Here is a 47,928-nt window from a genome sequence, read left to right as displayed (position 1 = left end):
ATATTTTTATTGGATTTCAATTGTTCTTTTCTGTTCATACATAATTATACTACACATAGCTATAATTTATCGCCTTATATCCCCATGCCTGAAGGCAGGGGCATTACGGCGATGGATGGTAAAAGTATGGAAGAAAGCTGATACCGTCAATAAACCAGGTAGTTGAGAGAGCTGCTGTGGCCTATATGAATCGAATATCCTGCAAGCGATAGAACAGTCTATCGGTATATGGACTAAAAGGAGAAACGAATTGGAAGAGAAGCCTTTTGTTAAGGAGGCAATTAAATACTAAAACATTCCAAAAGCTTTTCACTAGCCATGACTAGTCTTCGCGATTAATTAAAAAATAAATAACTGAATAGAAAAAACCCTATGGACTACATTCAAATTCCTGCTATAGCCGAAAAAGTCTCCAGAATCGCTCTTGGCACCTGGGTTATGGGTGGATGGATGTGGGGAGGAATCGATGAAAAAGAAGCTATCCAAGCAATAATCAAAGCTGTCGATGGAGGAATCAACATCATTGATACAGCTCCCATTTATGGTTTTGGAAAAGCAGAAGAAATAGTTGGCAAAGCCCTTCGGCTCATAGGAAAATCCCATCCTATTGTCATCGCTACTAAATTTGGTCTTGAATGGAATCAGCGTGGGGAAATTAGGAGAAATTCTTCTCCTACAAGAATCAAACTGGAAATCGAGGATAGCCTAAGGCGCCTTGGCCTCTCTGTCATAGATATCTATCAAGTCCACTGGCCAGACTCCAAGGTGCCCTTTGAACAGACCGCAGAATGTCTTTTGAAGTTAAAGGAACAAGGGAAAATTCGGGCTATAGGGGTCAGTAATTTTTCACCGAGGCAAATGGAACTTTTCAAAAAGGCTGCTCCCATTCATACTAATCAACCACCCTATAATCTGTTCGAAAGAGAAATTGAAAAAGAACTTTTAGCCTATTGTATCAAAGAGGGTATAGCAACCCTGACCTATGGTGTACTCTGTAGGGGATTGTTAACAGGAAAATTTCGTCCTGATTCTACTTTCCCCGATGGGGATCTGAGAAAAATAGATCCAAAGTTTCAGGGCGAAAATTTTCTTCGTTATCTTCAAGCTGTGGAAAAATTTAGACCAATTGCTGCCCGCTACGGAAAATCTTTAGCACAATTTGCTGCTTGTTGGGCTCTGATGCAACCTGGAGTGTCTGTTGTGCTTTGGGGAGCCAGAGGTCCAAGTCAGATAGAAGAAGCCTTTGGCGCCACTGGATGGAGTTTAGCTCAAGAAGACCTGCGAATGATTGACAAGATCCTTACCGAAACCATCCCTCAACCTATAGGTCCTGAATTTATGGCTCCTATAGAAGGCTAAATGCTCCATGGCTGCCCTTTGTTGCTTTTATCCAGCCTCTTATCTCTGTGAGGAAAAGATAAAAACAAATTGAATGGTCTTTTCTCTACCGCTATATTGAAAAGCAATGTTTTAATGGATTGATGTATTGGTAGTTAGTTTCTTCTTCGAAGGCAAAAAAAAAAGAAAAGATTTTGTTGAAAATTACCCAATGGCTGGTTAAACACTAGCTTCTCTTCTATCTTGTCGACTGGATCATGGAAGTGGGTTCACCTTTACATTGAAAAATGGAAAAAATCCCAAGAGAAAGAATTAGAAATTTCTGCATTATCGCCCATGTAGACCATGGGAAGACGACGCTTTCGGATAGGCTTCTGCAGATTACGGGAACGGTTATTGAAAGCAAACTACAAAATCAGATACTTGATTCCATGGACCTAGAAAGAGAAAGAGGCATCACCATTAAAGCCCATCCCGTCACCATGACCTATTTCTATCCCAAAGAAAAACAATACTATCAGCTCAATCTGATCGACACTCCTGGACACGTCGATTTTTCCTATGAAGTTTCTCGAAGTCTTTCAGCCTGCGAAGGAGCCCTTTTAGTCATCGATGCGACACAAGGAATTCAGGCTCAAACGGTTTCTAATGTTTTCTTAGCAGAAAAACATAACCTTGTTCTTATCCCCGTTATTAATAAGATAGACCTGCCAACGGCAAATCCTGAGCTTGTAAGAAAGCAACTAGAAGAAATTCTTGCTATTCCAGCTGACACAGCCGTCCTTGCAAGTGGGAAAGAAGGCATCGGTATTGATGAAATTCTTCAAGCAATCATTCGCCAGATCCCTCCTCCGCGACCCTTTCCTGACCAAATTCTCAGAGCCTTAATTTTCGACTCCGTTTACGACCCTTTTAAAGGAGTCATTCTCTACGTTCGCCTCTTTTCTGGAAAAATTAAAAAAGGAGAGAAAATTCTTCTTTTATCGACAAAGAAGTCTTATGAAGTAAAAGAAGTGGGCATTTTCAATCCCAAAATGGTACCAGAAGAGGAATTATATGAAGGCAATTCTGGCTACGTCATTGCAAATATTAAAGATCCTACCGAAATTAAAATCGGCGATACCATAACTTGGGAAACTGGGGGGACATCCTCTCCATTGCCTGGCTTCCAAGAAATTGTACCTATGGTTTTCAGCGGGATCTATCCGCTAAACTCCTCTGAATTTGAAAAACTGAAGAATGCTATTCAAAAACTGCAAATTAATGACCCAGCAATTACCATCAGTCAAGAAAGTTCGGTTGCCCTTGGTTCGGGGTTCCGTTGTGGATTCTTAGGGCTGCTTCATATGGAGATAGTCCAAGAACGACTAAGAAGAGAGTATGGGGTGGACATACTAAGCACTTATCCTAGTGTTGTGTATAAAGTCTATTTGCGTTCCGGAGAAATCCTGGAAGTGGACAATCCTTCTAAACTCCCTGATCCTTCCACCATAGAGCATATCGCAGAGCCCTTAGTAAAGACTTATTTAATTGTTCCTTCTAAAAATATCGGGGAATTGATGCAGCTAATTTCTGAAAAAAGAGGTAGTTGTGAGACTACAGAAACCATCGATCAAAATATGGTGATTCTCCACTGCATCTTTCCATTAAACGAAATTCTTGTGGATTTCAATGATAAGCTAAAATCCATTACCCACGGCTACGGGTCAATGGATTATAAACCAGCAGGTTACCGGATCAGTGATTTGGTAAAACTTGATATTTTAGTCAATGGGGAACCGATTGAAGCTTTAAGCTGCATTGTGCATGCATCCAAAGCGGAGTCCAGAGGCAGAGCGATCATTCAAAAACTCAAGGAACGCATTCCACGACATCTCTTTAAGATTGCCCTTCAAGCTGCCATAGGAAGCAAAATCATAGCCAGAGAAGATATAGGAGCTATTGGAAAAAATGTCACGGCTAAATGCTATGGGGGAGATATTACAAGAAAAAGAAAGCTGTTAGAAAAACAAAAGGAAGGCAAGAAAAGAATGAAGACATTTGGTAAAGTCGATATTCCTCAAGAAGCTTTCCTGGAAATCCTTAAAACAGATATAAAACAATCATGAATTTTCTACTTCTTAACAAGAAAGAAGCACAAGCCAAAAAAAATAGAAAAATGGCTTTACAATTTTTAAAAGACTTTCGAAGAAAGTTTAATTATCGCAAAGACTTACTCAATGAAAGTCAAGTCAAACAAGTTCTAGACTATTTCCAAAGGTTTCAATCTGCCATTAATTCTTCCAAGAATAGTAATCTAGAGGCACTCGTGGAGGATGGCGAAAAGTTATTTCATCTTCTTTTTCCTGAATCAAAATGGGCTGGATGGAAAGAAAATATTGAAGTTCTTTTTGTAGCGCTAGTGGTAGCTTTAGCTATCAGGGCTTATTTTTTGCAACCTTTTAAAATTCCTACAGACTCCATGAAACCGACACTGTACGGAATCCAGGTTATCGAAAGAAACGAAAAACCTCCAAATTTTATCCAAAGGATTGTGGAGTTTGTTCTTCTTGGCAAAAGCTACCATAGCCTCTCTTTAAAAAAAGGAGGCACACTCGAAAAAATCGAAGGAGGGAAGTTTATATTTTTTGAATACTCTAAGCTTACCTTCGATAGTGGGGAACAGTCTTACCTCTGGACTAATCCTCATCTTTTAGAGTATAAGCTTGGCCTTCGTCCTGGTTTGTCCTTCGAGCCCAAGAACCATGTCTTGAATTTTGAAGTAGATACTGGGGATCAAGTCCTCGTCAATAAATTGATCTACCATTTTCGTCCCCCCAAACGGGGAGAGGTTATTGTATTTAAAACAACTGGAATAGAGGGAATTGAGGCTAATCTGCGACTTCAAGGAATCGAAGGCTCTCAATACTATATCAAAAGATGCGTAGGGATCTGGGGTGATACACTCCAAATTCGCCCTCCATTTTTATTGATCAATGGATCAGCGACTCCCCCTAATCAGATGATGGCAAAAATTGAATCGCAAAAAGATGGCTATCAAGGCTATGTCATTTTACCTAACCAACAATATTTAGTCGATCCAACCGAAACCTATACTGTTCCACCATTATGCCTTTGGGCGATGGGAGATAACAGTCCTGATAGTCTCGATAGTAGATTTTGGGGGCCTGTGCCCATGCAAAATCTTGTAGGCAGCGGCTTTATTGTCTACTGGCCTTTCAATAAAAGATGGGGAATAATCCGTTAACAAAATAGATTGGCAACCAAAGCTAGAAGAGCAGAAAAAAAGAAAACTATAAAAGATAACTTTTTCTTTTTTTTATAATAGCTCCATACAGCAAAGCCAAGGCCAGCTATCGCTATAGAGGACACAGCTGCTGCTCCAATACAAACAGAACTCAATCCCAAAAACATCCTATTCTATTAGCTGTTTTTTTTTTAGATCGTATATTTTTTTTTAACGACGTGCACAAAAAAATTATTTCTCTAAATGTAAATATAGCCATTTTTTAATTTCATGTACAAATCTATCCTTTTAGCCCTGGAAAATAATGAAAGAGATCTCCCAATCATTGCTCATGTAAAAGAGCTAGCTTGCTTTCTTAAAGCCAAAGTCTTTCTCCTCCATGTAATGTCGGGTTTTGCCTTCCCTTTTCCTGGATATGAATCATGGACTGTGGTTTCTAACGAAACGGTCGAAAATAGTATGGCTAAAGAAATGGCCATCAACAAAGAAAAATTACTTGCGGTAGCCAGGCTCTTCCAAGAAAAAGGCATCGATACCGAAATCATCATCCAATATGGAGATGCCGCAAGTCATATCGCTGAGGTCTCTATAGAAAAAAAAGTCGATTTGATAGTTATGGGAAGCCATTGCCATGGCTTAGTAGGATCAATTTTTTGGGGATCCACAGCCATTCCTGTAAGGAAGAAAGCAAAAGCTCCTATCTTATTGATTCGCTCGACTTCAGAAGAATCCTAAAACGGCAAAAAAAGCCGGTGAAAAAACTTTAAATGGTCCCGATGATATTGCCATCGGCATCAATGTCAATATGACTGGAAGAAGGGACTTTAGGCAAGCCTGGCATCGTGTTTATCTCCCCACACAAAACAAGAATGTATTTTGCCCCAGTAGCCGCTCTGATTTCTCTAACATAAAAATGGTGTCCTTGAGGCGCCCCTTTTAGATTGGGATCAACAGAAAATGAATATTGCGTTTTAGCCATACATAGGGGGAAATGGGCTAGTCCCTCATCTTCAATCCTTTTTATCTCTTCATATGCAGTAGGATGGAATGAAAGATCTCCAGCTTTATAAATATTAAATGCGATCTTCCGAATCTTTTCGACAACAGTCTCCGACTCTGCGTAGCTAAACTTACAATAACTTTTATGGAGACTACTTTTTTCGATCACTTTCCTTGCAAGATCCATAGCCCCAAGTCCTCCCTGCTGCCAATGATTGCATATGACAAAGGAATGCCCCATGTCGGCAAGTTTTTTGCCAAGCCAATCGAGTTCCTCTTCACTATCAACGCTAAAACGGTTCAGTCCAATGACTGCAGGAACTCCAAACCCTTCTTCAACAATCTCAATATGCCTTAAAAGATTAGGTAGTCCCTTTTCTAAAAAGGCTAAGTCTTTTTTTGCCAGGGAACCCAACTCCATCCCTCCATGATACTTTAAAGCACGAATAGTCGTGACTATCACCGCACAGTCTGGGCTTAAACCACTCTGCCGGCATAGTATGTTAACGAATTTTTCTCCTCCTAGATCACTGCCAAATCCTGCTTCAGTAACCACCCAATCAGAAAGCCGCAAGGCCGTATTCAATGACATCACCGAACTGCATCCATGAGCAATATTGCCAAAAGGTCCGCCATGCACAAAAACTGGATTATTTTCCAAAGTTTGGACAAGATTGGGTTTAAGAGCATGCACTAAAAGGGCCGACATAGCCCCAGCAGCCTCAAGATCTTCGGCCGTAACTTTTGTATCGTTCCATCTGCGGCCAACCTGGATGTTGGCTATCCTTTGCCTCAAATCCATGTAAGATTGCGAAAGGCACAATATGGCCATCAATTCAGAGGCCGCTACGATGTCAAAAAAAGAGACTCTGGGGAAAGATTTTCTGCTTTCTAACCCCAGAAGGATTTTTCGCAAAGACCTGTCATTTAAATCCAATACCCTTCCCCAGCTTACCTTTCTTGGATCAATACCTAAGGCATTACCCTGATAAAGATGGTTGTCTATCAAGGCAGCCAAAAGATTATGTGCGGCCGCCACTGCAGCAAAATCACCAGTAAAATGAAGGTTTATCTCTTCTCTTGGAACAACTTGCGCAAGACCCGCTCCGGTGGCCGCACCTTTCACCCCAAAAATGGGGCCCATCGATGGCTCTCTCAAACAAAGAATGGCTTTGTGCCCTAATCGATTGAATCCATCAGTGAGACCAATCGCTGTTGTCGTTTTTCCTTCCCCAGCAGGGGTAGGAGTTGTAGCCGTCACCAAAACGAGCTTGCCTCGCTTAGGCTGAGAAAAAAGCTCTTTTAAATATTGCCATGATATTTTGGCAATAAAATGTCCGTAACATTCAAGGGATCTTGAGGGAATAGCAATGCTTTTTGCTATTTCTTCAATTGGTAAAAGTTTTTTTTCGCGCGCTATCTTTAAATCTGGAGAAAAACGTAACTCTTTCACAATTATTGATTCTGGATTTCCTCAAACCATGCCATGCTTGAAAAAAAATCTCTTTTTTTTTTACTTAATCCTTTGCCATTATTCTTTCATTGTAGCCCAGTTATTTTCAAGAAAATATAATTCTTTCGGTACCCAAGGCTATCTTCCTACGAAAGCTAAAGCGGCTTCTACGCACCTATTGGGTGAACGAAAATACACTCTTAAGGGATCCATTTTATACTTGAGAAGAGAATCTAATGCGCCTAGAATCTAAGAAGTTTTTTTATATACTTTTATTTTAAGCAAGTAAAAAAAAGTGAGATTATTTTTTAGTAATTTATCAGAAATCGAACGAAAAAAGCTCATAGAAGAAAGGAAAAAGAATTCGTTCTATTGGAAAATCATCCATCTGTTAGGCTCCCTTCGGTTAGCGATTTTTCTTCTTTTATCGATAGCTTTGGGCTGTGCAATAGCAACAATTGTAGAATCTAGGTTAGATACTCAGGTTGCTCAGTTTTATATCTACAAATCTCCCTGGTTTTTTGGCTGGCTTATTTTACTGTGCATTAATCTTTTTGCGGTGACATTGACACGGATTCCATGGAAAAAAAGACATATTGGGTTTATTGTCACCCACTATGGGATTATCATCCTTTTGATTGGTGCTTTGATTGGATTGCAAAAAGGCTTTGAGGGATTTATAACCTTAGAAGCTGGTGGGATACCAAAAAACAGATTAACCACTAAAGAGACGGTCCTTTTAGTGCAGAATCCCATTCTGAAGGAAATCGAAGAATACAGATTTCCTGCTGAACTCTGGAGGCCTTCATCCAAGGCTCCACGATCCATTGACATTCCTGGAACAGGACTAAAGTTTTATACCGATGATTATGCCAAAGAACTGTTTCTCAGTGAAAACTTATCTCCTCAACAAAATTCTGGAAGCCCAGGAGTCCTTATTGAATTGAAAAGCAAAATGGCTAATCAAAAGTTCACCTATGTGCTATTGAAGAATGATCCTTCTAGGTGGTATGAAGATTTTTTTGGAATGGCAAGAATTGAAATGAAAGAGCCATCCGACTCAGATGGAGAGACTTTCCATGAATCAGCTGTCCTTTTTGCCAATGCGCCCGATCAATCTGTCATTCATGCCCATGAAGGGGTCAATTCTATTTACAAATATTTTCTTTTATGGGACAACCCTTCCCCATCGAACAGATCTCTCTATGTTGTGGTTATCAGCCAGGATGGAGAAAAAAGGGCTTGGCCATTGAATGAAATCATGCAGAAGGTGGTCGATCTTCCAGCGGAGGGAAAAATGGAAGTTGCTGAGTATTGGCCAAATTTTTCGATAAAAGAGGGTAAACCCACCTCCTTATCTGGAGAACCTCTTAATCCAGCCATCCTTGTGCATGTGTACTGGCAACAGAATCGCACACAAAAATTGGTTTTTAGGATGTGGGATGCTCCTAATGGAACGATCAACTATCAGCTCCTTCGCAATGGAAAACCCTATCAGGAAGGACAAATGGCTATCGGTAAAACCTTTCTTTTAGGATGGGCAGACTGGTCAGCCACTCTACTGCGCTATGAACCTTCGGCCACTATTACCAGTGAAATTCAAAAGCAAAGACTTTCTCAAGCCAATATTGCTCAGGTCCTCCCTCCGGGAATTCATGGTTGGATAGAAGACAAACAAACTAAGGAAAAGTCCCAAGCCCTTTGGATCCTCTCTGGATATCCACAAAGCTTTGTACTAAATAATATTCCACTACAAATTAGTTATGGTTTTAAGATCCTCTCCTTACCCTTTTTTGTATCCCTGGAAAAATTTGAAGTTCCTAGAAATGAAGGTTCTGATGCTCCTTCAGATTTTATCAGCACCCTTAAGTTTGAAGACCCAAAAACTAAAAAAATTGTCATTGGGAAGGCTCATATGAATTATCCCGCTTCCTATCCTGGAGGATTTTGGAGATCAGTCTTAGGGCTTAACTACAAGTTTTCCCAATCCTCGTGGAACCCACAAGATTTGAACGAAAGTACTTTGCAGGTTCTTTATGATCCAGGCTGGCCTTTCAAATGGATAGGCTCTCTTATGATCTGCATTGGTATTTTAACCATGTTTTTTATTAGTCCGAAACCTCCCGTGGTGCTAGACAAAGAAGAGAGTGCAGGAGCAAAAACGGATGAAAAGGCGGCTTGTTCAACGCTTAATTCTCGTTCCCTCTCTTAGATGTCTTTTCATAGCAAAATATTGCCATGAATGTTTGGGACCCTCCTATGGATAAAGAATTAGAAATTTTAGAAAAACGTTTTTCCGAAGAGCTTTCAGCCATCACAACCAAGGAAGCGATCGAGTCCCTGCGGATCAAGTATTTTGGACGCAGGGGGATAGTTTCCACTTTACTGGAAAAAATAGGCCAACTACCCAAAGAAAGTAGACCAATAGTAGGCAAAAAACTCAACGAGCTCAAATCGAAGCTACAGGAAAGTCTACACAAGAAGGAAATTTCTTTATCTGCGGCTGATTCCTTTTCGCAGTCTGCTTTTCCATCACCCTCCTTAGCTGACAGTACCCTGCCCGGTAGACCCTTTCTTTCTGGCACGCTTCATCCAATTTCTATCGCTCTAAAAAAAATTATCGAGATTTTCCAAAGAATCGGCTTTACAATCGAATGTGGCCCTGAAATTGAAAGCGAATACAACAATTTTGATGCATTGAATATTCCCTTAGGGCATCCTGCCCGCAATGAACAAGACACTTTTTATATCAAAGAAAACCTAAGCCTTGAAGACAATTCTCCTGGTAGGCTGCTTTTGCGTCCACAAACTTCTCCAGTCCAGATACGGGTCATGAAAAAAAACCAACTGCCGATCCGTATGATTGCTCCTGGAAGATGTTACAGACGAGACGAAATCGATGCCACTCATTCGATCGTTTTCTGGCAGGTCGAAGGGTTAGTTGTTGATAAAGGAATTAGTCTTGCCGATCTCAAAGGAACCCTTGAATATTTTTTTAGAGAGCTTTTAGGAAATCAGTTGCAATTTCGGTTTAGGCCTCATTATTTTCCATTTACTGAACCAAGTTTTGAAGTAGATGGGGCCATCGCTACGCAGGAGGGAGAAGCACCCAGATGGCTGGAGCTGTGTGGTTGTGGGATGGTTCATCCAAAAGTATTTTTAAATATGGGAATAGATCCAGAAGTATATTCTGGATTTGCTTTTGGCTTCGGCATTGAAAGATACTTGATGGTTGTCCATCAGGTGCCGGATCTGAGATTGTTCTCCGAAAATGATTTTCGGTTTTTAAAGAATTTAAGCCCTTCCTTTTGAAGGAATGGAAACTTTTAGAACCATTTTTTAAAGAGGATTTTTCATGGATTACAGTCTTACTGTCTTATTACCCAAAACAGAGTTTCCAATGAAAGCTGACCTTCCCAAAAGGGAGCCTCAATGGATCGAAGTATGGGAAAAAGAAAAGGTCTATGCAACCCTTTTGGAACTGAGAAAAAACAGTCCTAAGTTCATTCTTCATGATGGGCCTCCTTTTGCCAACGGCAAAGCTCATATGGGCAGTGGGCTGAACAAAATACTTAAAGACATTGTTCTTAAATCCAAAAATATGTTTGGCTTTCAATGTCCTTATATTCCTGGGTGGGATTGTCATGGACTACCAATTGAACATAAGGTGATGAGCGAGACCCCCTCCTTCTCCAATGATCCTCCTACCATCCGGGAAAAGTGTAAGGAATATGCTAAGCGATGGATTGAAGTGCAAAAAGAACAGTTCAAGCGGCTTGGTGTATTCGGAGCATGGGATAATCCTTATATCACCATGGATCCTCATTACGAAGCCAACGAGCTAAGACTTTTCGCTGAACTAGTCGAAAAAAAATTAGTCTACCGAGGACTGCGTCCTGTCTTTTGGAGTATTGGCTGTAAAACGGCCCTTGCCGAAGCCGAAGTAGAATATCAGAAAAAGGAAGACATCTCCATCTATGTGGAATTTCCTGTTTCAGAGATGAGCTGCAAAGAAGGAGGGTTGCCTCAAGGCTCCTCTTTTCTTGTTTGGACAACGACTCCATGGACCTTGCCTGCAAACTTAGCTTTAGCAGTAAATCCTGATCTCTCTTATGAGTTAAGAAGTGTAGGCAGTAAATATATTATCGTCTCCTCCAAGCTTGCACCAACAATTCCTAAACTCTCTGAATCGACTCTAATCCTTTCTTTTTCTAGGGGTAAGAAACTGGAAGGGTTACAATATGTTCATCCCCTTCTCCCTAGGTATGGGGAAGTCTACGCAGCTGATTTTGTCAGTGAAGAAACGGGCAGTGGGATTGTCCATATTGCTCCAGGCCATGGAATGGAAGATTATCAACTGGGGGTAGAAAAAGGATTAGCAGTATTTTCTCCGGTGGATGATTTGGGAAGATTCACAAAAGAATGCGGCATAGAAAAGATCGTTGGGATGAATGTTTTCGATGCCAATCCTCTCCTTTGTGACATACTCGAAGAAAGAGGGCTTTTATGGGCAAAAAAACTTTATGTTCATGATTATCCTTTTTGTTGGCGCTCAAAAACCCCTATTATTTTTCGGTCTGTGCCCCAATGGTTCATCAATATTGAAGCGTTCAAAATCCAAGCTCTCCATGAAATTGAAAAGGTTCAATGGATCCCTAAGCGAGGAGAAAACAGGATCAAAGGAGCTGTTGAAAGCCGCAAAGATTGGTGTATTTCTCGGCAAAGATACTGGGGGATCCCCATCCCGGTTTTTTACAGAAAAGATGGCGAGCCGCTCCTCGATCCAAAAATTATCAGACGCTTTGCCGACATGGTTGAAGAGCAAGGGACCGATTTGTGGTTCCAACTAGATTCAGAAGAGCTAAGAAAAAAGTTTGATGTTCCATCTGGCTATGAAAAAGGAATGGATACGCTCGATGTCTGGATAGATTCAGGTTCCAGCCATTTTGCAGTGCTTGTACCTAGGGGAGAAAATCCTGCCGATCTTTATCTTGAAGGAAGCGATCAACATCGCGGTTGGTTTCAATCCTCCCTGCTGCTTGGGGTGGCATCAAAAGGAAAGGCACCCTTTAAATCCGTACTTACTCATGGATTTGTGGTCGATCTTGATGGCAAAAAACTTTCCAAATCCTCAGGTGCCAAAGACTTATCTGAACAGATTAAAGAATATGGAGCTGATCTTCTTCGGCTTTGGGTGGCCAGTGAAGAATTTTCTGAAGATGTTCCATTTTCCAAGGAAATATTTTCTAGGCTTTCTGATTCTTATCGATTGATTAGGAATAGCTTAAGGATCCTTTTAGGCAATCTCTTTGATTTCGATCCTACCATCCATTCCGTCCCCGAAAATGAGCTCTTGGAAATCGATAGGTATTTTGATTTTTGCATCGATCAACTAATTAAAAAAACAAAAGCATCCTATGCCAACTATGAATTTCCACAGGTCTATCAATCTTTAGTCCGATTTTGTTCTGTTGAGCTATCGAGTTTTTACATCGATATCCTAAAAGACAGGTTGTACTGCGATGGGAAAAACTGGCTTTCTAGGAGGTCAGCACAAACCGTCTTGCACCGAGCCTTTGAATCTCTTGTTAAACTCCTTGCTCCAATTATCCCTTTTACCGCAGAAGAAGCATGGCGAGGTTTTGGGAAAAAGAATTCAATCCATCTTGAGCTTTTTCCTACAGAAAAAGACAAACAGGAGGGAACACAGCTCGAGCAACGGTGGCAAAAAATATTGCGATTAAGGGATCTAGCCAATATTGAACTGGAGCAAGCTAGAAGAGAGAAGCGAATTGGGAAGAACTTAGAAGCGAAGGTAATCCTTCATACGCATGAATTTGAAGAAAAAGACATTCCTCTTTTAACAGAAGTATTGCTGGTATCGCAGTTGGAACTTTGCCGAGCAGAAAAAACGGAAATCGAAGTGATAAAAGCTCCAGGAGGAAAATGCCCACGGTGCTGGAAATTCAGTCTTTTTGCCCAGAGGAATGAAGATCCTGAATTTCCACATGTATGTGAGAGATGCTTAAAAGTGCTACAAGAAAAGGCGTATAGTCGCTAGCTAGGTTTGTAAAAAATACTAAAAAAAATGAAAACTTTTATAAAAAAAGTGTTGATCAATCTATGAACCTTAATGTAAGTAAGTATTTGCTTTAAATAAGATTTTGGAGAAATGGAAAGGAAGAATAAGAAAAAAATAGGTAAAAGTGTTAGGGAAATAAAAAAAATTCTTATTTTTCCAAAATATTTTAGAAATTTGTTTGACATTTCTTGTAAATTTTGAAAAAAAGAAAACTTACAGAAAGAATAGCATAAATGTTATTCCAAATATGAAAAAGAAGGAGGATATACTATGAAGAGGAGGAAAACACTCCGTTATTTGGTACCTGCAATTGGTTTGTTTACACTTGCAGTGATACAACCTTTGAGAGCGGGAATTGAAGAAGGAGATAGTGCGGCTTCCACATCGACGGACTTATCCAGTGCAGGCGGGGATAAAGAAATGAAGGAAGCCAGCAAGGAGATGAAGGAACAGAAAGAATTATCCAAAGAAGAAGCGTTTCGTCCCAAAGAAGGATTATATGCAGGCCTTTATGGGGGCGCTGGCTACATGGATACCAACCATTATACCTCAAATTTCAGTTCTGGGTTGATTGGCAATGGAAATTTAGGAGGTAATTGGCAGTGGGTTGGTGGTGTCAAAGTTGGTTATCAGTGGAAAGGATGGGAACTTGGAGATAACCTGGCTGGTAAAGGGTGGTATTTAATGCCTGCCGCAGAATTTGATGGATTTTATATTGGGAATTCTCAGTCAGGTACAGGAGTCACGGGTTTTGGTCATGCTGGAGTTTTTACAGGCTTCGGGACTAATACGGGCATGCAGTTAAACATGGGGATATTGACTATTAATGGATTATTAAAGTTGGTGACGCCTTGGAAGCTTGTTCCATATATCGGTATGGGTGTTGGTGGTTATTACCTGTCTGCAAGTAATATTAGTCAGAGTATTTTAGGTCACGGGATTGTTAATGGGGCAAGCACTACCGACGGTGGATTCGTATTTACTCCAATTGCTGGTACTGAATATTATTTTACAAGAGAACTCAGTTTGTTTGTGGAATTTAAGTTCCTCTACATGAACAATCCGATTCTTAATTACGGGACTGCAGTAGGTAATGAGTCCATGCACTTTGGGGAAATGCTGAACTATATTGGAGTGCTTGGTGCTAAATATGTGTTTTGGTAAAAAGTTAGGAGTTATAATTAATTATAGGGCTTCCAAACTGGAAGCCCTTTTTTTATTATTAATACAGAATTGGCAAAGCCTAAACTACACTGGAGTGATGAGGTTCTAAATCTCTAATAGGAAAAAAAGACTGGTTAAATGATAAGAACAATTTTGCCAGTCGCTCCCCCTTCCATAATCATTTTATGGGCCAACGCTGCCTGCTCTAATGGAATTTCTGCACGAATGATTGGCCATAAGCTCTTATTTTTCAAGCCTGCTTCTATAGCAGCGAATATGGCTTTTCTTTGAGAAGAGCTTGCAAGAAAAAGATTTACTCCAATGACAGAAATCTCTTTTCTTAAGATGTTTCGTGGATCGATTTCAATTTTGCCCCGATTTCCAATAACAAGAATTTTGCCATAGTTCGCTAAAAGAGAAAAATCGTTCTCAAGGTTTTTATTCGCAAGCATCTCTAGAATGATATCGATTCCTTGATTTTGAGTATATTCTAAAATTTTGTTAACATACCCTTCTTCTCCATGATTAAAGACCATCTCAGCCCCCACATCGAGCACTAGTTCTTTGCCTTTTGCTGTTCCTGCTGTAGCCAAAACTCGAAGCCCACGACTCTTGGCCCACTGTACAGCCGCTATCCCAACCCCACCACTAGCCCCATGAACAAGAACTGTTTGCCCTGCTTCAGCACCAGCGCATTGGAACAATGCATGATAGGCAGTCGCATAAGGACTTCCAATGGCAGCGCCTTGTGAAAAAGAAAAACCTTGAGGAAGTTCAAAGACCCGATCTTCAGGACAAACAATGTATTGTGCATAACTGCCTAAGACTCCTTGAAAGAAAACGGCTTGACCTTTATGAAACTTTGATACTCCTTCGCCGACTTCTTCAATAATACCGGCTCCATCGATACCTGGTATAAAAGGAAGATTTGGTTGGTAACCAAAACTACCTGCCCTTAAATAGGTATCTACTGGATTGACCCCAGCTGCTTTAACTGCTATCAGGACCGAGGCCGGGCGTAGCTGAGGAAGGGGAGTTTCTTTCAATTCAAGAACTTCAGGCCCCCCAAAACGTGAGACAAGGATGACTTTCATGATTTATCCACTGCAAAAATAATGGCCAAAACCCCTATTTCTAATTGGCTAGAAGACCTTTTAAAGACAAAAGATTTCTCATTTGCCGACAAAATTCTGGAATATCCTTAGCGCCTAAAAGAGCAGAAACCATGACTATTCGATCAGCTCCAGCAGACAAAACCAAAGAAATATTTTCTTTATTTATCCCTCCGATGAAAAAGACCGGTTTTTTAATCCTCTCTTTGACAGCAGCTATTGATTCAATCCCAACAGGAAGATAATCAGGCTTGGTTGGTGTTTTGAAAATAGGTCCAAAAGCTATATAATCCACTGGCTCCTGGGAAGCAGTTAGAGCTTGAGAGAGAGTATGAGTCGATTTCCCGATTAAGAACTCCTCGCCTAAGTATTTTCTTGCCTGCTCAATAGGCATATCCTCTTGACCCAAATGTACTCCATCAGCCTCTATTTCCAAAGCTATATCCGGATAGTCGTTGATTATAAAAAGAATCTCTTTCTCCACTAAGCTCGATTGTATTTCCCGGGCAAGGTCTGCGATTTTCTTTTTTTCTAGATTTTTTGCTCGAAGTTGTAAAATATCCACTCTGCCTTCGGCAAGTTGTTCACTATAAGCTTTTAGCTTTTCAGCAGGAACATATCCCAGATCCAAAATCCCATACAATCGCCCCTGACTTAACAGAAATTTTTTTTTTAAAATGTCCCGTTTCATTCAATCCTTCAATGCTCATCCAGAGATTTTTTTGCAGCCAGAATTTTGTTTATAAGATTGGTCGTATAATCGCCCGTTTTGAAATCTGTATTTTGAAAAACGGACTTGCCTATTGGAATGGTGGTTTTAACCCCTTCAATAATTGTTTCATTTAATGCTCTGTTCATCCGAGCGATTGCTTCATCCCTGGAATTGCCAATAGCTATAATTTTGGCGAGCATAGAGTCGTAATAGGGAGAAATTTCAATTCCTTGATAAAGGTGAGAATCGACACGGATGCCAGGTCCACCAGGAAGATGTAGGAAATCTATTTTGCCGGCACTTGGGCGAAAGTCTTGCAAACCATCCTCTGAATTAACCCGAAACTCTATGGCATGTTTTTTAGGTTCGAGTTCTTCCCATTCTTTGCCTATAGAATAACCAGCAGCTACAAGGATCTGCTCTTTGACTAGATCGACACCATAGACTTCTTCGGTCACTGGATGTTCCACCTGAATCCTGCAATTCATTTCGATGAAATAAAAATTACCGGCTTTATCTACCAGATACTCTACTGTTCCCACCCCTTCATAATCGACTGATTCAGCAAGTCGGATGCTTGTCTTGCCCATTCTTTTTCTTAAGGCTGGATCCACAATAGGGGATGGAGATTCTTCGACAAGCTTTTGATTTCTTCGCTGAATGGAACAATCCCGTTCACCAACATGAACAATTTTTCCTTTGGTATCAGCTAAGATTTGAAATTCGACATGTCGTGGATCTTCGATCAACTTTTCGATGTACAAGCTGCCATCTCCAAAAGATTTCTCCGCCTCAAGCTTCGCAGCGACAAACCCCTGAACCAAACTTACATCGTTATGAGCTATCCGCATGCCTCTTCCCCCTCCTCCTGCAACCGCTTTAATAATAACTGGATAGCCAATCTGATGGCTAATTTTCAAAGCTTCCTTTTCTGACTCCACAATGCCGTCACTTCCCGGTGCCACGGGCACGCCCACTTTTCTCGCATGAAACCGAGCCATGGCCTTATTTCCCATCTTCTTCAGGATCGTTGCCTTTGGACCAATGAATTTGATATTACAGTTGGCACAAATTTCAGCAAAATGAGGATTTTCAGCTAAAAAACCGTATCCTGGATGAATCGCATCGACATCCCCTATTTCTGCAGCACTGATAATCCTATCCATCCTCAAATAACTTTCCGTTGCAGGCCCACTGCCGATACATATCGCTTCATCTGCCTGTTGAACATGCAGGGACTTCTCATCAGCTTCTGAATAGACGGCTAGAGTTTTTATACCCAGATCACGACAAGCTCGGATGATTCTTAATGCTATTTCACCGCGGTTGGCAATTAAGATCTTGTTGAACATTGTTGGGTCCTATCTCTATAGGAAAAGGAGCAGATTAAATTTATCTGAAATGTTTCTTTCGAGCAAAAACCAATGCTAATAAAAGAAAAAAACAAGATCAAGATTCAAAAGAATTTTTTTTATATTTTTAGCGAGTTATTTCCTAGTGATAATAAAACTAAAATACTTTAAGACACTCAAATCTCTGTATACTGCGTTTCTCTAAGCTAGGCTTTTCTTAAGGCTACAATCAAAATCGGGCTTGCTCCCTTACAATATTTTTTTAACTAGGAAAGCTCTTCCAATTCTTCACCTACCTGGAATCGAACAAAACGGCGGATGACAATGTTTTCCCCAATCTGAGCAATGCGCTGACAGAGTAAATCATTAATAGTGATGCTAGGATCCTTAACGAACGGTTGCTCCAGCAGACAGTTATCAATAAAAAACTTTTCCAGCTTTTCTTGGACAATCCGATCCAAATTTTCATCATTCTCAAGTTTCAAAGTGCTGATAATTTTGTTTTTTTCAGAATCTAGGATCGCTTTAGGAACATCGTTCTTGGAGATGAACTTGGGATTGGCTGCCGCAATTTGAATAGCTATCTCTTTAACAAATTCTTTGAAAGCTGGAGTGCGAGCAACAAAATCAGTTTCACAGTTTACTTCTACTAAGACTCCTATTTTATCGCCAGCATGAATATAGGAAGCAATTACCCCCTCAGGGGTCTGTCTTTCAGATTTCTTCCTTGCTTTGGCCATCCCTTGTTGACGAAGCCATTTTTCAGCCTCTTCGATGCTCCCTCCCGAAGCTTCTAAAGCCTTTTTACACTCCATTATACCAGCTCCAGTTTTTTGGCGAAGCTCTTTGACTAAATGGGCAGAAATCGCATTGCTCATATATCTCCTTCCATTAACACCCCCCAAAAAATTGAATTCAAACAACAAGAATTGGAGAAAGCTTTATTTACTCTTGTTGTTCTTATTATTAAATCATTTGGAACTTAATTAGTTGACAAAAGCGTCGCATCCGAAGCCATATTGCCGGCATTCTCTGCAGGAAGAGAAAATCCCCCTTCCTTTTTCCCCTCCATTATGGCATTACCAATTTCTTCCAAAATTGTTCGAATAGAACGGATAGAATCATCATTGGCAGGAATTGGATAATCGATTTTTTCAGGGTTTCCATTGGTATCAACAATAGCAACTATAGGTATATCCAATTTTCTTGCCTCGGATACCGCAATCTCTTCTTTTACAACATCGACAATCACGATTGCCGCAGGAAGCCTTTCCATATCTTTGATTCCATCCAAGCTTCGATGAAGCTTAGCATTCTCCCTTCTCAATTTGGCTGCTTCTTTTTTGGGGAGCCTTTCCATTGTGCCACTGGCTTCCAGTTGATCTATCCACTTCATACGTGCAATCGATTTGCGGATAGTTACCATATTTGTCAATGTTCCTCCAAGCCATCGATAATTCACATAAAAAGAACCGCTTTTCTTAGCTATCTCCTCAATAAGACCTTGGGCTTGGCGTTTACATCCAACAAACAAAACCTTTCCCCCTTCAATGGATGTTTTTTTCAAAAAATCTGCAGCTCTCTTTAAACATTCCATTGTTTTATTGGGGTTTATCAAATGAATGCCCCCTTTCAGTCCGAGTAAAAAGGGAGCCATTTTGGGATTCCAACGGTCTTTCCTATGACCAAAATATGTTCCAGACTTTATAAGATCTTCTAATTCTACCATTTTTATTTATCGTTATGATTAAATTTTTTATTTTACTTTTATCCTTCTTCATTAGCAACAATTAATTTTATGGCTAATGATAGAACTAAAAAAAGAGGCTACCCGGGCTTTATTTCTGATATCCTGGAGGATTTCATTACCCGTAGTCGACAGGGATTGTTTCGATCCCTACTCCTCTTATTCCTCTGGCAATTGATACGGTACTGGTAGTCAAAACTGATGTCAAGGAATTTGCCAAAGCTTTGATTGCTATCAATAAAATTTCCTCCCGCTTTACAGCCTCATTTATTTGCCATGGGACTCCTGCTGGGAAAAAAGAGCTACTGCCCAGGAGCTTGGCCTTGCAACTGTGAAGTCCCGAATCGATTTTAGAATTAACCTTGGTGAGAGACTAGCCCTACTAAATAGCTTGCTTGCATAAAAAAGATATTTCGACAAGCTTAAGTAGCCAAGTCACCTATCATTTTCGCTATTAAAAACTTTTTTATCTATAGAGAAAAAAAGTTATTGACTCGCTACTCCAAAATTTCTAGAAAAAAAGCACGAAATTAAATATTCGAAAGGAGGTGAGAGTGCTGGCTTTTGGGAGAGAAGCGATACAGTCTAAATTGCTACTTTCAACTTTCCTATTATTTTTAACCCATTCTCTTTTCGGATATTCGTATAAAGACTATCTAAAAACTGAAAATCGTGACCATGCCTATCCTTGGCATCGGAATATCGTTACGACTGTTTTTTGGATTGGAGAAGGAAGAACTCCACTCAGCGGAGCTGCTTGCTCTACCAGTGCTTGGGATGTTCACTGGAGAAAAAATTACGGGGGACTTGATGACCCTATTAAACGAGTTGGTTTTCTGCCGCGTCATTTCGCAGCTACTTTAAACCCCTTTTATGTGGCTCTTCCATTCAACGATGTTGCCTATCCAGATTTAGCTAGAAAATGGGTGCCATGGTACAAAATTCCCTCCCCTGAAAACCGCTTCGTCTCTCAGTGTAAGGGGCGTTGGGTAGAAATTAGATCAAAAAGCGGAAAAGTCGCCTATGCCCAGTGGGAAGATGTAGGCCCACTAAGAAGTGATTTTGCTTCCTATGTCTTTGGTCCAGACAGACCGCGTGATCATAACCAAGCTGGATTGGATGTATCACCCGCCGTTAGAGATTATTTAGGATTAAGCGGTATGAATTTAACGGATTGGAGAATTGTCGATGATTGTCTTGTACCCCCTGGACCGTGGATAAAATATGGGGAACAAGCTATCATCTATTCGGCAATAAAAGCTAGAGAAAAAGAAGCCTCTTCCCAATGGAGACCTGCTTCTTTTCAATAATCAGAAAAAGTTTGCTCTAGGAAACCCAAAAGCTAAGGTGCAAGCAGTTTGTTGGCTTATGAAAGGCTATAGGCCTTTACAAGCATTAGGACTGAATCCATTCCAAACAAAAAGGATTTTATGCTTCTTGGGGAATGAAGTGGATATTGCTTAAAAGATCATGAACTAGACAAAGCTCAGCTGAAGCTATTTCAGCTTCCATTTCTTGACAATTTCTGGGTTGATCCTGGCAAGAAAATCATGTTAGGAAATATATTTTAAGAGTGGCTACCAAGCATATCATTTACTTAGACATAGAAACCCAAAATAGTGCTTCTGAGGTCGGAGGTTGGCAAAAAAAACATTTAATGCGGATTTCCATTGCTGTCATCTATAGCAGCCTGCATAACAAATATTTCATTTTTAGAGAAGAAGAAGTAGATCATCTGCTAGCCATGCTGAGAGAATCGGATTGTATTATCGGTTTCAATATCTTGGGATTTGATATACCAGTTCTTGATTCATATTCTGTTTTCAGTTTATCCACTCTTCCCTGTATCGATCTGCTCTTAGATATCGAAAAAAGAATTTCTAGACGCATCAAGCTCGAGCAGTTAGCCCGAGCAACTCTAGGAATAGGGAAAACCGCTCACGGTCTACAGGCTTTAAGATGGTGGAAAGAAGGAAAATTATTGGATATTGCAGAATATTGCTGCTATGACGTGAAGATTACAAAACTTCTCCATGAATATGGAGTAAAAAACGGCAAAGTGTATTATTTTAATGAAAATGGCATTAAGGAACCAATAGCAGTGAATTGGAAGATGGATTAACCTCCACACTTATTAATTGCTTTTCCTATCTCTATTCTTGACTATCCTATCCTCTTTATTCATAGTGAGTTAAGCTTATGGCACGGAAAACTAAGCAAAAGGAAGCCATTGTCAGTGTATTGAGTAGCGCGGAAAGTCCTTTGTCCCCTGCTGAAATTCAAACTAGAGCTTCTTTACTTGTCCCCTCTGTTGGTATTGCAACGGTTTATCGATTACTACGAATCCTAAAAGAAAATAAAAAAGTCGTAACTGTTGAAATTCCAGGAGAGTCTCCACGATATGAAATTTCTGGAAGGGCTCACCATCATCATTTCTATTGTCGAGACTGCCACCAAATTTTCGAATTTGGGAAATGCACTGACAAGATCGAAGAACTTGTTCCCAAAGGATTTCTTGTTCAGGAACATGAGATTATTCTCTATGGCCGTTGTCCTTCTTGTGCAAAATAAGAAGAAGAGCTATCTAAGAAAAAAAAGAGAAAGTGCGGTCTTATTCCACTATAAGACTTTCTCTTTCCCCGTACTTTTTTCGTGGATACTTCCCCCTTAGAAACTCTCTAGAACCTCCAAGCCCTAGCTAAAGAGTAGCGCACCCATTCTAACGGGTAGAAGCGTGTTGTTACTTTATGGCATCAACGCTAGAAGGATGAAAGCCTAAAATTTCTTTTGCCTTTGATTCATTTCCTCCACATTCCTCAAGAACGTGATTATAAATCCAATGGAATAGCGTTTTCAGATTTTCTATACGATTTTCTTTACGCTCTGCAGCCACAATTTCTTCTATAAGGGCATTCAACTCTTTGCTAAAATGCTCTACCGAGCTTGTCTTTTTTGACTCTTTTATCTTTTCATAGAACCGAATTTCTTCTGGTAGATGGCAACTCTGGATTGTAGCGCTTGTTGCCAGAACCATCGCTCTTTGAATGACATTTTCTAATTCTCTAATATTCCCAGGCCAATGATAGGCCATGAGATGTTTTATGGCATCCTGTGAAACCCGCGAAGCCGCATTGGGAAGATACCGACGATGTTTTGCTAAAAAATGATCCACAAGAGCTGGAATGTCCTCCACCCTTTCTCTTAGCGGAGGAAGTGTTAGCTTAACAACATTGAGTCGATAATAGAGATCGGCTCGAAACTCCCTTTTAGCCACAGCGGCAGCTAGATCTTTATTAGTAGCTGCAATAATACGCACATCTGTTTTGATCGGCTCATTACTGCCCAATCTACAAAATTCCCCTTCTTGAAGCACTCTTAGAATTTTTGCCTGAGTAGTAATAGGCATCTCCCCTATTTCATCCAAAAATACAGTGCCTCCATCCCCTTGTTCAAACTTTCCAATCCGTTGTGCCATGGCACCTGTAAAGGAGCCTCTTTCATGACCAAAAAGCTCGCTTTCAAGAAGATTCTCTGGGATCGCGGCACAGTTTATAGCAATAAATGGTCTATTAGATCGAAGGCTATACTGATAAATGGCTCTTGCTACAAGTTCTTTACCTGAGCCGCTTTCTCCTACTATCAAAACGGTTGCATTCGTTGGAGCCACCTGCCCAATCAATTTGTAAACTTTCTGCATGGCCGGGCTGTTGCCAATGATTTGAAGGCCATGTCTATCGACAGAAGAATGGGGACTTTCTTTAGAAGCCTCTTTAGTCAGTTTAGAAGCTTCCATCGCCTTCATCAGGATCGATTTAAGCTCTAGAATGTTAAAAGGTTTTAGAATATAATCATAAGCTCCTAATTTCATGGCTTCAATGGCGGTCTGACAGGTACCATAGGCGGTCATTATGATAACGATTTGTTGGGGAGAAAGTTTTCTTATTTCCTTTAATGTTTCCAACCCATTCTTTCCGCCCATTCTAATATCCATAAGGACGATATCGACAGCATTCGATCTTAGAAACTTCAATGCCTCTTCACCTGATTTGGCGTTATATGCCTTTAGAGGAAATGCCTCAAGAAACCTTTGAAAAGAATAAAACACGTCTTCTTCGTCATCTACAATGAGTATCGACTGGACAAAGGAATTTTCTGCTGGGGTGGAACGTAAACTAGTGACTTTTTCTTTCATCATAATGCTAACTACAGTTCTTTTATTGTAAGATAGTTTTAAAGTAATTTATATCCCAATGACAATTTAGAAAGAAAGAGCGGTTGATTTTTACCATAAGGCTTTTAAAATCATACCTATATGACCAATAATAAATTTATTCCTCTCCTTAAGACCAAGAATAGCTTCTATATAATAACACTTTTTTTTTATTTTTTACCACTGCCCTTTCTTTTAGCTTCTGAAAATCCCAAATGGCTAACCAATTATGCACAAGCCCTTTCCGAAGCTAAGAAAGAAAACAAAATGCTGTTAATGAACTTTACCGGTTCTGATTGGTGTCCTTGGTGCCAAAAACTTGACAAAGAAGTTTTTTCAACCCAGGAGTTCAAAAACTATGCTCAAAAAAATCTTGTCTTACTCGAAGTTGATTTCCCTCAGCATAAAACTCAATCGGCAGAATTAAAAAAACAGAATGAGGATTTAGCGAACCAATACAACGTGGATTCTTTTCCAACATTGATCCTTTTGTCTCCAAGCGGTGAAGAGCTTTCCACCTTTGGCTATATGCCTGGGGGACCAGAACCATTCATTGATAAAATTGAGAAATTACGTCAAAAAATCATTTCCAAGAACTAACGCTTGTGTTCATGCATTTCTTTTTGCTTGTGACGAGCTTGACAGCCTTCTAATTTTTTTTCTAAAAAAAGAAACACAATTTCTATTCATGGTTTAAAAAAGGATGAGGAATACAATGAAAATGAAAAAGTTAAAGTATATTAGCTGTTGTTTTGTTTTTGGAAGCCTATTATTGTCTCCACTTTTTGCTCAAAATCCTACCGAGTCTCAAGCTGATCCCCAAGCACAATCCTCTTCTTCTGAAAACTCCCATCCTCATGGTAAAGCCTATAGGCATAAAATGGCTAGAGAGATGCATGAAAAAATGCAGCGATTGATGGATAAACAGGATGAGGAATTAAAGAAACTGGCTAACGAAATGAACAAGGCTCCTAAAGACCAAAAATTGGATAAAGTTGTTAGCCTTTTAAATACCCTGGTCAATCAACGGATTCAGATGCATGAGGAAATGAAAGCGATGCATCATAAAATGATGGGAAATCATAAAGAACATCATGAATAAAAGGGTCACTTCAAAGAAGAATTCCTTTCCATGTTTTTTCCACTTTTCCAAAAGGTTTTCTATTGGGCATAATCACTGGATTGCTTCCTTTCTTTTTTTCTTCCTGATAGGAACGGGAACCTACAGGCTTATAGCCCAAGCACCTCCTCAACCTCATAACCTTAAAAGAGGCTCTGAGGATCAACTGTTGGATGCTAATCAGCGGGCCATCGTATCAGAAATGCAGGAAAGCTTCCGCAGACTACTTGATAAACAGGACAAAGAGCTTGACGGCCTTCTCAAAGAACTGAAAAAGGCTCCCAAAGAAAAAAAAGTCGATTGTTTGACCACGATCGTTACTCGTTTGATCGAACAAAGAAAAGAGATGCATCAGGAAATGGATGCGATGCGTTCTCGAATGCGTGAGCTAAAATCTCTTTCCCAGTCATCCAACCTTCCAAATGCCTTTGAACCTCCGGCCGCTCTTCCTGCCAATGCTTCCTCTTCGTCCTCTTCTGCTCAACCCAATCAAGATTCTCAAGACAACGAAACAGCCCATTAAATCCCTTTTCTTTTTTTCCAGTATCGCCAAGAGTATTAATAAATGAACCCACCGACTGTGACTGTCGCCATTCCTACCTATAATGGCGAAAAAACAATCGAAAAGGCCATTCTTAGCGCTCTCAATCAGTCATGGCCGAACAAAGAGATCCTCGTCATTAACAATGGGTCTACGGATAAAACAGCTGAAATTATTGAAAGGTTTAGAGGAGCGGTTTTGCATGTTTTTTTCAAAGAAAAAATAGGTAGAGCCAAAGCCAGAAACGAAGCATTGCAAAGAGCCAATGGCCACTGGATACAGTGGCTCGATCACGACGATTACTTAGAGCCAAATAAAATTAAAAATCACTTTTCTCTAACAACCCAATTAGATGCTATCGATGTCTTCTATTCCCCTATCATTGCTGTTTCTCCGGAAGGAAAAGAGAAATATGTCCCCTCGGCCAAAACAATGCACAAACCTTTGCTTTCTCTCTGGTTTTCCTCCGAACTGCCGCAAACGGGTGGGTATCTTTGGAAAAAAGAATCGGCTATAAAAATTGGTGGCTGGAGAGATGATGCCCCACTGTTTGATGATTATGAACTTGTAGGAAGAGCCATTCAATCGAATTTAAGATTTTCTTTGACGCCGATTCCTGGGGCTTATTGGAATTATAGAAACAAGCCTATGCCGCATGCACAAGCTTTAGATTTCATTAACCAAAAAAAGAAATGCATGGATAGGATGGTACAATGGTTGATTCAAACTGGCCGCATGGATCCTGAGCTTCAAATAGAAATTGGTAAAGCCTATTTTTTAATTGCCAGATGGCTTGCAAAAGAAGGAAAAATAGAGGAAGCAGTAGCTTTAGAAAGAAAGCAAAAAGCAGTGGGTCTTTTTTATGTCGATGGGTCTTGGAGATACAATGTTTCGTATTCTCTTTTTGGATTCTTTGCTACTGAAAAAATTCAAAGCCTTTTTAGGCTCAGATGAAAAAATGGTGTTGTCCAGCCGAAAATTATTGAGAATCGAAAAAATATAAAATAAAAAGGATTCTATATCTTTTACAAGAATGGATCCAACAGTCACCATTGGCATTCCTGCATATAATCCGGGGAAATGGATTATCCAAACTTTAGAAAGTGCTCTATCCCAGGATTGGGAAAAAAAAGAAATAATAGTGATTGACTCAGGTTCCACTGATGAAACTCCTTCTATTTTAAATAAATACAAGGATAAAATTAAGCTTATCAGTCTAAAAAAGACATTGGATACCTCTGAAAGTAGAAATTTAATCCTTCTGGAAGCGACTGGCGAATGGATTCAGTACCTAGATCATGACGATTATTTAGTGGAAGGAAAAATAAAAACACAATTTGAGGAAGCAAAAGAACAGATCGATTCTGCCGATGTCTTATACTCTCCAACTTATGTTGAAATCTGGAAAAATGGGGCATCCATCCATCAAAATAATTTGCTAGGTGCTGACTCCTACCAAGATCCTTTAATTTTATGGCTTTCCTGGGATATGCCACAAATAGGATCCTATATTTGGCGAAAACAATCACTGCTCAAAATTGGCGGATGGGACAACTTACATCTTTGCGAAGATTATAGCCTTTATATGCGCGCTATTACAAATAAATTGAAGTTTGTTTATTGTCCTACTCCTGGGGCTGTGTACCGTGTAGGTCATAGGCACAGCCGAGCAGTTAGCCATTTTATAGAAATTCTTAAGGATCATGATGCGCTCCTTGAGGAAATGATTGAATATTTGAAAAAAGAAAAGATGCTCACTGAAACAAGACAAGCAGCCATTCTAAAAAACCGATTTCAAAAGTTTCTAGCCTATAAATCCGTGGATCTCTCTATTGCTGATGCCTATTTCAAAAAACATAAGGAACTATTGGAACAAAAATTGCCTTTCCGTTATCGCTTTGGTCTTTCTTTAGGGCTTTCCTTTTCAGATATGAACAAAATCAAATACATGAGCAGACGTCTCTTGCCTTTCTTTAAAGAAAGATAAAGGCCAGCTGTGATCGTTCCCTATTTTCTTTGATTGTGATCCCTTTGAGCAGGGTTGCTATGATCGCAGCTTTTTGACAATTCAAAAAGTTTGCTATACCGAAAAAAATTAGAAAAGGCTGCCATGTAGGCCACATAAAATCCTGGGAACCCATCAAGAAAACCTAATTTCAAAATGTAGCTTCTAAAAAATCTCCAGGGAGGTCTAAAGAGTACATCGAGCCAACTCCACCCCCTTCCTTTTTCCAATGCTTCTTTGGCAAAAGAACTAGCGTACTCTGGAAGTTTAGTAATCGTAAAATCGATTGTAGGAAACGAATAATGGAGGAGCTCGCCTTTCAATTTTTTAACCTTTCCTTCAACGATAACTTTATCATGTTCTCTACTGCCTCCCCACCGTCCACAATCTTTTCGAAAAAGCCTCAAACTGTAATCAGGATAAAAATCCCCATGGGTAATCCACCGATCGATGAACCATGTTTTCCTTGGAAAATAAGCCCCAGCGTACTGTAGATGATCCTCTCTAAAAAAGTCATGGATATCTTGCCGTAAAGCATCCGAGACAACCTCATCTGCATCCAATCCTAAAACCCACGGATACGAAGCCAAATCAAGGGCTATATTTTTTTGATCTCTACGACAACTCCACGGTCTTTGTTCCACACGTGCCCCATAGCGCTTTGCCACAGATTCCGTTTCATCGGTACAATCATTAATGACGAGGATAATTTCGCTGACCCATGAGGCCACACTGCCTAAACTTCTAGGCAAATTATGCGCCTGGTTCTTCGCTATCATCGTTAGACTTATCGGCAGTTTATCCATGAGAGCAATCAGGCGGTATGTCTAAAAGGCAGCAGCATATGCAAGAAAGTTCTTAAGTTCCTTTTGGGCCTTCGGGCAGTCAGTCTTTTAAGAGCAAAAGGATTTTCTCCTGGCAAATTCACTCCTTCTCCAATTTGACAAGCAGATTCATATCCAGCTTGCTCAACGATATCCAAGCATTGTTTAGTGTATTGCCCATAAGGAAACGAAAAATGGCGGATGGGTACCGAGAAAGTATCCTCCAGATACTTTTTTGAATCCTCTATTTCCTTTTTCAGTTCTTTGCTAGAAAGAAGAGGCAAATGCGGATGCGAAAAAGTATGACTGCCAATTTCCTGACCAGAAGCAATCCACTCCTTAATCTCCTCTTCCGTCATTAGCTTATGGGCCGGCTCTCCTAAAGGTCTATCCCATTCATTCGTTTTCCCAATGTATCCAGCAACCACAAACAGAATGGCTCGCATGCGAAACCGATTTAAAAGCGGCAAGGCTCGAGTAAAAACAGATTGATAAGCATCATCAAAACTGATAATAACACCACGACAGACCGAACAACTTGCTGCAACAAATTCTCCAAGTGTTATGGAAGGCCAATCCATTGACCAGAATTCTCCTAATTGTCTTTCAAAGAGCAAATTGGAAACCCACAATGAAGGGAATTTTGATTCTTTTGGACTTTTTCCAATATGATGGTACATGAGTATGGGGGTCTTATCTCCATACACTCTTCGGTAATGGGACAGATGGGTAAAGGATTCATCGAGTTTGGAAGAGATTTTAGGTAAGCCAGCCATGAATGCGAATTTATCGATAATTATAGTCAGTTGCAATACCCAACTGTTGCTTCAAGAAGCTCTCCTTTCTATTGAAAAAAGCCAAGACTCTTTTCCAAAGCTAGTCATCGTCTTCGACAACGGATCAAAAGATGGGACAGAAGAAATGATAAAAAAATTTTTTCCTTGGGTCCTCTATCTTCGTTCCGAAACTAACCTTGGGTTTGCAAAAGCAGTCAACTCTGCAGCCGTATATGCTCAAGGCGACTATCTTTTATTGCTTAATTCTGATGCTAGGTTAGAAGCTGACTCCATCCAACAAGCTATTAGTTGGATGGAAACACACAAAGAGTGTGCGGTATGCGGTGCACAACTTCTTAATGAAGATGGGACACTTCAAAATTCGATCGCCAATTTTCCTACGCTTTTAACTGAGTTAGGGAATAAGTCGCTGCTTCGAAAGCTTTTCCCGAAAAAATTCCCAGGTAAAGAAAATAAACCTAAAAACCCCCAAGCCGTTGAATCAGTTATTGGTGCCTTTTTCCTCGTTCGAAAGAAAATTTGGGACGAATTGGGAGGATTAGACGAACGATTTTTTTTCTTTTTTGAAGAAACTGATTTCTGTTTTAGGGTCATACAAAAGGGCTATCAAGTGTATTATTTGCCGCAAGTCAAAGTGTGGCATGGGCAAGGGAAAACAGCTAAAACGGTTCTAGTCGAAGCTCGAATCGAGTATTGGAAATCTCGATACAGGTACTTTAAAATCCACCGTCCATATCCTGAATTTCTGCTCTTAAAAGTTGGTTTGTTGTTACGGCTTAGCTTCTCTTTGATTTTTGAAAGCCTCCTTTATCTTTTAACTTTAGGCAGACGTAATTCCGAACGCTTAAGGATTGGCTATCAAATCGCCCTTTGGCATCTCAAAGGAATGCCTGAGAGCATGGGGCTATCTAAGAGTTAAAATGCAAAACAAGCTTAAGGTGCTATTGATCAATTCCCTGTTGAAGGGGGGAGGGACAGACAATCAATGCCTCTTGCTTGCAAGGGGCCTCAAAGAATTAGGGATTCCTGTCATCGTTGCTTGTCCACAAAGAGCGGAACTTTCCTCTCTAATAGTAGACTATGGGATAGAAACAGTCCATTGGGAAAAAAATCTTTCTGGGATTATCCAGCTATCGAAAATAATTACCAGTCGAGAAATTTCCATTTTGCATGCGCATCATGGGAGAGACTATTGGCCAACCATTGTCGCTGGTTCCTTAGCCGCATCTAAGCCAAAGATTGTTCTCTCGCGTCATATGGCTAAAAGTCCTGGTTCTTGGATCAGTAAACATTATCTTTTAGAGTTTTGCGACTGTTTGGTTGCAGTCTCTCAATTTACAAAAAAAGTTCTCATCCAGGGAGATTACGATCCACTGTGCCCCATAAAAGAACGGCACCAAAGGGATCCGCTTTTGGGAGACTACAGAAAAATTAAAGTCATCTATGGGGGCATTGACACCCAACGGTTTTACCCCAAAAAAGCAATCCAGTTAAGGAATAAATTGGGGATTGAAGACGATCATTTTCTTTTCGGAATGATTGGCAGTTATGATTTTCCTGTGGGGAAAGGTCAGGTGGAATTTATCGAAGCAGCATACCATGTTCGAAAGCTGCTTCCAAAGAGCCGATTTCTCCTTATCGGAAGAGGGAACATGCAACAGTTGCTTGAAGAAAAAATAAAAAGTTATTTTTTGCAAGACCACTTCTTTCTCATCCCTCATAACTCTGAAATAGAAAACTGGATCAATGCACTTGACTGTCTGGTTCATCCAGCCATCGCCACTGAAGCCTTTGGCCTAGTTATCTTAGAAGCATTTGCCTGCGGCAAGCCAGTCATTGCCACTTTTTTAGACGGCATCCCTGAAGCTTTTGAGGCCTGTCAGTTTGGCAGGCTAATCCCCCCATGGTCCATACAAGAATTATCTCAAGCAATGGTTGATATCGGAAATTGGCCGCCGCTTCCAGAAGAAAAACGGTGGGAATATCATAAAAAAATTGCCTCTTCTTATTCCTACAACATTATGGCAAAAAACATGTTAAAGCTATATGATACGCTATAGGTGTTAACTTTCCTTCCGAATAAAAGGAAGAAGCATAATAGGATTGATTTAAAATTCTAAGGCATAAAAAGTCCTCCATTCTACTTGGATAAGATGAAAAAACTTGATAGAACATATAGTAGGAGGGTTTGCTCATTGAGTAAAAAGAAGTATACGTTTACTCTCAACTTTGTAATTTATTGCTAATCAATAAACTATAAAGATTTTTTTAAATGAATAATTTTCAAAAGCAACTAAGTTTTTGGCTCCTTTTGTTATGGTTACTATTTAGGCCAACATTCCTCTTTTCTTCTCCCTTCCAGGAAGTTGCTTCTTTTAGTTCTATTCCCAATATTTCAGAGGCCAGTCTATCTGAAGGAACAATTCTAGGAAACTTTGATGATAAAAACAGCAAAGGCCATGTGATATTAATCGAAACTTGTTTCATAGTGCCTACTGATCCACAGACTGTTTCCAATGCTTTTTTACACTGGGATCCAAGCAAATTCCCATCGCTGAAAGTCTTTAGTCATTTGGAGCATGCCACCGCCGATGCTTTTCCATTTAATGCCTTAGCCTTCGATATCAAGAAAGCTCCAATAAAAAAACTGCTTCAGGAAGCATTCAGAGTGAAACCAGGCCGAAGCTCCATTAACCTGAGTACAGAAGAAATCAAACAACTCCAAGCAGAGCTTTCTAACTTTAAGGGGAAAATTGATGAACATTCCGCACAAGCCCTCCATGCTTTTTTTGTGAACGATTTAGAGTCCAGACTACTTAATTACTCAAAATCCGGACTTCTCAACCTTCCTCCCTATGAAAACGGGAATAGCCCGGTAAAACCCATAGAAGAAATTGACAAATTGGCAAAGGCAAGCCCTAAAATTTATGCCCGTTATCAAGCTCTTCTTGATTCTCTGCTCAGCAATTGGACCAGTCAGCAACCTCCCCAAAACTATTACTGCAATTTTTTCGATGCTAACGGCATGGGCACACTCTCCCTTGGAACCAGCTACGGATTCAAAACCCAAGAAAGCTGGCAACAGATCAACCTCGAATTTTATGTGAGTGCAATCTACTACAACGGCATGGAAATAGTAGAAATGTGGCCTTTGGAGTCAAAAGGCAAGATGACGACTTTGGTTTGGAAGGCACATATGCTTGCCGTTCCAATTGGTGGGTTATTAGAAGATGTCAATCGCATGGCCTACGGACTTGCCTTATTGCAGGGGACAAAAAACGCGGATCAAGCTTTTCTATCTGAATTTTCTTCTAAATAATAATTTAGGTGGCATCTTGAACCTCTTTTTTATAAGCCGTTGCTGCTTCTTTGATGAGCAAAGCTAAGTTTAATTTTGGTTGAACAAATTTTGGCCGAAACCATGGGAAAAGTCCCATAAGATCATGGAAAACAAGGATCTGCCCATCGCAAAATTTGCCTGAGCCAATTCCAATTGTTGGAACATCCACTCTTTTGGTTATTTCTTCTGCCAGCTGATCTTCTACAGCCTCAAGCACAATAGAAAAGACACCTGCCTTGCTTAAAAAAAGTGCATCATCAATAATCTTCTTTTTTTCCTCTTCCCTTAATCCCTGCTTTTTATACCTTGGCGTTTCTCCCAAGAATTGAGGCATCAATCCAATATGTCCCATCACCTGAATGCCTTTAGCAAGAATCATTTCTATAGAAGCTGCAATTTCCGTTCCACCTTCCACTTTCACTGCTTCTGCTCCCGCATCACAAAGTCTTTGGGCACAATAAAGGGCCTGCTGAGGGTTACGATTCCAGCCATAAGGCATATCGGCAACAACTAAAGCTTTGACTTTTGCCCGAGCAACCGCTCGAACATGATGAAGCATATCATCCAAGCTAACTTTTGTCGTATCTTCATAACCTAATACCACCATTCCCAGAGAATCTCCGACCAACAGTAGTGGCAAACCCGCTTCGTCAAGGATTTTCGCTGTTGGATAATCGACAACAGTCATTGCCGCAATCTTTTCACCACTATTTTTCCGGTGTCTTATCCAATCTGCTGTTATTTTTATCGAGTTCATGAAGAAGGCTTTTAATGGTTTTTGAGTATCCTGGAAGGATGAGTTCTGGTCGAATTTCGGCCAGGGGCCCTAGAACAAAACGCCTTTGACTGATCCGCGGATGAGGAATGAGAAGATCAGGTTCAACGATAATGTTGGAACCATAATATAAAATATCCAAATCTATCGGCCGAGGCCCATTTTTTTCTCGTTCGAAGAGAGGCAATCTGCCTTGAGAAAGTTCAAAATCTTGAAGACGTTGTAATAAGCTTCGGGAAGAGAGAGAGGTGTCAATTTCGACAACACAATTCAGAAAACATTGCGAGCCTATGGGACAATCCACTGGCTCAGTTTCCCAAATAGAAGAGCAAAGAAAATGTTCTCCTTCGGTTAATCGTTTTAAAAAGGCTAAAGCTTCTCTGATTTGCTCTTCTCTTTTCCCCTGATTGGTCCCCACTCCTATGCCTACTTTCATAGAAAAAAATAACGGTTTTGAATCGGTATTGTAATATAACGGCAAGTCTATTCAGTTGATTCGTAAATAAAAAGAAGCCATATCACTATCCCCTATCGCTTCAATCATCCTTAAAAATTTGTTCATAGGCTTTTGTCGTTTTGTCAATTCTTTTTGGGAAATAGCCAAGCCAGATTGCGATTCGGGATTCATAGAAAAGAGTTGGGATGTCGTCCAAAGATTTTTACCAGAATCGTATTTAACTTTTTCAACTTTCAATCCACATTTTTTAGCAGCCAACGCCATCGATTTGACACTAAATATATGAAGGTGTCGAGGCGGGTCCCACATCGCCCAAGCATTTCCAAACTTTCTCCATCCGTAACTATCCACAAGGGGAGTGTTAACTAAGATCACCCCATTTTCCTTGAGATGATCTCTTAGAATTTTTAAAACATCAAGAGGCTTTTCCAGATGCTCTATCACGTGGTTTAAAACGATTAGATCAAATTGGTCCCTTAGTTGAGAATAATCCCCTTTTTTTATGACCATTCCTTTTGTCTCAATTTCTGGACCTTGCCAATAAGGATCTAATCCATAAAGATTTTCAAATCCCCAACTATACAGCCTGAAGAGAAATTGAGCCTTTCCACAACCATAATCAAGAATTTTTGAGTGTTGATGGATGCCTAGTTCTTTAAATTGCCAGAGAAAGCCAGGAAATAATTTTCTTAAAATCTCAAGAGAGCTTTCTTTTTTGTTTCCCATAAACAAAAGGAACCAGGCTAGATATTTTTTAAAAAGGCTTTTTTTTGCCAAGGTTCCAAATTCCAAAATTTTGGACTGATAGTTGGCTGAATAATGTCTTGCTAGATCTGTAGGAATAGGGTCGATCTGCAAACAGCCACACTCTAAACATTTGAAATAACCGAAGCGCTCAAAACTACCCATAATGGTTTCTTGAGCTATATATACAGGATGACTAGCCTCACAGCCACAAATCCTGCATTTTGTAATATTAGGGAGTATCATCGGCATTTTTTATTGAATAGATTAAAAACTCTTTGCTAAAAATGACTGTGATAACTCAATATGAAGAATTTTTTATTTACAACTTTTTTCTTTTTATTCCAATTTTCCCTTTTATTCGCACAAAAAAACTCTGGGCTTGTGCTTCCTTCCCATACGATGGTTGTTTTGGTAGCCGAGGCAAAAGGGGTTCAGATCTATTCCAGTCAGCCTCAAATTGGGAAAAAAAGCAGCTTTGAATGGAAATTGACAGCTCCAAAAGCCTTACTGTTTGATAAATCAGGGAAACAAATAGGCAAGCATTATTCTGGGCCAAGTTGGGAGCTAAACGATGGGAGTAAAATAACCACTATGCTTCCTCCCATAGCAAAGGTGGAACAAAAGACTGCTATTCCCTGGCTGCTTCTAAAAGTTAAATCTCACGAAGGCAAAGGTCTTTTAAGTAATGTCCAGTATGTCATTCGGGTTGCTACCCTAGGAGGTCTCCCACCTAAAAAAGCACCTTCTAAAAAGAATCAATGTTCGAAAATATCCTATCGAGCCACTTATCTTTTTTTAGCCAAGACGACCCAATCTTTTTGAAAAAAAAGTCTCACTAACCCTATGGCTGGGGGCGGAATCGAACCGCCGACACACGGATTTTCAGTCCGCTGCTCTACCGACTGAGCTACCCAGCCAGAAAGAAAAAAAACAGTTATATGATTAAAAAAGCAAAAGCAGCCAAAGTCAACTCCAAAGGATATTTTCAGGAAGGAACTCGAACAGGCGCATAGGGATTCCCAATAAATCCAGAAATGGTCGAAAATTCATATTCTTTTTCCAGAAGAAAATCGAGTATTTGCCCTGTCATTTGTGCGGTTTCTTTATGAATATCATGCAAAAGAATGATTGCACCAGGCTTCGTTTCCTCCTCAATAATCTTCATTACTTTTTGTAGCCCTGGCTTCGTCCAATCTCTTGTATCCACATTCCATAGGGCCACCCCCAGCTTAAATTTATAGGCTATATGCGCTTGAGAGCGTCGGAATGATCCATAAGGAGGTCTCAGCCATACTGGACGAGTTCCTGTAGCATCCACAATCAAATCTTGAGTAAGTCGGATCTGGTCTTCTACTTGAGCATCGGACAGCTTAGAAAGTTGGGGATGATTGAAGGTATGATTGCCAATCTCATGTCCCGCTGCAAGCACTTCTCTAGCTAAAGAAGGATAAGCCTTCACATGCTCTCCAAGCATGAAAAAAGTTGCAGGGATTTTCCTGCTTTCTAAAGCGCGCAAAACCATTTCAGTGGTATAGGGAACAGGCCCATCATCAAAAGTTATTGCAATCCTTCTGCCAAAACCAGGACCGCTATGAACAAAGGGGACTTCGATATCTAGTGGGTTTTTTGAAGGGCTTGGAGCTGGAGCAGTCGCATGAGAGTTGACAATTGGCTTTTGCAGAGGAAAAACATCCCTAAGAGAATATCCAATGCTAAAACCAAAGAATGAGAAAAAAACTTTTTTGATAAAAAATCTTCTATTCATTGACAAATCCTTTTATTTAGCATTTTTAAGATACATCATCAACTTATTCTTTGAATCTTTGAAATAAGAATAACTTTATAATAAGAACAATATTCGCATTGCATTTGTTTTATACTTAAAAAATTCATCCTTTCATCAACGATGAGACAGAACAATACATTTATTTAATAAACAAAAAGCTTATTAGAAAGGACTAAATTTATGACTGAAGCAACAAAAGCAGGACTAGAAGGGATCGTAGCAGGAAAAACTTCTATTAGCACCGTAGGAAAAGAAGGACTGGACTTGACTTATAGAGGATATTCCATTCATGATTTAGCAAAAAAGGCAACCTTTGAAGAAGTCATCTTTCTTTTACTCCATGGAGAATTACCCACCTTAACACAGCTTAACGAATTCATTGATCAGCTAATCTCCTTGCGTTCTCTTCCCCCTGAACTTCAAACCGTTTTAAAACTCATCCCCAAAGACACCAATCCCATGGATGTGTTGCGGACGGGCTGTTCAATGCTTGGAACCCTTGAACCTGAAAAGAGTAGCAACCTTCAGCTGACTATTGCTAAAAGGCTACTGGCAATCATGCCTTCCATGCTACTGTTCTGGTATCAATATCATATGGGCAAAGGCTCTATTGAGACTTCCTCAGAAAGCGAAAAAACAATAGCCGCTCACATTTTGCACCTTTTATATGGTCATCCTGCTAGTCCCTCTCAAATACGCGCCCTGGATGTCGCCCTAATCCTTCATGCCGAGCATGAATTCAATGCTTCGACTTTTACCTGTAGAGTGATTACTTCGACTCTTTCGGACTTTTATTCTGCTATTACTGGAGGAATCTGTGCTTTAAGAGGTCCGTTGCATGGAGGAGCAGATGAAGCAGCCATGGAACAAATCAGTCAGTTTCAATCAGCGGAGGAGGCCGAGGCTGGCATAAAATCCATGCTTACCAAAAAAGAGAAAATCATGGGCTTTGGACATCGAGTCTATAAATATGGTGATCCTCGGTCGGATATTATAAAAGAATGGGCTAAAAAGCTTTCCGATGAGCCCTCAAAGAAAAACCTCTTTTCCATTGCAGAAAGAATTGAAGAAGTCATGTTCAGGGAAAAGCATCTGTACCCCAATGTAGATTTCTACAGTGCTCTTACTTATCATTTTCTTGGAATCCCTACTTTTCTTTTTACCCCTCTTTTTGTGATTTCTAGAACTTCTGGATGGTGTGCCCATATTTTTGAACAAAGGGCTAATAACCGGCTGATTAGACCCATTGCCGAATATGTCGGTCCTCTTCCCAAGCCATTTATACCCATTGAAGAAAGAAATTGAATCTTGAGAGTGTATAGTTCAAGTTTTCAAAAGAAACAAAAGGTCTAAGTTTAACACTCGCATGCCTAAAGATAAAAGCGTATGCGATGCGACCTCTTTGATCGGTGCCTGAAGTATGCCTTGAAGGGATTCAGTGGCAACTAGAAAACAAGGTGAGCAATATTAGTTAATAAAGCTGCCTGTTGGTCTTCTCCCTATGTGGTCAGGCCTAAAGATAGGCAAGAGTCTGGGCCTACGGATGTTCTGAGTGGGATGCAGTGGGTGATGAAAAAAAGCTCTCTATTGTCACTCTTCTTTCTAGAAGAGCAAATTTATAAAAAATAGGAAACTATTCTTTTCTTTCTTCTATAAAATATCCAGAAAAAGCCTCTAATGCTTAGCTAAATGAAAAATGATCGGTTTTTTTAATAATAAAAAAGAAAACAATCTTGATTGGAATATTTTTTTTGGATCGCACAGTTATGATCCAAGAAAAATATCCCCAACAGTAAAAGGGATTGGGAAAGAGAGTTTTACTCAAATCGTTAACCTTTTTTCAAGCCGAAAGAAAGAGGTAGAGAAAAAAATCATTGTTTTCTATTCGACAACTAGTGGGGTTGGGAAAAGCCATCTAGTAGGAAGATTATTCCAGTATTTTTCGCCAAACTTTTTTCTTGTTTCGATTCCTCCCCTTTTCTCTCCATTCGGTTTTTTTCAATACCTTCGGCAATGTATTTACAATGAGCTACTTTTCCCTGAAAAATCTGGCTCTACAGGATGCTGGCCCGGCCAAGCAAATCAACTCGATGTTCTTACCTATGGCATTCTTCTTGAGCTAGTAAATGAAGCCGCCCAAAAGAATAAAAGTTTATACAGGAAAATTCGTTCTGCTATTGTTTTTTTAAAAAAAAATCCGACCTCGCTTCTCCCCGAAGAAGTCGTTCCAGAATGGGTGGAATGGCTGAAAAGAGACTTTCCTTTTGTCCTTCCCCTTTTGGAGAAAGAACTGACCAGATGGGGAGCTTTCGCTAACGACCCAAGAGATTGGATCAAAGTCATCTATGGGTTTTCTGTCCTTAGACAAGATAGACGAATAACGGAAATGTGCAAAAATTGGTTTTTTGGAGAGCCTTTCGTAAGTCCCGAACCTTCCTTTATTGATATCCCCTCTAAACCTTTACAGATAGACAAAGAAGAAGAGGCAAAATTAAAAATTAAAGATTTATTTTACCTTTCTTCAAAGGTCCGACCCTTTCTTGTTGTTTTCGATCATTGGGACCCTCTCCTCAGTAGCGAATCTTGGCTCGATAGATTTCTTTGCTTTCTTTCAGAACTTCTTTCCTTTCCCAACAGATTCCTATTGATTGTTGGGACTGAACCTCTTCTAAAGGCTCTCCAAACTAGTAGTCAAATTTGTCCTCATTTACTTACAGTCCGTATGGAAGCTCCTACCAAAGAAGATCTTGTGGCCGTGGGATGCTCAAGGTTGACCATGATAAAAGGGTTAAAAAAGGAGAAAAAAATGGCCATAGAACAGCTATATCGGAATTACGAAGGGGCAACAGCCTTTCATGCATTCTTTGAATTCGGTTACAACAAAATTTTATCTCAATTAAAAAATCCACAAATCTCCGCAATGCCTTTTTTCGAGACAGTTCTGCTCGAAGCTAAACTGGCTATAGAATTAAATCCACGACTGCTCCCTTTCCAAGCGCCTATGATCTGGTTCTTGACAACTGCAGCCAGAACCATCTCCTGGATAACAGTTGCCAATCTAGAACAGCCCTATTTTGATCTCTGTTGGACTGTCCACTCGCATCTTTACTGGCTTAGTCTTGAGCCTTTTCCTTATTTTTTGACTGAAGCATTCCTCTCTGAAGTAAATAAAAAGAAGATCGACTCTAACCTCTCTTTAATTTGTTTCCTCCCTCCCACGATCCCTCCTACCTTCCATTCAAAGCTTAAACAAGCAAAAGACCTACCCGTTCAATTCCACCTAGTTGCTTTCGAACAGTTCACTGAAATCTCTGCCCTTTATCTTCTTTTCATTACTGCCTACCAAGACACTCTTTTTGAACAATCCGGCATAAAAGAAAAAATGGAAACTTTAGCCCGCTATTTGATTTCCAAACAAGATCCTTTGATCAACCCATCGTATGAAGAGGAGCTCCAACAAACCTGCTACGAAATTGTTCGCGACACAATAAGAGACAAAAAATCCGTTGGCTTTTCCTCTCTACAGGAGAGTTTACCCTTAAAACTAACTAGAAAAGATATTCTGCGTGCCGCAGGTTTTTCCCCAGAAATCCTTGTCGTTCCTTCTCTCTCTGGTCTCCCACATTTCCTTTGGATACATTGATCGAAAAGAATTCATCGATTTGCGCGGGAAACCCCGGCATTCAGGCCGTGGAGGGATAGCGCGCCGGTGCGAGCCGCCCCGGTTCCCGCCGTCTCCTTTGTCCAATGCTATCAAGGTCCACGAATACTCATACCCATCGGCCCACCCGACCAAGGCGCAGAATCAGCACTTGCCTGCCCTTGCACTAGCCTCTTTCCAGTCTGGATGTCGAAATTGCCACTGGCACAAGTGGCGACACGGCCCAGTTGATGCCTACCTTCTTACCGGTTCGTGACTACGGCCCGCACCAGATCGCCCGTTTGGAACCCAAAGCCGATTTTGCTACGGGCCAGGTATCCGCGTAGAAATGCTTGCCTCCTTAGGCGTGTGCGCTGGAATGCTCCACCCCGCGATCCACAGCCGGATGGTAAAGGACACCATCCGGTAGATCCGCGCCCGGCCACAACTCAACAGAAGACGCGCCCATTTCTCCGAACACGGCATCAGATGCTTCAGACGTTTGTCCAACACAAATACTGCTATTTTCTAACCTCAGTCCTTACGAAGACTTGTAACGCAAGCATCGCTGCCCATCTTCCCTCAGGAAGGTTTGCAACCGGCTTTCGGATGCGGTCTGAACCTTCGGGCCTTTTCCTTTGCCCAGCATGATCCTCACTTTGCAGAGCGGCGAACTCTAGAAAGCATTCGCCGGTGCGTCTCGACGAGCCGCCTGCAAACATAGCGGACTGACTACCGCTTTCCCTGGTCAACCTAGCCTGCTTTCACAAGCTCCGCCCTTTAGGGCGGGGGAGTTGACTCTTACCAACAGCGTTTTGTCCCTATAGACTCCGCATTCTTACTAATACAGTTCTTATTAATAGAGAATAAGAAATTCTATTATGGATCCAAGCTTTTAGAAGCCTTCTGTTAAAAAGTGCTCTTTTTTAAGCCTATTGAGGGTTTCATGAAACTCCTGTTGGGTAGGTCCACCAAGGGATTCTAGTTTGCGGTAAATGGTGAGGGCTCCAATCCAATCTTTCTGTTCTTCCTTTATTAAAGCTGCTTCTACGCCAGCTTTAATTCTCCAATAAAACTCGGGGAAAAGGGTCGATTGCGATGCTTGTGGATTCTCTCGCTCAGCGTCAAATTTTATATGGTCTGTCCTCCCATTAAGAACATCCAAAAAGGAAGCCAATGCATCCTCAATTCTTCCTTGCTTTTGAAGGCAAACTGCAAATTTGAAAGCAGCCTCGTCTTTTTCCTCAATATCAGCTGATGGGTCTTTTATGACATTGGAATAAAGAGAAGATGCTTCCTGATAATATTTTTTTTCCTTAGCCGCCATGGCAAAAAAGCAATCGGCCTTTCTTAAGAGCGCAATCACGTGCAGTTTTCCTGTCGGCTCTTTATCCAAAACTCCATCAAAAAGCGAAACGGCGGCTGGGTATTGGCTCTGATCAAAATAAATCTTGCCTTGCAATAATCTAGCTTCGGATTTTATAGGGGAATTTTCTGGAATTTTTTCCAAAAGCAGCACGGCCCCCGAAAGATCTTTGCACTCGATTGCTGCTTTTGATGCCCAATAATAAGCCTGATCTCCTAGTTCACTGTTGGGATAGTCTTTCGGTACTTCTTCAAAAAGCCATCGGGCCCCATAAAAATCCGCTTCATCATAGGCATACTCAGCAGCCGAAAACAAAGCTTTAGGGGCAATTGGGTCGGAAGGATACTTTCTTAAAATTTCTACCATCCTCTCTCTGGCAGCATGCACACCTATATGGCCAGCGAGATAATCAGAAAAAACAGCCAGATATAATGCCTCAGGCACAAATTTTTCGGTTGGGTAATCATTACAAAGCCTCATAAATTCTTCGGTAGCCTCAGCATATTTTGTCTGTTTTAAAAAGAGTTTTCCGAGATTTAAAAGTAAAATGGCTTTCCCTTTTTTTATTAAAGGATCCGATAGCGCTTTTTCGAGGATGCCAATGGCATTATCAAATTGATCGAGTTCTTCCCAAAGATTAGCTTCTGTAAGATAAATTTCCAAGCGCAAGTGGCTTGTAGGATATTTCAATAAAAAAGCTTCTTTTGCTTTGAGAAAATCATCAACATTATGCATCCGAGCCCTTGAAAGCAGTACATTATAAAGGGCCTCTTCTTCAAGTTCCCCCTGTTTTTGAACAGCCTGCGCAAATTTATTAGCGCTATCTTCAAATTTTGATTTATCATAGTCAATTAGCCCCAGATAAAACAATGCATGTTCGCTTACATGCGCATCCATCGAAGCCAGTGCTTGATAAAAGTATTTTGTAGCAGGTTCCTTAGAACCCATCTCATAATAAATTCTGCCTAGGGTATATTCCACCTGTTTATCGGTCCCTAACAAGGATTGACTATCCAAAAGCTTTTCCAAAAGAAGCAATGCAAAATCATATTGATCGTTTTTGGCTTCTTCTTCAGCCTCAATAAATCTTACCCAGGCTCCAATCTTTGATCCTTTTTCGAGAGGGAACATAGAAAAAAGCTTCTGTCTAGCCTCGTTAAGCCGGCCCAAAGCGATAGCTGCATCCAAATAGTATTTTACAAAAAGAAGCTGTACATCTTCTTTTCTACACAAACTAAGCCCTTTTTCAAAAGCCTGCATCGCTTTTCCCGTTTCTTCTAAAGCCAGATAAGTTTTTCCAAGTTCAAAGAAACCAAGCACGTTAATATCTCTAGAAAAGCCCGCTTGATCCACAACAGACTGAAAATAGGGGACAGCCTCTTGAGGATGGTTTTGTTCCAGTAGCTTTCCTATCCAGTACTTGGCTTCAATACCACTTTGCGAATTAGGGCTTTTAGCTATGACCGAATGGAAATACTCTTTGGCTTCATTTTGATTGCCATTACTTAAAGCAATCTTTCCCAAGATTAACAAGGCTTCAGCACAACTAGCCGCATTTTTAGAATGTAAGACTTTACTAATCGTTTCTTGAGCTTCCTTTGTCCTCCCATCTTGCCATAAAGAAAAGCCTTTTCTAATCCAAACCTTTTCAAGTAGTACAGGATCCAGAAGATATTTTTCAGCCGTCTCGTATTCTCGAATCGCTTCTGCCCATTTTTCCATAGCTCGGTAAGCTTCGGCCTTCCAAAAAGCGATTTTCCCAGAATCTTCAACGGAAAATGGCGGTAGTCCTTTTTGCGATAAAAGCGTAATGAGCTCCTCGTATTTGGCTAGGAAATACAAGGCTTCTGCATGCTTGAGATAAACGGCAGAAAGATCTGAGGATTGAGGATAACTCTTTTCAAATTCTTTCGATAATTCGACCACTCGACTAAGTAGGCTATCATCCATTGATTCATTGATCTGATCATAAAGATATTTTTCAAGACTCAGTGCAAAACTGTTCCAAAAGCTAGAGTAAGTAGTCAGAAAAAGAAAAAAAAAGATCAAAAGCCGCTTAATCATCTCTGTCGCTCAAATAAGGCTCGTAGGTATCTCCCAGTCCAGCTTATGGTTTCTCTGGCCACTTCTTCCGGGCTACCAGTTGCAACGACTTCTCCCCCCTTCTCCCCCCCCTCCGGTCCTAAGTCTATAACATAATCTGCCGACTTAATAACATCAAGATTATGTTCGATCACAATCACCGTATTGCCTAGTTCCACTAGATTATGGAGCAGTTTGAGAAGCAAATCAATGTCGGCAAAATGCAGACCTGTTGTTGGTTCATCAAGAATATAAAGTGTTCTGCCTTCTGTCTTTCTTAGCAATTCCACAGCTAGTTTCAGTCTCTGTGCTTCGCCTCCCGAAAGAGTGATAGCAGGTTGTCCAAGTTTTAAATAGCCAAGACCAACTTTTGAGATCATTTCGAGTTTTTCGAATAAAGAAGGGATATTCCTAAAAAAATCGCAGCCTTCTTCTATAGTCATATCCAAGACATCTGCAATATTCTTCCCCCGGTAAGTGACTTCCAATGTTTCCCGGTTGAATCGTTTCCCTTGGCATGCTTCACAAACAACAAAAATTGGCGGAAGAAATGCCATTTCCACTTCTATAAGCCCCTCCCCTCTACACCGTTCACACCGACCTCCAGGAACATTAAAACTAAACCTCGCAGCTGAAAATCCCATGATCTTCGATTTGGGAAGTTTTGCAAAAAGTTCTCTAATGATAGACAAAGCCCCACAATAACTTGCTGGATTTGATCGAGAGGATCTGCCAATGGGAGATTGATCTACAATGACAATTTTTTTTATCAAGGACAATCCTTCCACCCTATCACATAGATCCAATTCAGTCTTTGGACCATTGCCTTGCTGCAAAAATATTTTTGCAAGGACATCATTGACAAGAGTGCTTTTACCTGATCCGCTTACTCCAGTGACACAGCAGAAAAGTCCAATAGGAAAAGTAACATCGATGTTTTTTAAGTTATGCTTTCTGACGCCAAAGAGTCGTATAAACTTTCTTGATGGTTTTCTTCGTCTTTCAGGAATTGGAATAGAAAGATCCCCGCGTAAGTAAGCTCCTGTCAATGAAGCCTTGGATTTCAATATATCCTCTAAAGTTCCAGAAGCAACAATGTGACCGCCAGCCGAACCAGCTCCAGGCCCAAGTTCAACGATATAATCAGCTTCTCTAATGGTCTTTTCATCATGTTCTACAACCACGACTGTATTACCCATGTCTTTGAGCCTTTTTATTGTATTCATCAATTTGTCTGTATCCCTTGGGTGAAGACCAATGCTTGGTTCATCCAACACATAGAGCAAGCCTGTCAATTCTCCTGAAAGTTGTGTGGCCAATCTTACCCGCTGCGATTCTCCTCCAGACAAAGTGGCAATCTCTCTGTTCAATGTCAGATACCCAAGTCCAAGTTCTTCGAGGTTTTGGAGCCTAGCTGCTAATCCAGAGAGCATTTCTTGAGCTGCCTTATCACTCGTATAATACTCTAAGAGTTGTCTTGCCCAACACAAAGCCTCCGATACAGTAAGACCCAGCACCTTCGATATGTTAAACCCCGGCCAGCCTTTCAAGTCAATAGTCACAGCTAAGGCTTCTGGATTAAGTCTTTGCCCATTACAGGCTTTACAAGGAACTGAAAGAATAAATTCTTTAAGCCTAGCCTTAATGATTGCAGACTTGCTTTCCTCATACATTCTTTTGAGAGCAGGAATAACGCCTTCAAAAGGCTTAAAACTTTTTCTTTTCTTTTTTGTTAAGATACTCGAAGAGCCAAACAAGATAGTCTGCTTAAATTCCTCCGAACAGTCTTGCCAGCTCCTATCGATAGGTTCTCCAAACAAAGCTGCTTGTTCGAGCAATTCTTTAAGGAAAACTTTAGATAATCCTCCTCCGATTTTTTCCCAAGGAGCCAAAGGATTATCTTTCAAAGAGACAGTTGGATCGGGAATCAGCAAAGCAGGATCAAAATCAAGCTCACTACCTAACCCCTGGCATTTAGGACAAGCTCCTAAAGGAGAATTATACGAAAAGTGTTTTGGACTTAGTTCCTGAAAAAGAAAACCTGTTTCTGGGTCATAATGAAGATTACTCATGACCCATTCAATCGATTTACCTTGAGTATCTTGAAAGACCGCACATAATACACCTCTTCCTATCCTTAAAGCCAATTCTACAGAATCATAAAGACGGCTCGTTATATCTGGCTCAATCCGTATCCGGTCAATCAGTATTTCTATTGAATGGGCTTCCTCTGGGGAAAGACTCACCACCTCTTCAATTTCTTGAAGGCGCCCATCGATTCTTGCCCTTAAAAACCCTTCTTTTTGCATCTGCTCTAAAAGAGGAATAAAATTGCCTTTTTCTTTTTTGATCAATGGAGCCAAAAGCATAACCGGTGTCTCCTGTGGCAATGCCATAAGACGAGAAACTATTTCTTCGATTGTATATTTTTTTAGTTTTTTCCCAGTCAGCGGATGGTGAGGCTGACCAAGATGTGCAAAAAGTAACTTCAAATATTCATAGATATTTGTCGAAGTAGCCAATGTGGAACGAGCAGAGGCTGTCGAAGTTTTCTGTTCAACTGCAACAGCAGGAATTAATCCTTCTATATGCTCAACTTCTGGTTTTTCAAGCTGTTCAAGAAACTGTCTCGAATAGACCGAAAGGCTTTCCATATATCTCCTTTGCCCTTCGGCATACAGAGTATCAAAAGCAAGCGAGGATTTCCCCGAACCGCTGACCCCTGTGATTACCGTAAGGCGGTTTTTCGGAATAGTTAAGGAAATGTCTTTTAAATTATGTTGCTTTGCTCCTTTGATCCTAATAAAAGAGTTCTCTATCATATTCTTCCTAGCCTAGAGCCCAAAACTAAAATGCTCCAATTAGATAGAAGGAAATAATCGTCCCCTCCTATCTATTTTCAAAGCATCCCTCCTGCTAGCTCCCTTTTAAAACCAGCTCCTAATGCTGTCTAACCCTCTCTCTCCCTTCTCTTAACCATTTTACATCCAAGCAATTTGCTTTTTGTTTCCTAAACTAATTGTTCTTCAGTCCACCTGAAGGAACATTCCCATTGAAAATTATCTTCTTGGCAAATAATCAGCTCTATATTGTTTAAACTAATCCACCAGAGATAAATACAACCTTCTCAGCCAATCACCGTTTCAATCAAGCAAAACCACTTTCTTTTTTCATTAGCCACAAATACTCTTGATTCCCTTCCTGTCCTAAAACTGGAGAAGGAATAATTATAGACGTTTTCATGGGAAAGGTAGTGGCAAGCCAAAACTCGAGATCTTTGATGATTCGATTCCTAACGTTCTTGTCTCTAACGACTCCTTTTTTCCCAACCTCCTTTTTCCCTGCTTCAAATTGCGGCTTAATCAAAGCACAAATAAATCCATCGGCTTTGAGCAAAGGGATAAGAGCGGGAAGAATCAATTTTAGTGAAATAAAGGAGACATCAACCGTGATCACATCAAAAAGTTGATCGAAATCTTCCCTTTTCAAATACCGCGCATTTATCCCTTCCATAATTTTTACTCTAGGATCAGACCTTATTTTCCAATGTAAAAGCCCTTTCCCTACATCAATACAATACACAGTTTGTGCTCCATGCTGAAGCAAGCAATCAGTGAATCCTCCTGTAGAAGAACCAACATCCAAGCACACTTTCCCTTCTACATTCAAATGAGATGCTTGGAAAATGGCTTCCAGTTTGTAACCACCTCTACTTACGTACTTTTGCCTTTGGGAGATTTCTAAAGGTTGGTTGGGATCAAGAAGCTTACTTGGCTTCAGTATAGCTCCAGGTTTATCCAAGACCAAAACTTGCCCTGCAAGAATGAGCCTTTGGGCCTCTTCTCTGGAAGAAACCATCCCCTTGCGCACTAGTAACTGATCAAGCCTTTCTTTTTTCACAGACCAAGAAAAAATCTTTTAATTTAAAATTGCAATTCTCTCTATTTACTAATTTAATGAAAAACCCATTAAAAAAATTGGCGAAAGAAAAGATGATAGCTGTCCAAAAAATGATGCTCCTTTCTAATAGTATATAGTAACAAAGAAAGCAGTTATAACAGAAAATCCTTGATTGCGTTTGAAAAATAAGACATTTTTTTTGCTTCCGATCTATTTTAAATTTAGACATAAGTCTACTAAATTAGAAAAGAAAGCAGAATAAAAAAGAGAAATTCCGGAGTAGCTCAGTGGTAGAGCGGACGGCTGTTAACCGTTTGGTCGTAGGTTCGAATCCTACCTCCGGAGCCAGATTTCAAAAGATCAAATTTGACAGTTCCTCTTTAACATCAAACCTCATGGAGTAATCTTAAGTGGAGTTTTATTGTTTTTGCTGTACTCTTTTCTACTAATACCACTTTCTCAATCCTTTTCATTCTTCATGTTGAAGTCCACCGTCCAGGCTTTGGGGTTGACTTCTGGAAGTTGCGTACATTTTCTGAAATGTCCCCATCGAATGGAAATAGCCCTGAGGAGCAGCAATCGTCTGAAGTTCGTTGTTGTGAATTCGGAATTTAAGCAGGAGCTATTTTTTTATTACACCTGTCTCCCTAGAGTTTTTCTGCTGGATATGGCAAAAGGCTTTGGTTTGTTGTGTTTGATGAAAACAATGACAAGTTAATCTGCTTATTTGGCTTAGGAATCCAGTTTATTCAATGCAAGCACAAAACCGCTGGATTGGAGGCACAATGAAAATAAAGCATATTACCTGTATCATATTATGGAGGCTTATATATGATGGAAGCTTATGTACTTGGAGCCATCCGCTATGTTCATTTTTGATGGGAAGAAAACTAACAAGAATGCTCTATATCCTGCGACAAATTATGAAATGTTCTGCAATAAATATAAGGGCAGAAGATCATTGATTAGTGGGAGTAGGCAAAATTCTTCTCTTCAGTTTCGTATACACGCGCAATTGACATCCTCCCCATGCCTAAAGGCAGGGGATTCCTGGAGATAACTGACCAGATTTAGCCAGGGCAAGCTCTCCGATGAGGGTGTTGAGGTTTTGATAGACCCTGACACTCTCATC

39 protein-coding genes and 2 tRNA genes are annotated in these 47,928 nt (G+C 40.3%); 23 read left to right on the top strand and 18 right to left on the bottom strand.

What is annotated here, in order from left to right; all coding sequences use genetic code 11:
• The first annotated feature begins 372 nt into the window (after window positions 1-372).
• From A7Q09_RS02750 to A7Q09_RS02735, 4 genes are all read left to right on the top strand, one after another.
• Window positions 373-1,359, top strand: coding sequence for an aldo/keto reductase (locus tag A7Q09_RS02750; protein WP_134389785.1), 987 nt, complete (start codon window positions 373-375; stop codon window positions 1,357-1,359).
• 266 nt (window positions 1,360-1,625) lie between these two features.
• On the top strand, window positions 1,626-3,446 hold the full coding sequence (gene lepA, locus A7Q09_RS02745; protein WP_134389784.1) for a translation elongation factor 4: 1,821 nt from the start codon (window positions 1,626-1,628) through the stop codon (window positions 3,444-3,446).
• The gene (lepB, locus tag A7Q09_RS02740; RefSeq protein ID WP_134389783.1) at window positions 3,443-4,585 is read left to right on the top strand and encodes a signal peptidase I; all 1,143 of its coding nucleotides are present in this window, start codon (window positions 3,443-3,445) and stop codon (window positions 4,583-4,585) included. Before lepA ends, lepB begins: the two co-directional genes overlap by 4 nt.
• 270 nt (window positions 4,586-4,855) lie before the next feature.
• Window positions 4,856-5,320, top strand: coding sequence for a universal stress protein (locus A7Q09_RS02735; RefSeq protein WP_134389782.1), 465 nt, complete (start codon window positions 4,856-4,858; stop codon window positions 5,318-5,320).
• A 28-nt stretch (window positions 5,321-5,348) separates the two neighbouring features.
• Here A7Q09_RS02735 and A7Q09_RS02730 read toward each other — a convergent pair whose 3' ends face one another.
• Window positions 5,349-7,037, bottom strand: a complete 1,689-nt coding sequence (locus A7Q09_RS02730; RefSeq protein WP_134389781.1) for a formate--tetrahydrofolate ligase — start codon at window positions 7,035-7,037, stop codon at window positions 5,349-5,351.
• A 295-nt stretch (window positions 7,038-7,332) separates the two neighbouring features.
• Between A7Q09_RS02730 and A7Q09_RS02725 the strand changes: the two genes are divergently transcribed.
• The 4 genes from A7Q09_RS02725 to A7Q09_RS02710 all read left to right on the top strand — a co-directional run bounded on the left by A7Q09_RS02725 (window position 7,333) and on the right by A7Q09_RS02710 (window position 14,283).
• Window positions 7,333-9,249 (top strand): cytochrome C biogenesis protein ResB, encoded by a 1,917-nt coding sequence (locus A7Q09_RS02725; RefSeq protein ID WP_134389780.1) that lies wholly within the window; start codon window positions 7,333-7,335, stop codon window positions 9,247-9,249.
• A gap of 26 nt (window positions 9,250-9,275) precedes the next feature.
• Window positions 9,276-10,349, top strand: coding sequence for a phenylalanine--tRNA ligase subunit alpha (pheS, locus tag A7Q09_RS02720; protein ID WP_244228476.1), 1,074 nt, complete (start codon window positions 9,276-9,278; stop codon window positions 10,347-10,349).
• A 43-nt stretch (window positions 10,350-10,392) separates the two neighbouring features.
• Entirely contained in the window at window positions 10,393-13,098 is a 2,706-nt protein-coding gene (gene ileS / locus A7Q09_RS02715) for an isoleucine--tRNA ligase (RefSeq protein WP_134389779.1), read from the top strand.
• Window positions 13,099-13,389: 291 nt separating this feature from the next.
• The gene (locus A7Q09_RS02710) at window positions 13,390-14,283 is read left to right on the top strand and encodes a hypothetical protein (RefSeq protein WP_134389778.1); all 894 of its coding nucleotides are present in this window, start codon (window positions 13,390-13,392) and stop codon (window positions 14,281-14,283) included.
• A gap of 134 nt (window positions 14,284-14,417) precedes the next feature.
• On the opposite strand, the gene A7Q09_RS02705 is transcribed toward A7Q09_RS02710, so the two are convergent.
• The 5 genes from A7Q09_RS02705 to rpsB form a co-directional block, all read right to left on the bottom strand.
• Window positions 14,418-15,377, bottom strand: coding sequence for an NADPH:quinone reductase (locus A7Q09_RS02705; RefSeq protein WP_134389777.1), 960 nt, complete (start codon window positions 15,375-15,377; stop codon window positions 14,418-14,420).
• Window positions 15,378-15,417: 40 nt separating this feature from the next.
• Window positions 15,418-16,086, bottom strand: coding sequence for a thiamine phosphate synthase (gene thiE / locus A7Q09_RS02700; protein ID WP_134389776.1), 669 nt, complete (start codon window positions 16,084-16,086; stop codon window positions 15,418-15,420).
• 8 nt (window positions 16,087-16,094) lie between these two features.
• On the bottom strand, window positions 16,095-17,459 hold the full coding sequence (gene accC / locus A7Q09_RS02695) for an acetyl-CoA carboxylase biotin carboxylase subunit (protein ID WP_134389775.1): 1,365 nt from the start codon (window positions 17,457-17,459) through the stop codon (window positions 16,095-16,097).
• 266 nt (window positions 17,460-17,725) lie between these two features.
• A complete protein-coding gene (gene tsf, locus A7Q09_RS02690) occupies window positions 17,726-18,337 on the bottom strand; it encodes a translation elongation factor Ts (RefSeq protein WP_134389774.1) in 612 nt (203 codons plus the stop codon).
• 104 nt (window positions 18,338-18,441) lie between these two features.
• Window positions 18,442-19,194, bottom strand: a complete 753-nt coding sequence (gene rpsB / locus A7Q09_RS02685) for a 30S ribosomal protein S2 (protein ID WP_347877492.1) — start codon at window positions 19,192-19,194, stop codon at window positions 18,442-18,444.
• A gap of 560 nt (window positions 19,195-19,754) precedes the next feature.
• Here rpsB and A7Q09_RS02680 point away from each other — a divergent pair.
• The 3 genes from A7Q09_RS02680 to A7Q09_RS02670 all read left to right on the top strand — a co-directional run bounded on the left by A7Q09_RS02680 (window position 19,755) and on the right by A7Q09_RS02670 (window position 21,777).
• The gene (locus tag A7Q09_RS02680) at window positions 19,755-20,516 is read left to right on the top strand and encodes a hypothetical protein (RefSeq protein WP_244228475.1); all 762 of its coding nucleotides are present in this window, start codon (window positions 19,755-19,757) and stop codon (window positions 20,514-20,516) included.
• 263 nt (window positions 20,517-20,779) lie between these two features.
• Window positions 20,780-21,328 (top strand): ribonuclease H-like domain-containing protein, encoded by a 549-nt coding sequence (locus tag A7Q09_RS02675; protein WP_166791897.1) that lies wholly within the window; start codon window positions 20,780-20,782, stop codon window positions 21,326-21,328.
• Window positions 21,329-21,405: 77 nt separating this feature from the next.
• Entirely contained in the window at window positions 21,406-21,777 is a 372-nt protein-coding gene (locus A7Q09_RS02670; RefSeq protein ID WP_134389771.1) for a Fur family transcriptional regulator, read from the top strand.
• A gap of 169 nt (window positions 21,778-21,946) precedes the next feature.
• On the opposite strand, the gene A7Q09_RS02665 is transcribed toward A7Q09_RS02670, so the two are convergent.
• On the bottom strand, window positions 21,947-23,401 hold the full coding sequence (locus A7Q09_RS02665) for a sigma-54 dependent transcriptional regulator (protein WP_134389770.1): 1,455 nt from the start codon (window positions 23,399-23,401) through the stop codon (window positions 21,947-21,949).
• A 117-nt stretch (window positions 23,402-23,518) separates the two neighbouring features.
• On the opposite strand from A7Q09_RS02665, the gene A7Q09_RS02660 reads away from it, so the two are divergent.
• The 5 genes from A7Q09_RS02660 to A7Q09_RS02640 all read left to right on the top strand — a co-directional run bounded on the left by A7Q09_RS02660 (window position 23,519) and on the right by A7Q09_RS02640 (window position 27,064).
• Window positions 23,519-24,016 (top strand): thioredoxin fold domain-containing protein, encoded by a 498-nt coding sequence (locus A7Q09_RS02660; RefSeq protein WP_134389769.1) that lies wholly within the window; start codon window positions 23,519-23,521, stop codon window positions 24,014-24,016.
• Window positions 24,017-24,137: 121 nt separating this feature from the next.
• On the top strand, window positions 24,138-24,518 hold the full coding sequence (locus tag A7Q09_RS02655; protein WP_244228474.1) for a hypothetical protein: 381 nt from the start codon (window positions 24,138-24,140) through the stop codon (window positions 24,516-24,518).
• Complete coding sequence (locus A7Q09_RS02650; protein WP_134389768.1) at window positions 24,511-25,059, top strand: hypothetical protein; 549 nt, start codon at window positions 24,511-24,513, stop codon at window positions 25,057-25,059. Before A7Q09_RS02655 ends, A7Q09_RS02650 begins: the two co-directional genes overlap by 8 nt.
• 42 nt (window positions 25,060-25,101) lie before the next feature.
• Complete coding sequence (locus tag A7Q09_RS02645) at window positions 25,102-26,031, top strand: glycosyltransferase (protein WP_134389767.1); 930 nt, start codon at window positions 25,102-25,104, stop codon at window positions 26,029-26,031.
• Between the two features lie 79 nt (window positions 26,032-26,110).
• The gene (locus tag A7Q09_RS02640; protein ID WP_134389766.1) at window positions 26,111-27,064 is read left to right on the top strand and encodes a glycosyltransferase; all 954 of its coding nucleotides are present in this window, start codon (window positions 26,111-26,113) and stop codon (window positions 27,062-27,064) included.
• 20 nt (window positions 27,065-27,084) lie between these two features.
• Here the strand turns inward: A7Q09_RS02640 and A7Q09_RS02635 are convergent, their stop codons facing one another.
• Both A7Q09_RS02635 and A7Q09_RS02630 read right to left on the bottom strand, forming a co-directional pair.
• Entirely contained in the window at window positions 27,085-27,861 is a 777-nt protein-coding gene (locus tag A7Q09_RS02635) for a glycosyltransferase family 2 protein (protein WP_244228473.1), read from the bottom strand.
• Window positions 27,862-27,896: 35 nt separating this feature from the next.
• A complete protein-coding gene (locus A7Q09_RS02630) occupies window positions 27,897-28,682 on the bottom strand; it encodes a polysaccharide deacetylase family protein (RefSeq protein ID WP_134389764.1) in 786 nt (261 codons plus the stop codon).
• Between A7Q09_RS02630 and A7Q09_RS02625 the strand changes: the two genes are divergently transcribed.
• The 3 genes from A7Q09_RS02625 to A7Q09_RS02615 all read left to right on the top strand — a co-directional run bounded on the left by A7Q09_RS02625 (window position 28,681) and on the right by A7Q09_RS02615 (window position 32,022).
• Window positions 28,681-29,622, top strand: a complete 942-nt coding sequence (locus A7Q09_RS02625) for a glycosyltransferase family 2 protein (RefSeq protein WP_134389763.1) — start codon at window positions 28,681-28,683, stop codon at window positions 29,620-29,622. The genes A7Q09_RS02630 and A7Q09_RS02625 overlap by 2 nt on opposite strands.
• Window position 29,623: 1 nt before the next feature.
• Window positions 29,624-30,763 (top strand): glycosyltransferase family 4 protein, encoded by a 1,140-nt coding sequence (locus A7Q09_RS02620; RefSeq protein WP_134389762.1) that lies wholly within the window; start codon window positions 29,624-29,626, stop codon window positions 30,761-30,763.
• Window positions 30,764-30,975: 212 nt separating this feature from the next.
• Entirely contained in the window at window positions 30,976-32,022 is a 1,047-nt protein-coding gene (locus A7Q09_RS02615) for a hypothetical protein (protein WP_134389761.1), read from the top strand.
• Window positions 32,023-32,026: 4 nt separating this feature from the next.
• On the opposite strand, the gene panB is transcribed toward A7Q09_RS02615, so the two are convergent.
• The 3 genes from panB to A7Q09_RS02600 are packed head-to-tail and all read right to left on the bottom strand — an operon-like array spanning window position 32,027 to window position 34,265.
• Window positions 32,027-32,800: a 3-methyl-2-oxobutanoate hydroxymethyltransferase gene (gene panB / locus A7Q09_RS02610; RefSeq protein ID WP_134389760.1), complete on the bottom strand. Its 774-nt coding sequence runs from the start codon at window positions 32,798-32,800 to the stop codon at window positions 32,027-32,029.
• Window positions 32,751-33,254 carry a 2-amino-4-hydroxy-6-hydroxymethyldihydropteridine diphosphokinase gene (folK, locus tag A7Q09_RS02605; protein ID WP_134389759.1) on the bottom strand — a complete coding sequence of 168 codons (504 nt, stop codon included), beginning with the start codon at window positions 33,252-33,254 and terminating at the stop codon, window positions 32,751-32,753. The genes panB and folK overlap by 50 nt, the downstream gene beginning before the upstream one ends.
• A 51-nt stretch (window positions 33,255-33,305) precedes the next feature.
• Window positions 33,306-34,265, bottom strand: coding sequence for a class I SAM-dependent methyltransferase (locus A7Q09_RS02600; protein WP_244228472.1), 960 nt, complete (start codon window positions 34,263-34,265; stop codon window positions 33,306-33,308).
• A gap of 60 nt (window positions 34,266-34,325) precedes the next feature.
• Between A7Q09_RS02600 and A7Q09_RS02595 the strand changes: the two genes are divergently transcribed.
• Window positions 34,326-34,844: a DUF3455 domain-containing protein gene (locus A7Q09_RS02595; RefSeq protein WP_134389757.1), complete on the top strand. Its 519-nt coding sequence runs from the start codon at window positions 34,326-34,328 to the stop codon at window positions 34,842-34,844.
• A gap of 22 nt (window positions 34,845-34,866) precedes the next feature.
• Here A7Q09_RS02595 and A7Q09_RS02590 read toward each other — a convergent pair.
• Both A7Q09_RS02590 and A7Q09_RS02585 read right to left on the bottom strand, forming a co-directional pair.
• Window positions 34,867-34,939 (bottom strand) — tRNA-Phe (locus A7Q09_RS02590).
• Window positions 34,940-35,007: 68 nt separating this feature from the next.
• Complete coding sequence (locus tag A7Q09_RS02585) at window positions 35,008-35,787, bottom strand: polysaccharide deacetylase family protein (RefSeq protein WP_134389756.1); 780 nt, start codon at window positions 35,785-35,787, stop codon at window positions 35,008-35,010.
• 201 nt (window positions 35,788-35,988) lie between these two features.
• On the opposite strand from A7Q09_RS02585, the gene A7Q09_RS02580 reads away from it, so the two are divergent.
• Together A7Q09_RS02580 and A7Q09_RS02575 are read left to right on the top strand one after the other, a co-directional pair.
• Complete coding sequence (locus tag A7Q09_RS02580; RefSeq protein WP_134389755.1) at window positions 35,989-37,113, top strand: citrate synthase/methylcitrate synthase; 1,125 nt, start codon at window positions 35,989-35,991, stop codon at window positions 37,111-37,113.
• Between the two features lie 391 nt (window positions 37,114-37,504).
• Window positions 37,505-39,451: an ATP-binding protein gene (locus tag A7Q09_RS02575; protein ID WP_134389754.1), complete on the top strand. Its 1,947-nt coding sequence runs from the start codon at window positions 37,505-37,507 to the stop codon at window positions 39,449-39,451.
• 321 nt (window positions 39,452-39,772) lie between these two features.
• Here the strand turns inward: A7Q09_RS02575 and A7Q09_RS11220 are convergent, their stop codons facing one another.
• The 4 genes from A7Q09_RS11220 to A7Q09_RS02550 form a co-directional block, all read right to left on the bottom strand.
• Entirely contained in the window at window positions 39,773-39,961 is a 189-nt protein-coding gene (locus tag A7Q09_RS11220; RefSeq protein ID WP_208526660.1) for an RRXRR domain-containing protein, read from the bottom strand.
• A 382-nt stretch (window positions 39,962-40,343) separates the two neighbouring features.
• Window positions 40,344-42,878: a tetratricopeptide repeat protein gene (locus A7Q09_RS02560; RefSeq protein ID WP_134389753.1), complete on the bottom strand. Its 2,535-nt coding sequence runs from the start codon at window positions 42,876-42,878 to the stop codon at window positions 40,344-40,346.
• Window positions 42,875-45,718 carry an excinuclease ABC subunit UvrA gene (gene uvrA, locus A7Q09_RS02555; protein WP_134389752.1) on the bottom strand — a complete coding sequence of 948 codons (2,844 nt, stop codon included), beginning with the start codon at window positions 45,716-45,718 and terminating at the stop codon, window positions 42,875-42,877. The genes A7Q09_RS02560 and uvrA overlap by 4 nt, the downstream gene beginning before the upstream one ends.
• Window positions 45,719-46,043: 325 nt before the next feature.
• Window positions 46,044-46,796: a TlyA family RNA methyltransferase gene (locus A7Q09_RS02550; RefSeq protein WP_134389751.1), complete on the bottom strand. Its 753-nt coding sequence runs from the start codon at window positions 46,794-46,796 to the stop codon at window positions 46,044-46,046.
• Between the two features lie 273 nt (window positions 46,797-47,069).
• On the opposite strand from A7Q09_RS02550, the gene A7Q09_RS02545 reads away from it, so the two are divergent.
• Window positions 47,070-47,144, top strand: a tRNA-Asn gene (locus A7Q09_RS02545).
• Window positions 47,145-47,928: the final 784 nt, after the last annotated feature.

It is taken from the genome of Methylacidiphilum sp. Yel (assembly GCF_004421185.1).
In the GTDB taxonomy this organism is placed as follows: domain Bacteria; phylum Verrucomicrobiota; class Verrucomicrobiia; order Methylacidiphilales; family Methylacidiphilaceae; genus Methylacidiphilum.
Note: the sequence above shows the minus strand (reverse complement) of the source record. Positions and strands in the feature narration are given on the sequence as shown.

What these genes read in the sequence shown, in the direction of transcription:
- A7Q09_RS02615 (WP_134389761.1), top strand. Translation starts at nt 30,976, where the DNA reads ATGAATAATTTTCAAAAGCAACTAAGTTTTTGGCTCCTTTTGTTATGG.
- A7Q09_RS02655 (WP_244228474.1), top strand. Translation starts at nt 24,138, where the DNA reads ATGAAAAAGTTAAAGTATATTAGCTGTTGTTTTGTTTTTGGAAGCCTA.
- A7Q09_RS02670 (WP_134389771.1), top strand. Translation starts at nt 21,406, where the DNA reads ATGGCACGGAAAACTAAGCAAAAGGAAGCCATTGTCAGTGTATTGAGT.
- A7Q09_RS02585 (WP_134389756.1), bottom strand. Translation starts at nt 35,787, where the DNA reads ATGAATAGAAGATTTTTTATCAAAAAAGTTTTTTTCTCATTCTTTGGT.
- lepA (WP_134389784.1), top strand. Translation starts at nt 1,626, where the DNA reads ATGGAAAAAATCCCAAGAGAAAGAATTAGAAATTTCTGCATTATCGCC.
- A7Q09_RS02600 (WP_244228472.1), bottom strand. Translation starts at nt 34,265, where the DNA reads ATGATACTCCCTAATATTACAAAATGCAGGATTTGTGGCTGTGAGGCT.
- A7Q09_RS02705 (WP_134389777.1), bottom strand. Translation starts at nt 15,377, where the DNA reads ATGAAAGTCATCCTTGTCTCACGTTTTGGGGGGCCTGAAGTTCTTGAA.
- tsf (WP_134389774.1), bottom strand. Translation starts at nt 18,337, where the DNA reads ATGAGCAATGCGATTTCTGCCCATTTAGTCAAAGAGCTTCGCCAAAAA.
- A7Q09_RS02560 (WP_134389753.1), bottom strand. Translation starts at nt 42,878, where the DNA reads ATGATTAAGCGGCTTTTGATCTTTTTTTTTCTTTTTCTGACTACTTAC.
- A7Q09_RS02665 (WP_134389770.1), bottom strand. Translation starts at nt 23,401, where the DNA reads ATGATGAAAGAAAAAGTCACTAGTTTACGTTCCACCCCAGCAGAAAAT.
- ileS (WP_134389779.1), top strand. Translation starts at nt 10,393, where the DNA reads ATGGATTACAGTCTTACTGTCTTATTACCCAAAACAGAGTTTCCAATG.
- folK (WP_134389759.1), bottom strand. Translation starts at nt 33,254, where the DNA reads ATGAAAGTAGGCATAGGAGTGGGGACCAATCAGGGGAAAAGAGAAGAG.
- A7Q09_RS02630 (WP_134389764.1), bottom strand. Translation starts at nt 28,682, where the DNA reads ATGGCTGGCTTACCTAAAATCTCTTCCAAACTCGATGAATCCTTTACC.
- pheS (WP_244228476.1), top strand. Translation starts at nt 9,276, where the DNA reads ATGAATGTTTGGGACCCTCCTATGGATAAAGAATTAGAAATTTTAGAA.
- A7Q09_RS02640 (WP_134389766.1), top strand. Translation starts at nt 26,111, where the DNA reads ATGGATCCAACAGTCACCATTGGCATTCCTGCATATAATCCGGGGAAA.
- A7Q09_RS02625 (WP_134389763.1), top strand. Translation starts at nt 28,681, where the DNA reads ATGAATGCGAATTTATCGATAATTATAGTCAGTTGCAATACCCAACTG.
- uvrA (WP_134389752.1), bottom strand. Translation starts at nt 45,718, where the DNA reads ATGATAGAGAACTCTTTTATTAGGATCAAAGGAGCAAAGCAACATAAT.
- lepB (WP_134389783.1), top strand. Translation starts at nt 3,443, where the DNA reads ATGAATTTTCTACTTCTTAACAAGAAAGAAGCACAAGCCAAAAAAAAT.
- A7Q09_RS02575 (WP_134389754.1), top strand. Translation starts at nt 37,505, where the DNA reads ATGATCGGTTTTTTTAATAATAAAAAAGAAAACAATCTTGATTGGAAT.
- A7Q09_RS02650 (WP_134389768.1), top strand. Translation starts at nt 24,511, where the DNA reads ATGAATAAAAGGGTCACTTCAAAGAAGAATTCCTTTCCATGTTTTTTC.
- A7Q09_RS02645 (WP_134389767.1), top strand. Translation starts at nt 25,102, where the DNA reads ATGAACCCACCGACTGTGACTGTCGCCATTCCTACCTATAATGGCGAA.
- A7Q09_RS02595 (WP_134389757.1), top strand. Translation starts at nt 34,326, where the DNA reads ATGAAGAATTTTTTATTTACAACTTTTTTCTTTTTATTCCAATTTTCC.
- thiE (WP_134389776.1), bottom strand. Translation starts at nt 16,086, where the DNA reads ATGAAACGGGACATTTTAAAAAAAAAATTTCTGTTAAGTCAGGGGCGA.
- A7Q09_RS02710 (WP_134389778.1), top strand. Translation starts at nt 13,390, where the DNA reads ATGAAGAGGAGGAAAACACTCCGTTATTTGGTACCTGCAATTGGTTTG.
- A7Q09_RS02660 (WP_134389769.1), top strand. Translation starts at nt 23,519, where the DNA reads ATGACCAATAATAAATTTATTCCTCTCCTTAAGACCAAGAATAGCTTC.
- A7Q09_RS02620 (WP_134389762.1), top strand. Translation starts at nt 29,624, where the DNA reads ATGCAAAACAAGCTTAAGGTGCTATTGATCAATTCCCTGTTGAAGGGG.
- A7Q09_RS02635 (WP_244228473.1), bottom strand. Translation starts at nt 27,861, where the DNA reads ATGATAGCGAAGAACCAGGCGCATAATTTGCCTAGAAGTTTAGGCAGT.
- accC (WP_134389775.1), bottom strand. Translation starts at nt 17,459, where the DNA reads ATGTTCAACAAGATCTTAATTGCCAACCGCGGTGAAATAGCATTAAGA.
- panB (WP_134389760.1), bottom strand. Translation starts at nt 32,800, where the DNA reads ATGAACTCGATAAAAATAACAGCAGATTGGATAAGACACCGGAAAAAT.
- A7Q09_RS02580 (WP_134389755.1), top strand. Translation starts at nt 35,989, where the DNA reads ATGACTGAAGCAACAAAAGCAGGACTAGAAGGGATCGTAGCAGGAAAA.
- A7Q09_RS02750 (WP_134389785.1), top strand. Translation starts at nt 373, where the DNA reads ATGGACTACATTCAAATTCCTGCTATAGCCGAAAAAGTCTCCAGAATC.
- A7Q09_RS02735 (WP_134389782.1), top strand. Translation starts at nt 4,856, where the DNA reads ATGTACAAATCTATCCTTTTAGCCCTGGAAAATAATGAAAGAGATCTC.